The organism is Enterovibrio norvegicus FF-33 (assembly GCF_000286835.2).
Taxonomy (GTDB): domain Bacteria; phylum Pseudomonadota; class Gammaproteobacteria; order Enterobacterales; family Vibrionaceae; genus Enterovibrio; species Enterovibrio norvegicus_A.
The window spans coordinates 1795795-1853465 of the sequence record NZ_AJYD02000038.1; the positions used below are offsets into that span (position 1 = coordinate 1795795).

The 57671-nt window shown below is 47.3% G+C and carries 51 protein-coding genes and 1 pseudogene (2 of these 52 only partly in view); 21 read left to right on the plus strand and 31 right to left on the minus strand.

The window, feature by feature from the left end; genetic code table 11:
* The 5 genes from A1OO_RS16215 to A1OO_RS16235 form a co-directional block, all read right to left on the minus strand.
* Positions 1-297, minus strand: the 5' portion of a protein-coding gene (locus A1OO_RS16215; protein WP_139128077.1) for a 4-oxalomesaconate tautomerase. Its footprint begins 768 nt before the window's first position; only the first 297 of its 1065 coding nucleotides appear in the window; the start codon lies at positions 295-297; its stop codon lies off the left edge, out of view.
* 97 nt (positions 298-394) lie between these two features.
* Positions 395-1465 carry an ABC transporter substrate-binding protein gene (locus A1OO_RS16220; protein ID WP_017003689.1) on the minus strand — a complete coding sequence of 357 codons (1071 nt, stop codon included), beginning with the start codon at positions 1463-1465 and terminating at the stop codon, positions 395-397.
* A complete protein-coding gene (locus tag A1OO_RS16225) occupies positions 1462-2922 on the minus strand; it encodes a sensor histidine kinase (RefSeq protein WP_016958865.1) in 1461 nt (486 codons plus the stop codon). Before A1OO_RS16225 ends, A1OO_RS16220 begins: the two co-directional genes overlap by 4 nt.
* A gap of 2 nt (positions 2923-2924) precedes the next feature.
* Entirely contained in the window at positions 2925-3590 is a 666-nt protein-coding gene (locus A1OO_RS16230) for a response regulator transcription factor (protein ID WP_016958866.1), read from the minus strand.
* A 314-nt stretch (positions 3591-3904) separates the two neighbouring features.
* The gene (locus tag A1OO_RS16235; protein WP_017003690.1) at positions 3905-4273 is read right to left on the minus strand and encodes a winged helix-turn-helix transcriptional regulator; all 369 of its coding nucleotides are present in this window, start codon (positions 4271-4273) and stop codon (positions 3905-3907) included.
* A 348-nt stretch (positions 4274-4621) separates the two neighbouring features.
* On the opposite strand from A1OO_RS16235, the gene katB reads away from it, so the two are divergent.
* Positions 4622-6082: a catalase KatB gene (gene katB, locus A1OO_RS16240; RefSeq protein WP_016958868.1), complete on the plus strand. Its 1461-nt coding sequence runs from the start codon at positions 4622-4624 to the stop codon at positions 6080-6082.
* A gap of 116 nt (positions 6083-6198) precedes the next feature.
* On the opposite strand, the gene A1OO_RS16245 is transcribed toward katB, so the two are convergent.
* The 3 genes and pseudogenes from A1OO_RS16245 to A1OO_RS16255 form a co-directional block, all read right to left on the minus strand.
* The gene (locus tag A1OO_RS16245; RefSeq protein WP_017003691.1) at positions 6199-7107 is read right to left on the minus strand and encodes a hypothetical protein; all 909 of its coding nucleotides are present in this window, start codon (positions 7105-7107) and stop codon (positions 6199-6201) included.
* Positions 7108-7186: 79 nt separating this feature from the next.
* Positions 7187-7741 carry a luciferase family protein gene (locus A1OO_RS16250; RefSeq protein ID WP_017003692.1) on the minus strand — a complete coding sequence of 185 codons (555 nt, stop codon included), beginning with the start codon at positions 7739-7741 and terminating at the stop codon, positions 7187-7189.
* An 87-nt stretch (positions 7742-7828) separates the two neighbouring features.
* Positions 7829-8491, minus strand: a pseudogene (locus A1OO_RS16255) (outer membrane protein); the annotation flags it as partial.
* A gap of 113 nt (positions 8492-8604) precedes the next feature.
* Between A1OO_RS16255 and A1OO_RS16260 the strand changes: the two are divergent.
* Positions 8605-9510 carry a LysR family transcriptional regulator gene (locus A1OO_RS16260; RefSeq protein ID WP_016958872.1) on the plus strand — a complete coding sequence of 302 codons (906 nt, stop codon included), beginning with the start codon at positions 8605-8607 and terminating at the stop codon, positions 9508-9510.
* A 75-nt stretch (positions 9511-9585) separates the two neighbouring features.
* On the opposite strand, the gene A1OO_RS16265 is transcribed toward A1OO_RS16260, so the two are convergent.
* Entirely contained in the window at positions 9586-10536 is a 951-nt protein-coding gene (locus A1OO_RS16265; protein WP_016958873.1) for a LysR family transcriptional regulator, read from the minus strand.
* A 148-nt stretch (positions 10537-10684) separates the two neighbouring features.
* On the opposite strand from A1OO_RS16265, the gene A1OO_RS16270 reads away from it, so the two are divergent.
* Entirely contained in the window at positions 10685-11497 is an 813-nt protein-coding gene (locus A1OO_RS16270; protein ID WP_016958874.1) for an enoyl-CoA hydratase/isomerase family protein, read from the plus strand.
* Between the two features lie 110 nt (positions 11498-11607).
* Here the strand turns inward: A1OO_RS16270 and A1OO_RS16275 are convergent, their stop codons facing one another.
* Positions 11608-12501 (minus strand): LysR family transcriptional regulator, encoded by an 894-nt coding sequence (locus tag A1OO_RS16275; protein WP_017003694.1) that lies wholly within the window; start codon positions 12499-12501, stop codon positions 11608-11610.
* A gap of 145 nt (positions 12502-12646) precedes the next feature.
* Between A1OO_RS16275 and A1OO_RS16280 the strand changes: the two genes are divergently transcribed.
* Positions 12647-13318, plus strand: a complete 672-nt coding sequence (locus A1OO_RS16280) for a type 1 glutamine amidotransferase domain-containing protein (protein ID WP_017003695.1) — start codon at positions 12647-12649, stop codon at positions 13316-13318.
* Positions 13319-13494: 176 nt separating this feature from the next.
* Here the strand turns inward: A1OO_RS16280 and A1OO_RS16285 are convergent, their stop codons facing one another.
* Positions 13495-14253, minus strand: coding sequence for a class I SAM-dependent methyltransferase (locus A1OO_RS16285; RefSeq protein WP_017003696.1), 759 nt, complete (start codon positions 14251-14253; stop codon positions 13495-13497).
* Positions 14254-14299: 46 nt separating this feature from the next.
* A complete protein-coding gene (locus A1OO_RS16290; RefSeq protein WP_016958878.1) occupies positions 14300-14725 on the minus strand; it encodes a MarR family winged helix-turn-helix transcriptional regulator in 426 nt (141 codons plus the stop codon).
* A 285-nt stretch (positions 14726-15010) separates the two neighbouring features.
* Here A1OO_RS16290 and A1OO_RS16295 point away from each other — a divergent pair, with 285 nt between their 5' ends.
* The 5 genes from A1OO_RS16295 (at position 15011) to A1OO_RS16315 (ending at position 20956) form a co-directional block, all read left to right on the plus strand.
* Positions 15011-15751 carry a response regulator gene (locus tag A1OO_RS16295; protein WP_017003697.1) on the plus strand — a complete coding sequence of 247 codons (741 nt, stop codon included), beginning with the start codon at positions 15011-15013 and terminating at the stop codon, positions 15749-15751.
* A 2-nt stretch (positions 15752-15753) separates the two neighbouring features.
* Positions 15754-17058 (plus strand): ATP-binding protein, encoded by a 1305-nt coding sequence (locus A1OO_RS16300; RefSeq protein ID WP_017003698.1) that lies wholly within the window; start codon positions 15754-15756, stop codon positions 17056-17058.
* A gap of 93 nt (positions 17059-17151) precedes the next feature.
* Complete coding sequence (gene ompV / locus A1OO_RS16305; protein WP_017003699.1) at positions 17152-17928, plus strand: outer membrane protein OmpV; 777 nt, start codon at positions 17152-17154, stop codon at positions 17926-17928.
* A 362-nt stretch (positions 17929-18290) separates the two neighbouring features.
* The gene (locus A1OO_RS16310) at positions 18291-19595 is read left to right on the plus strand and encodes a solute carrier family 23 protein (protein WP_016962494.1); all 1305 of its coding nucleotides are present in this window, start codon (positions 18291-18293) and stop codon (positions 19593-19595) included.
* The gene (locus A1OO_RS16315; RefSeq protein WP_016962495.1) at positions 19592-20956 is read left to right on the plus strand and encodes an amidohydrolase family protein; all 1365 of its coding nucleotides are present in this window, start codon (positions 19592-19594) and stop codon (positions 20954-20956) included. Before A1OO_RS16310 ends, A1OO_RS16315 begins: the two co-directional genes overlap by 4 nt.
* 124 nt (positions 20957-21080) lie before the next feature.
* Here the strand turns inward: A1OO_RS16315 and A1OO_RS16320 are convergent, their stop codons facing one another.
* Entirely contained in the window at positions 21081-21896 is an 816-nt protein-coding gene (locus A1OO_RS16320) for an SDR family NAD(P)-dependent oxidoreductase (RefSeq protein WP_017003700.1), read from the minus strand.
* Between the two features lie 198 nt (positions 21897-22094).
* Here A1OO_RS16320 and A1OO_RS16325 point away from each other — a divergent pair, with 198 nt between their 5' ends.
* Together A1OO_RS16325 and A1OO_RS16330 are read left to right on the plus strand one after the other, a co-directional pair.
* The gene (locus A1OO_RS16325) at positions 22095-23003 is read left to right on the plus strand and encodes a LysR family transcriptional regulator (protein ID WP_017003701.1); all 909 of its coding nucleotides are present in this window, start codon (positions 22095-22097) and stop codon (positions 23001-23003) included.
* A gap of 354 nt (positions 23004-23357) precedes the next feature.
* Positions 23358-24269: a hypothetical protein gene (locus A1OO_RS16330; protein ID WP_026023907.1), complete on the plus strand. Its 912-nt coding sequence runs from the start codon at positions 23358-23360 to the stop codon at positions 24267-24269.
* Positions 24270-24529: 260 nt separating this feature from the next.
* Here the strand turns inward: A1OO_RS16330 and A1OO_RS16335 are convergent, their stop codons facing one another.
* The 10 genes from A1OO_RS16335 to A1OO_RS16375 all read right to left on the minus strand — a co-directional run bounded on the left by A1OO_RS16335 (position 24530) and on the right by A1OO_RS16375 (position 35162).
* Positions 24530-25066: a hypothetical protein gene (locus tag A1OO_RS16335; protein ID WP_017003703.1), complete on the minus strand. Its 537-nt coding sequence runs from the start codon at positions 25064-25066 to the stop codon at positions 24530-24532.
* A gap of 246 nt (positions 25067-25312) precedes the next feature.
* Positions 25313-25450 carry a hypothetical protein gene (locus A1OO_RS23615; RefSeq protein WP_198928362.1) on the minus strand — a complete coding sequence of 46 codons (138 nt, stop codon included), beginning with the start codon at positions 25448-25450 and terminating at the stop codon, positions 25313-25315.
* A gap of 172 nt (positions 25451-25622) precedes the next feature.
* Positions 25623-26168 (minus strand): RNA polymerase sigma factor SigZ, encoded by a 546-nt coding sequence (sigZ, locus tag A1OO_RS16340; RefSeq protein ID WP_016962503.1) that lies wholly within the window; start codon positions 26166-26168, stop codon positions 25623-25625.
* A gap of 60 nt (positions 26169-26228) precedes the next feature.
* Positions 26229-27680, minus strand: coding sequence for a glutathione synthase (locus A1OO_RS16345; protein ID WP_198928797.1), 1452 nt, complete (start codon positions 27678-27680; stop codon positions 26229-26231).
* Positions 27681-27756: 76 nt separating this feature from the next.
* Positions 27757-28392, minus strand: a complete 636-nt coding sequence (locus A1OO_RS16350; RefSeq protein WP_241819154.1) for an ATP-binding cassette domain-containing protein — start codon at positions 28390-28392, stop codon at positions 27757-27759.
* A complete protein-coding gene (locus A1OO_RS16355; protein WP_017003707.1) occupies positions 28389-29540 on the minus strand; it encodes an ABC transporter ATP-binding protein in 1152 nt (383 codons plus the stop codon). The genes A1OO_RS16350 and A1OO_RS16355 overlap by 4 nt, the downstream gene beginning before the upstream one ends.
* The gene (locus A1OO_RS16360; RefSeq protein ID WP_017003708.1) at positions 29530-31398 is read right to left on the minus strand and encodes an ABC transporter ATP-binding protein; all 1869 of its coding nucleotides are present in this window, start codon (positions 31396-31398) and stop codon (positions 29530-29532) included. The genes A1OO_RS16355 and A1OO_RS16360 overlap by 11 nt, the downstream gene beginning before the upstream one ends.
* A gap of 69 nt (positions 31399-31467) precedes the next feature.
* Positions 31468-33006: a glutamate--cysteine ligase gene (gene gshA, locus A1OO_RS16365; protein ID WP_017003709.1), complete on the minus strand. Its 1539-nt coding sequence runs from the start codon at positions 33004-33006 to the stop codon at positions 31468-31470.
* 263 nt (positions 33007-33269) lie between these two features.
* Positions 33270-34469 carry an acetate/propionate family kinase gene (locus A1OO_RS16370; protein ID WP_017003710.1) on the minus strand — a complete coding sequence of 400 codons (1200 nt, stop codon included), beginning with the start codon at positions 34467-34469 and terminating at the stop codon, positions 33270-33272.
* Positions 34470-34700: 231 nt separating this feature from the next.
* Positions 34701-35162 carry a TetR/AcrR family transcriptional regulator gene (locus A1OO_RS16375; protein ID WP_016962510.1) on the minus strand — a complete coding sequence of 154 codons (462 nt, stop codon included), beginning with the start codon at positions 35160-35162 and terminating at the stop codon, positions 34701-34703.
* Between the two features lie 454 nt (positions 35163-35616).
* Here A1OO_RS16375 and A1OO_RS16380 point away from each other — a divergent pair, with 454 nt between their 5' ends.
* Both A1OO_RS16380 and A1OO_RS16385 read left to right on the plus strand, forming a co-directional pair.
* Positions 35617-37263, plus strand: coding sequence for an AMP-binding protein (locus A1OO_RS16380; protein WP_017003711.1), 1647 nt, complete (start codon positions 35617-35619; stop codon positions 37261-37263).
* A 183-nt stretch (positions 37264-37446) separates the two neighbouring features.
* Positions 37447-37743, plus strand: a complete 297-nt coding sequence (locus A1OO_RS16385; RefSeq protein WP_017003712.1) for a DUF406 family protein — start codon at positions 37447-37449, stop codon at positions 37741-37743.
* 124 nt (positions 37744-37867) lie between these two features.
* On the opposite strand, the gene A1OO_RS16390 is transcribed toward A1OO_RS16385, so the two are convergent.
* Positions 37868-41920 carry a hybrid sensor histidine kinase/response regulator gene (locus A1OO_RS16390; protein WP_017003713.1) on the minus strand — a complete coding sequence of 1351 codons (4053 nt, stop codon included), beginning with the start codon at positions 41918-41920 and terminating at the stop codon, positions 37868-37870.
* A gap of 249 nt (positions 41921-42169) precedes the next feature.
* On the opposite strand from A1OO_RS16390, the gene A1OO_RS16395 reads away from it, so the two are divergent.
* Positions 42170-43024, plus strand: coding sequence for a DMT family transporter (locus A1OO_RS16395; RefSeq protein ID WP_016962515.1), 855 nt, complete (start codon positions 42170-42172; stop codon positions 43022-43024).
* Between the two features lie 32 nt (positions 43025-43056).
* Here A1OO_RS16395 and A1OO_RS16400 read toward each other — a convergent pair whose 3' ends face one another.
* The 3 genes from A1OO_RS16400 to A1OO_RS16410 all read right to left on the minus strand — a co-directional run bounded on the left by A1OO_RS16400 (position 43057) and on the right by A1OO_RS16410 (position 45952).
* A complete protein-coding gene (locus tag A1OO_RS16400) occupies positions 43057-43665 on the minus strand; it encodes a DNA-J related domain-containing protein (protein WP_016962516.1) in 609 nt (202 codons plus the stop codon).
* Between the two features lie 416 nt (positions 43666-44081).
* A complete protein-coding gene (gene gcvT, locus A1OO_RS16405) occupies positions 44082-45200 on the minus strand; it encodes a glycine cleavage system aminomethyltransferase GcvT (protein WP_017003714.1) in 1119 nt (372 codons plus the stop codon).
* Positions 45201-45319: 119 nt separating this feature from the next.
* Complete coding sequence (locus tag A1OO_RS16410) at positions 45320-45952, minus strand: helix-turn-helix domain-containing protein (protein WP_017003715.1); 633 nt, start codon at positions 45950-45952, stop codon at positions 45320-45322.
* 632 nt (positions 45953-46584) lie between these two features.
* Here A1OO_RS16410 and A1OO_RS16415 point away from each other — a divergent pair.
* The 3 genes from A1OO_RS16415 to gcvP all read left to right on the plus strand — a co-directional run bounded on the left by A1OO_RS16415 (position 46585) and on the right by gcvP (position 51384).
* On the plus strand, positions 46585-47985 hold the full coding sequence (locus A1OO_RS16415) for an L-serine ammonia-lyase (protein WP_016962519.1): 1401 nt from the start codon (positions 46585-46587) through the stop codon (positions 47983-47985).
* 141 nt (positions 47986-48126) lie between these two features.
* On the plus strand, positions 48127-48504 hold the full coding sequence (gene gcvH, locus A1OO_RS16420) for a glycine cleavage system protein GcvH (RefSeq protein ID WP_016962520.1): 378 nt from the start codon (positions 48127-48129) through the stop codon (positions 48502-48504).
* 15 nt (positions 48505-48519) lie between these two features.
* Positions 48520-51384 carry an aminomethyl-transferring glycine dehydrogenase gene (gcvP, locus tag A1OO_RS16425; protein WP_017003716.1) on the plus strand — a complete coding sequence of 955 codons (2865 nt, stop codon included), beginning with the start codon at positions 48520-48522 and terminating at the stop codon, positions 51382-51384.
* A gap of 278 nt (positions 51385-51662) precedes the next feature.
* Here the strand turns inward: gcvP and A1OO_RS16430 are convergent, their stop codons facing one another.
* Both A1OO_RS16430 and A1OO_RS16435 read right to left on the minus strand, forming a co-directional pair.
* Positions 51663-52304, minus strand: coding sequence for a class II aldolase/adducin family protein (locus A1OO_RS16430; RefSeq protein WP_016962524.1), 642 nt, complete (start codon positions 52302-52304; stop codon positions 51663-51665).
* A 49-nt stretch (positions 52305-52353) separates the two neighbouring features.
* Positions 52354-53028, minus strand: coding sequence for a GntR family transcriptional regulator (locus tag A1OO_RS16435; protein ID WP_017003718.1), 675 nt, complete (start codon positions 53026-53028; stop codon positions 52354-52356).
* A gap of 575 nt (positions 53029-53603) precedes the next feature.
* Here A1OO_RS16435 and A1OO_RS16440 point away from each other — a divergent pair.
* The 4 genes from A1OO_RS16440 (at position 53604) to A1OO_RS16455 (ending at position 55912) form a co-directional block, all read left to right on the plus strand.
* Entirely contained in the window at positions 53604-53828 is a 225-nt protein-coding gene (locus A1OO_RS16440) for a hypothetical protein (protein WP_017003719.1), read from the plus strand.
* Positions 53828-54178: a hypothetical protein gene (locus tag A1OO_RS16445; RefSeq protein ID WP_017003720.1), complete on the plus strand. Its 351-nt coding sequence runs from the start codon at positions 53828-53830 to the stop codon at positions 54176-54178. The genes A1OO_RS16440 and A1OO_RS16445 overlap by 1 nt, the downstream gene beginning before the upstream one ends.
* A gap of 164 nt (positions 54179-54342) precedes the next feature.
* Complete coding sequence (locus A1OO_RS16450; protein WP_016962529.1) at positions 54343-55194, plus strand: AraC family transcriptional regulator; 852 nt, start codon at positions 54343-54345, stop codon at positions 55192-55194.
* Between the two features lie 115 nt (positions 55195-55309).
* Positions 55310-55912, plus strand: a complete 603-nt coding sequence (locus tag A1OO_RS16455) for a LysE family translocator (RefSeq protein ID WP_016962530.1) — start codon at positions 55310-55312, stop codon at positions 55910-55912.
* 107 nt (positions 55913-56019) lie between these two features.
* Here A1OO_RS16455 and A1OO_RS16460 read toward each other — a convergent pair whose 3' ends face one another.
* Together A1OO_RS16460 and A1OO_RS16465 are read right to left on the minus strand one after the other, a co-directional pair.
* Complete coding sequence (locus A1OO_RS16460) at positions 56020-57126, minus strand: M20/M25/M40 family metallo-hydrolase (RefSeq protein WP_017003721.1); 1107 nt, start codon at positions 57124-57126, stop codon at positions 56020-56022.
* Between the two features lie 206 nt (positions 57127-57332).
* On the minus strand, positions 57333-57671 hold the 3' portion of the coding sequence (locus A1OO_RS16465; protein ID WP_016962532.1) for a glutathione S-transferase family protein. Its footprint extends 318 nt past the window's final position; only the last 339 of its 657 coding nucleotides appear in the window; its start codon lies off the right edge, out of view; it ends in the stop codon at positions 57333-57335.

Here is a 57671-nt window from a genome sequence, read left to right on the forward strand (position 1 = left end):
GATATTTCCACATGACGGCTTGGTATCCACAACACGATCTTCTACTCCTACTTGTGCAAACAAATAATCGAGATCGACATTATCAAAAGCGCTTTTTGAAACGATGGCCACTTTGCTAGTCAACGATGTACCGCCACCAATACCGTTAATTTGTTGCGGGTCGCCAGAGCCCATCACGTGGATCAACACATCGTCACGCTGTTGCTCATTTTCTGGTAAATCACTTGCCAGAAAATATGCTCCTTTTGACGTGCCACCCCTGATCAGCATACAAGGAATGCTTGTTGATCTTTCCACTATTCAACTCCTTAGCCACGTTTCTCCATTTATGTGGCTAAAGGGTATGAGGTGAAACTGTCAGTACGCTGTCACCGTATGTCGCGATGAAATGAGCCTACTCAAGCTCTTTGAGTGCGTTTTCCCATTCCGTGATCACGATTTCACGCTTGTTAGGGTCAGAGCTCACCAGCAAGGTGACATCCAAGGGGATGGGTTTTAGTTGATCAATCAACACCTCACGCATCGCATTGGCTGATTTTGGGCTGTCGATATCAGTTCGAATTGGCGGCATATTGGTTTGCTCTGCCATCAGTCGTTGTCCAGCCAGCGAAACCAAATAATTCATGAACAGTTTTGCATCATTTGGGTTCTCAGTCGTTTTATTGATAAACGCCGAGCGAATCACAACGGGCGTATAATCTTCAGCAGCAACAATAATGACGTCATCATACTTTTCCGCCCACGATTTGGCGTAAGAGCCCATGATGTTATAAGCGAGAAGGATTTCGTTTTCGTGTAGGGCTGTCAACATGGATGCGGAGCTTGGAAAGGTGCGTACATTATGAATTTTGAACAGCTCCAGAATCTGACCATAATTAGTCGCCTGAATACGCTCAAATGACCAAAGCAAATAGCCGATACCCACCCGACGAATATCAAACGTTCCCATTTTTCCATTCAGTTCATTGCCGTAGCGACGAATAAAGCTCAATAACTCGACACGATTCTTTGGTACAACTTTGTCTCGCATGAAGGCTTTGTTAAGCACGATCACCGCAGGTTCGTAACTAAATCCATAAAGCTCATCACGCCATACCGCCCATGTCGGTAAATGGTTGGTCTGATTCGGAATATGGCTGGTGGGGGGCGAGTGAGGAAGCGCAAAACCATCGTTAACTAACCTAAACTGCAAGTCCATAACAGAACTAATAGTGATGTCTGGTTTGGGCTCAATATGTTCGCGTATGTGCCTATCAAGATCATTGCTACTGATGGCTTGGTATTCAATTAGAATAGACGGATGACGCCGTTGAAAATCATCTAACAGTGGCTGCATTTCTGACAAATAGGCAGCAGCATAAATGCTAATCGCTTTTCGGGTAAAGCCATCCCCTTCTTGCGCCGACACAGCGCCGAGCGTGAAAAACGCAATCCCTATCAAGCCAACAACATATCGTCGTATCATCGCTTCCTCCAATGTCCATACGGGAACACGACTTTCACCGTAAGACCAGTAGGTTGCGTGTCTTCCAGCGAGAGTTCAGCATTAAAATTTCGCGCTACTTCGAGAGCGATCGCCATGCCTAAACCCGTACCTTGGCTGATGTTATTGGAGCTTCTATAGAAACGCTCGAACACATGGGGTTTATCTTGGTCCGCAATACCCTGTCCATGATCTTCAATAGCCAGGACGATATTTCCCACATCCTGATTAATGAGAATGTCGATCTTGCTGTGATCAGGGCTATATTTGACCGCATTTTCAATCAGATTAATGAGCATTTGGGCAAGTGCGAAATCATCACCATAAATGACCACATCAACCGAGTCTTGATAGCTCAACTCGATATCACGCGATAGCGCATTTATCGCCAAATCACGACAGATGTTTTTGACCGTATCGTTGAAATGAATAATGCCCGGCGCCATACTGCGATGCCGATGAGTAATCGTCGCCTGATTCAAGAGTTGGCTAATGGTTCGATCAAGCAGATTACACGCCGTCAAGACCGTGACGAGGTGTTGTTTTGTCTCAGGATCATTGCTGCTGTTCAAAGCAAGTTCAGCGTGTGCCTTCAAACCCGCCAGAGGCGTTTTGAGCTGATGGGCGGCTTCACTGGTAAAGTTTTTTAAGTTACCCAGTGTCGTATCTAATTGCCCCATAAACCGATTAATGGTGGTGATCAAATGATCAATTTCTTGAGGGCCTTGATGCCCGATTGGGGTCAGGTCAACCGTCGAACGCTTGGCTATCTTCCGGTTGATATCCCGTATAGGGCGAATAATTTTCCACGTAGAAAGAAGGATGAGAAGCAAGGCACTGATAATCACCATGGCCACAAGTTTTTGTGCCTGAAACGTGATTTCTTTTTCAAGCAATAAGCGGGAATTCAGGGTCTGCCCGACAAGAACATAAACTTCTCGCAAACCACTCGGTGTGTTAATGGAATTACTCACCAAAGAAAATCTAAAATCATCCCCCTTGTACAACACATCAAAGTAGTCAGCTTTAGGCTCTAACTGGCTTTGATAGCTTAAAATTTTCTGGCGAATAACAGAGTGCTCTGCCAAATCATCATACCCTGTCACCACATCAAAACTCTCGGCGACAACCAGATAAAAGACACGATCTTGCGGGGATTGCGCCAACACTTTGAATGCCGATATTGGAATATCCACACTCCAATTCAAATTCACGTAGCGAACATTATCAAGGATTTGGACCGCGGAACTGGACAGCGAACGGTCATAAGACAACTGCGCCGTATGATGAGCGTATCGACTTGCCGCCCAAAGGGTGAGAATACTGACAGCAAGAAGCAAAGCAAATGACGTCGAGAGAAGCTGGAAACGAAGGCTTTTGCTCGACCAGTGAAAACGTCGAAACGGTAAAAACGGAATGCGGCGTTTTATTGTCGTCACGACTAGCTCTGCATGTCGATAATGTAACCGAGCCCACGAAGGGTTTTAATCTCGACATCGCTGCTTATGAGCGCTTTTCGAAGGCGAGCGACGTAGGTTTCAATAGCATTCAGGTTCGGCGTGTCATCAAAACCATACAGATGATCGATGATTTCCTCTTTGCTCATCACCCGGTTTGTATGGCTGAGAAATATCTCGAGCAACCGCAACTCTCGTTGCTTCAGCGCGATTTCTTCGCCCTTAACAAACACGCGACAACTTGCCTGATCGAATTCAATATCACCAACTTGAAGCGTACTCTTTCCCGTGCCATGCCGACGACGAACCACAGCACGACAACGGGCTTCAAGCTCGCCAAAATCAAACGGTTTAGTGATGTAATCATCAGCACCAAGATCAAGAAGGTGAATGCGATCATGTACTTCAGTACGCGCGGTTAACACCAAGATAGGCGTGTCAGAAACATGGCGAATTTTCTTAGCGATTTGCTCACCAGAACGATGGGGCAAATTCAGATCGAGGATCACCAAATCGAACTCAGTTTGGCTGACCATGGCATACGCCATGTTGCCATCGTACGCGCAATCTACACCATGACCTTGTTTGATAAACCGCTGTTCAATAGCTTCGCTGATCAACTTGTCATCTTCGACAATGAGAATTCTCACACTACAACCATCCAAGTGAATGAGTGTTAAGTATTGGTTGCCGAACGGTTAATTTCAATATATTGAAGCGTGTCTAGTGCACGGTTCTTAGGTTTTGAAAAGCAATAAAAGTGAGTTCCCACTCAAAGGATATGCATCTCATTGCGACTACAATGCAATAAGACGCATACCAGTGAACGCACAGGCAAGAGCGAAAAAATACGCTATTGAGGCGCCGACAGCGTCACCTCAGAAAGAAACTGTTCAGAAAGGGACACGTTAGAAGAATAGAAAGATGGTGATGTTCCTGCATGTCAAACCGACGACAACAGGTTTTATTTTCGAAGTTGAATTCGATGCTGCTCGGACCACACTCTCAAATCATCAAGTATTTTCAAAGCACTACGACCAAATTCGGTCAATTCATAGCTGACCGCAATGGGGCGATCACTGATCACTTTACGCACGACCATGTCTTCTGCTTCCAGCTCTTTCAAGCGCTGGTCGATCATTTTTTTACTCGCCCCGCCGAGCAAACGGGCCAAATCATTAAATCGTACGGGTCCGTCTTTCAGGTGGTAAATCAGCGTCCCCTTCCATTTTCCACCAATTAGACGCATGCCCTTTTCGATGGCACAGGGTTCAGTACACGTGTTGACCACACTTTTACGGCCTTTAACGTCGATTTTCACTTCGCTGTTCACGATTCAATTCTCTTGTCAGACATACAGGTCACTTAAAGTACACAGGTTAGCACCTGACCCAAGGTTACCATAATGAACCAGGTTGAAACATGGAAGCGTTACCAAGGTTTCATCGCGTCAGCTTGAATACTCTGTTAGGTTTTCCTGTCCGCTCATACGCTAAAACCCCATACAACACCTGTACGCAGATCCAACATATCCCCCAATCAAAATTCACCCAGATAACATCTATCACTATTAATATGATTTAAATCAATATTAAAAACCAATATTCGTTTATAACCCTCCATACTGGAATGATATTGATTCTTGTTTGTGCATCGAGCATGAACATGTTTAGGGAAAGAAATGGAAAATACACGTTACCTCACCAGCCAGAATGGCGCACCTGTTGCCGATGATCAAAACTCACTGACCGCCGGAGAGCGCGGCCCAGTATTGTTGCAAGATTGGCATCTTATCGAGAAGCTAGCGCATTTTAACCGCGAGCGAATTCCAGAGCGTATTGTTCACGCCAAAGGCACTGGTGCATACGGTACATTCACGCTGACCCGTGATCTGGCTGAATTCACACTGGCTGATCATTTCAACGGCGAAGGCAAACAAACAGAAACGTTCGTTCGCTTTTCAACGGTGGGTGGCGAAATGGGCTCGGCGGACGCAGAGCGAGACCCACGCGGTTTTGGCCTTCGTTTTTACACCCAACGTGGTAACCACGATATCGTCGGCAACAACACGCCAACGTTTTTCCTGCGTGACGGTATTAAATTCCCAGATTTCATCCACACTCAAAAACGTAACCCTCATACCAACCTGAAAGATGCTCAGGCCATGTGGGAATTCTGGTCGTTAAACCCAGAATGTATGCACCAAGTGACGGTGCTAATGTCTGATCGCGGCATTCCTGCGAACTATCGTCAAATGCACGGCTATGGTTCACACACCTACTCTCTTTGGAACAACAAAGGTGAGCGCTTTTGGGTGAAGTTCCACTTCAAGAGCCAACAAGGCGTAGTGAACTTGACCAATGATCAAGCAGCGATTCTGCGCGGTATTGACCCAGATTCAAGCCAGCGTGATTTGGTTTTGGCTATTCAAGACGGTCACTTCCCGCGTTGGAGCGTGAACGTTCAAATCATGCCGGAAGCGGATGCGAACACCTATCACATCAACCCGTTCGATCTGACAAAGGTATGGCCGCACAGCGACTACCCATTGATTGAAATCGGTGAGTTAGAACTTAACCGTTTACCAGAGAACTACTTCGCTGAAGTTGAGCAAGTGGCGTTAGCGCCAAGCAACTTGGTTCCAGGTGTTGGTGCGTCTCCAGACAAGATGCTGCAAGCGCGTCTGTTCGCGTACGCGGATGCTCAGCGTTACCGTTTAGGTGCAAACTACAACCACCTACCCGTAAACTGCCCGCATGCCACACAGGCAAATCATTACCAACGTGCTGGCGCGATGGCAGGCACGCAATGCCCTTACTCTGGTCATCAGACAGGTCAAAATGCGTCACCAAACTTTGGCCCTAACCAACAAGATGATTTGGTTGAAGCCACTGAATTTAAAGAACCACCAATGCGTTTAGACGGCGAAGCAGACCGTTACAGCCGCTACAACCAAGACGACTTTGCACAAGCAGGTAACCTATACCGCTTGTTCAGCGAAGATGAAAAAGCGCGTCTGATTGAAACCATCTGCGGTTCGCTGTCTCAAGCTTCTGAAGATGTTCAACGCAAAATGACCGAGCACTTCAGCAACGCCGATGCAGACTACGGTCAACGCATCGCGAACACGTTGGGTTTGTAGAACGCGACGTGTTTTAGATTTTCTAAGCAACACAAAAAAGGGACAACGAAAACGTTGTCCCTTTTTCTTTGACGCGTACGTGAGAGGTAAATTTTGTACCCACTCGAAAATATCAGTTAGTCTAATTCACCTAACGCTTCAGCGACCATGTCTGTGTTACCAAGGCCTTCAGACGGAATGTAACCACTGCCCGAAAAGCCGGTAAATGCGCTGCTATTTGCACCAATGAGATCATTCATTGTGGTGCCTTCATTGGTAACCACGATGACATTGGGTCCCGCAGTGTCGGTAAAGGTTTGGTCCATAACGGTATTACTCAATGCTGTCACCTGATTGCTGCCATCCACAGACCACCAGTTAGCAATGAAATCCGTACCACCGACGTGGCAATCTGCCGTGGCTTCGACAACCTCTCCCGAAATACCAAACGCATACTCGCTATTTCCGGGTACGTTCACCATTAAATTAGCCGTGTTGCACACGTTAGGGTCTGTGTCTTCCAGATTATTGACGATGGCTTCGTTCAACGCGATGTTTTGTAAGCCTGCTCGCTTCATTGCGCCAAAATACGCAGGGGAAGACGTCTGATAACTCAGCGCATAAATATTGAAATCCGCACCGTTAACGCTGTCGTTTGAATACGTAGTCGCGGGGAAATTGGCAACATTGATGGGTGTACCGACATGTGCAAACGCAACGTTTTCGTCGGTGCGGATGTTGCCGTTCGTATCGGTGACTTGAATGGCTTCGCACGCAAGCGAACGCACAATCAGCATCCCTCTATCGTCCGAGCCTTCGAACACAAAACCCATATCGGTGAGGCTATTGACAGTGACCCCCGCTGGCACCTGCGCTTGTAAGTCGGCTTTTGAAACGACAATACCTCCTGCAATCTCTCGGCAGTTAGAAAAATCGACGTCGGAATCTGTCAACGCGATACTCGTGCTGTTGCAGGCTGTTAAACCCAAGCATAGCGTCGCGGCTAGAGTCAAAGGCATGTTGAATGTGTTTTTTTTCGCTGTCATGGGTTGCTCCAGAAAAAAGGCAGTATTCATCAGTGGAAGTGACAATCTGCACAAATGACAAATAGATAGGTGAGGCCCTTTATTTGAGGGACGAGAGTTTTTGTCCTGTCACATAATCAAAGGAAGCCAGCACCAGTTGATAGACGACATTGACTTCTGCATCGGTCGTTGGGGTGTAAATCATGACAAATCCTTCCCAGCCCTTTCGTTTCTTCGCCCAAGGGTGATAAGTCGCCCAACCCGCGTTCACTGCTTCGCTGGCTTTTGTGGGAGAAAGCGACGCATGCAAACTACCATCGGGGTGCATGTGCGCGAATTCGAGCCCGCCAACGATTGCTTGAGGGTTGGCCAATTCGAGATGCTCCGAAACCCAGAACCCGCTCGCGCCGGGCATGGAAATCATCGTGTCTCGAATTTCAATACCTTGAACCCGTGAAACACGCGTCATGAGTTCTGCCAAAAAAGCAGGATTTGATTCCCCGCCCAATTGCACGTGTGGCACGCTATTGGTGGTAGCTGGTACTGGGCTGGTTCGCGCTGGCAGACGTTCAAGTTCCGCGGCGAAGGCTGTCCTAATGAACAAAGCGCTCAAGAACAATGCAAACAACGCGCTGATTTTTCTTTTGGTACACATGACATGCCTCCGATGACGATTTACTTAGAACAGGTAACGCAAACCTAGCTGCACTTCATGTGCTGTTGCATTGTCGATGCGAAAGCCATCCGTAAAATCATCTTGGCCCGTACTGGCATCACCCAATGAGACAAATTGATATTCGCCAATCAGGCTCATTTTCTCGGTAATGGCGTAACTCGTACCGATACCTACATTCCAAGTGAATTCCGTGGAGGTTTCATCTGCATAGTCGTCATAGAAGCCGTCTGACGTACCATCGAGTTGATCGAAAAAGCCTTGAACACCAGCGCCACCCAGCTTTGCCGAATATTCGTTGCGCGCCACACCAACACCCGCTTTCAGGTATGGCGTAAATGCCGTGCCTGTGTTCACGTCATAAAAGCCTTCAAGGGTCAGCGTGGTGCTTTTGAGTTTTCCGTTAAGCGCATATTCTTCACCTACTCGTGAGCCAGTGCCGACGCGTTGGCTATTAAACTTGCCTTCACGATAGCCAAGGCGAGTTTCTACGCGAAATTGCTCGTTAATGATGTACCCAAGCCCGAGAGTCGTGACCGTGCCGTCACCCGCATCGAACTTACCCGGAAAATCGGCATCTTGTGCGATGTTATTACCATAAGGTTCTGAATCTGTTGCTTGATAGCTCTTCCCCAGCAATCCTGTGGCATAAAGGCCTTCTGCACTGGCAATGCCGGAAAAAAGTGTGGTGGCGAATGCAGCGAATAGTACCGGTGTACGCGTCGATCTCATGGTCTCTCCCTTTACGTTAAATCACGCCATTTCGGCTTAGGAGAAATCTACAGCAATCCCATTGATTCTGTTATCCTGCATTATAAGAAGACATAATTCCGCTGAGCAGAACAATGATTCATTATCTTAAACACATGGCGATTTTTGCGCGGGTGGTAGACGAAGGCTCTTTTCGCGCTGCAGCGAGGGATCTCAATCTCGCCCCGTCAAGAGTCAGCCAAACCGTGTCTGACCTCGAAGACCATCTGGGGATCACATTGCTTTATCGCACCACGCGAAAAATCTCGCTAACGAATGAAGGGCGTATGTTTTATCCGCGAGTGGTGGACATGCTGCGCAATGCGGAAATGGGCCTGAATGAGCTTAATGCCTTATCGGTAGAACCAGTCGGCGCATTGAATGTATCTCTCCCTGCCTACATGTCCTCTTCCCACATATCCACTTTTCTTGCTGATTTTATTCGTGAATATCCACGTGTTAGCTTGTCGGTTTCTTACACCGATCATCTCGTGGGGTTAGTCGAAAGCGGGTTTGATCTCAATATCCGTATTGGCTGGCTAGATGACAGTTCAATGGTTGCACGCAAGTTAGGAGAGTTTGAACGGGTTCTTGTTGCGGGGGCTAAGTATGCGGCGTCTCGCCCTAAACCAACCAAGCCTGAAGACCTCAGCGATTGGGAGTGGATCAGCTACAAACAGCGCAATGAAAACATTGAGTTTTCATCAGCAGACAAAAAATCAGTGATGTCTTTTAACCACTCTCGCCTGCAGGTAGACAGCATCGACGCTCTGTTCCACTTTGTGCGTCAAAACGTCGGGATTAGTGTTTTACCGCTTCACCTCGCCAAATCAGGCTTGGTGTCGGGTGAACTTGTCCAGCTCTTACCTGATTGGACACTCAGCCCTGTAGGTTGTTACGCCGTTTGGCCGGACAAGTCACGCAGAGCCAATTTGACGCTATTACTGGCTCGGTTTTTGGCGGAAAAAGAGCAGGCGTATGCTGTCGCATCGAAGTGTTAGGTTAGCCCGTCGAGACAGCTCTTTGCCGACACGGGGAATTCCGTGTCGGCTCACTCTATACGCAAGATGTTCGCGTTATTTCGACCCACCATATAGCGCACTAAAGTTAGGAATATTGTGTTCCCACGTAGGCACTTCTTGGCCCACGATAGTTTTTAACGTATCGATGAACAACGTGGTTTTGATCGGAGCATCACGATGGGGGTAGACCGCAAAAAAGCTGCCGAAATCATCAAGGTGAAGCGTCGTCATGATGGGAACTAATCGGCCATCTAGCACCTCATTTTCAATCATCTGAGCAGTAACAACGGCGAGCATGTTTCCCGCAACGGCGGCTTTCTTTATTAGCTCCACATCGTTCACTCTGTACGCGACATTCAGTTTCAAATGCTGGTGTTCTTGTTGGCTATCGCGGTAACCGAATGTGTCGAGTAACAAACCAGGGGCGGCGTAAACAGCGGCAGGAAGCGCTTCCAGCTGCTCGACGGTATTGATCGTTCCGTGTGTTTCAATAAACGCCGGAGAAGCGACAATCAAAAGTCTATCGCGAGCTATCTTTCTGATGACTAGGCGAGAGTTTTTCGGCTTGCCGACACGAATACCAATATCGAACCCTTCACCGACGATATCTACCACGCGATCATCTAAACGCAATTCAATATCTACCTCTGGGTAGCGTTTCTGAAAAGCCACCACGGCTTGTTGCACGAATTGGCGACCAAACAATGTCGTGCTGCTGACTCGCAAGAGCCCCTTCGGTTCAGCGTGATAATTTTGCGCAAGCCGATGTGTCTCATTTAATAACGCTCGTAATGCCTTTGCTTGGTTCATCATTTCATTGCCCGCCGCAGTTAAGGAAAGCGAGCGTGTTGTTCGGTTCAACAACCTGACACCAAGCTCCCGTTCCAATCGGGTAATGTGTTTTGAGATCACTGACCTGTCGACGTTTCTTTGGTCGGAGACCTTGGTAAAAGAGCCGAGCTCTACGACTTCAAGCAGTAACAATAATCGACTTGAGAAATCCATTTGAATCCTTTGGTGCATTTTTGGCATCAATTATATGCCAATTTGCGTATTTTTTGTCATCTCAAACGAATCTATAGTGGCTCCACATTGAGAGATTCACATTATTCAAAGCGCTGACAAGGCGCGATTATCCGAATGAGGAAGACCCATGAACACGATTGCGATAACTCATGAAAACGGCGTAGCGACAGTCACCATTAACAATCCGCCAGTGAACGTTTTGACGATTGACTTAATCAATGAAATCAACGCGTTTGTGCTCTCACTTGAAGACGACCGCGAAACGAAGATCGTGGTATTTAAATCGCTTCATGAGACCTTCTTTTTGGCGCATTTGGATCTGCATGTCATCAACGGTACGCAAGGCGGTCAAGCAGCGTCGATTGAATTCAACCACATGATTACCAACATCAAAAAGATGAAACAGCTTTCGATTGCAGTGGTTGATGGTGTAGCGCGTGGGGGCGGCGACGAATTTGTGATGGCATGTGATTTAGCGTACGCCACTGAAAACGCAGCGTTTGCGCAGCCAGAAATTCATGTGAACATTCCAACCGGCGGTCAAGGAGCGGTGCAATATGCACGACGCATGGGCAAAAACAAAGCCCTGCAAGCATTGTTACTCGGGAATGATTTCTCGGCGCAACAAGCCGAAGCATTAAACATCATTACGCAGTATGTACCTAAAGCGGAATTAGATAGTTTCTTAGCGATGATACTGAGTGTGGTCAGCACATTAGAAGTACGCGATATCGTGATGTACAAAGAGATCATTCACGCTTCCATCATTGATGAAAATGCGGGTGCGGAAATGGAGTTACGATATTTCTTGGAGCGTGCGAAAGAGAATAAAACACAGGCAATCATTGATGCGTTCATCAAACATGGCGGCCAAACAGAGCGCGAAGCGAAAGACATTCAAGGCATCTTTGTTGACACGGCCAAAGAACTGTCGAAGTAACGAATAAATCGCACCAAGCCGAAACGGTCAGCATTATTGTTGGCCGTTTCTGTATTCAAGATCACTAGGTCAACAGGGGTTATTGAACGCTCCCCTTAACGTCGAACCTGTTATTCCTGCCACCCTTCAAAGTGCGTCAACAAATGGTCGATAGCGAGACGCGCTTTGAGTGGCAAGAACTTACGGTTTTGATACACCACCCAAGAGGTGATTTTTCGTGTCCAAAAAGGCGCGAGAACAGGAACCAGTTCGCCCTCATTCATTGCCTGCTGGAAACTGCTTTTTGGCATATAACCAATCCCCAACCCACCTTTACACGCCTCCACCAAGGCATTGGCGTTGTTGCATCGAAAACGCCCAGACACCTTCACAAGCATCTCTTTGCCATCATGTTCAAACAACCAAGTGTCGTTGTTGGTGATTAAGCACGAATGTTGTGCCAACGCTTTGGGGTGGTTGGGTTCGCCGTGTTTCAACAGGTAATCTGGCGAGGCCACCGCCATTAGACTGCGATCAGCGAGCTTTCTCGCCACCAGCCCTGAATCTTGCAATCGACCATAGCGAATCGCGAAGTCGATACCGTCTTCCACAAAATTCACATGGCGACTGCTGAAATCCACTTCGACCGTCAGCTTAGGGTGCTGTTTGGCGAATGTTACCAGCGCAGGGGCGACAAATTGCTCAGCAAAAGATCCCGCCATGCTAATGCGCAGCGTACCTTGCAAATCAAACTGCGTACCCGTCACCCTCTCATTGGCTTGATCAAGCCCGCTAACAAGCTCTTGGCATTGCAGATAATATTGCTGCCCCGTTTCCGTCAGCTTTACCGAGCGTGTCGATCGCGCAAACAGCGCCGTTCCTAGTCGCTGTTCTAATCGAGACACTTGACGAGAAACATGGCTGACCGAACAGTTCAAGCGACGCGCTGCCTCGCTGAATCCTTTAGCATCGGCGACTGTTACGAATTCGACAATGCCATCAAAGCTGAGTGAGTGAAGGTTCATTACATTATTGCCATATAGCAAAGACGGTTTTCCATTTTAGCGGATTATCACCTATATAGCGAAAGCATAGAATGGCTGGCATAGAATGGCTGGCATCGAACGGCTTACCTTCATCCAAGTCGACTCGCATTAAAAGGACTACGTTATGAAAAAGATTCTTATCATCACTACGAATCACGCCACGCTTGGCACAACGGATCAGGCTAACGGCACTTACGCCCCTGAGATGACCCACGCGTTGGATGCTTTTCTGCAAGCTGGTTTCAGCTACGACGTCGCCTCTATCAATGGTGGCGCTGTGCCTTTCTATGGTGAAAACATGGAAGGCGATGACGTGAACACGCGCATTTTCAACGACGCAGAATTCCAATCTCGCGTGAACAACACCATTCCCGTGAATCAAATCAACATCGATGATTACGATGCCATTTTCTATCCGGGTGGCTTCGGTCTGCTTTCTGATTTGGCAGAACATGTTCTCACGGCAAGCCTAGCGGCAACGCTCTACGAAAAAGGCGGCGTGATTGGTTCTGTGTGCCACGGCCCTGCTGCTCTGCTTCCTATCACGCTGAGCAATGGACAACCGTTGATCGCAGATAAAACCGTGACAGGCTTTACCCGTGAAGAAGAAGTGGATTTTGGCACCATCAACGACATTCCTTTCTTGCTGGAAGAGTCGCTGACGCGCAAAGCGGCGAAATTTAGCAAAATTCAGCCTTGGGGTGTGCATGTGATTACTGACGATCACCTTGTGACAGGCCAAAACCCTGCCAGTGCACATGGTGTAGGTGAAGCAATGGTCGCGCTGCTTAAATAGCGCTACACGCACGCAAAAAAGAACAGATTTAAACGTCGGTGACGAGCGAACCACTGCCTTGCTCAACACTGACGTTTTCCTTTTGGCTTTTGGAAGTGCGCGGCTTTAACGACTGATTATGCCACCAGCGCAGCTTTAGGCTGCGCTGGCTCGTTTTTGGACAAAACCTTGTTAGCTTAAGACAATCGAGTGCCTATAATTGCTGTTCGACATTCCGTGCTCGATGATTCAGGTTTCGTATAAAGTTCAACACTAAATCCTACTTCTTCCATAAGTTGCATATAATACTCAATACCAAATAAACCCAATTCCATACGGTCAAACTCTATGTGTGTTACTCCTTGTTTTTGTTCATAGTATGAAGTCAGTACATTCAGTCGATTTTTATCCGTAGGATGACGCTCGATATAGTCGATAACCGTCAAGTCTGTTTCAGGAAGTGATGTTGTGCGATGATTAACAATAGGTTTATTAATACTATCTCCGTCAAATTCAGGAGATAAAGCAAAAACACCTCCGTAATTTAAGTGCTGGTACGCGTTTGCAAACGTAGCCCTAATATCATCAGCATGGAACAGGTGACCGATACTGTCATGTAGCAAAATAAAATCAAATTTCTGCTGTAAACAAAACTCCCTGATATCTCCCTGAATGGTGTTTACATTAGGGTTAAGCTGCTTACACTTTGTCAGCATATCTGAGGATAAATCAATGGCAAATGCTTCAACATGAGAACCGATGTGCGAGAGGAGGTGCCCAGGACCTGAAGCTAATTCCAGTAACATTGGCAAAGTTTTAGCGCATTTTTTTTCAATAAGTTGCTGCCAAAAATGAGCCTCTCCTTGGTAATCATCTCGACTAATCACGTAGTCATAGTATTTTGACAAATCACCGTAAAGACGGTTGGTTGAGATATTGTGGTGGTTGAATTTCATTATATTTCCATTATTTTTATTTTTATTTTTATTTTTATTTTTATTTTTATTTTTTCAATAAAATATCGACAGCCTTGGATAATAGCGAATTAAACTGCTCATATTCCGTGTCAGAAAAAGCATGCCGAAATTCACTATCAACTTGTTGATATATGTTTATCTCTAATTCACGTAGAGCATTCGCTTTTTCTGTTGCGACCAATCTCACTCCTCTGCCATCGGCGTGATTTTTAATTTTTGCAAGGTATCCCTTGGACTCTAACTTGCTCACCATACTGCTAGCAGAGGCGTTGCTAACATTCATCTGGCAAGCTAAAGAACTAAGTGATACATCTTCTATTAACCCATTAAGTGCGTAGAGGTAATCTAATTCATTGTTTGTCAGTTCGTTGCTTGCTTGGTCACTAATTTTAGAGCGCCAACGGCGCCATAATTCGAACTCAAGTAGTTCCAGGCTCTTAATCGCATCCATAGTATCTCCGATATTAAATTAGTTAGTCTAACTAACTAATTTAATGTAAGCAATGCCAAAGTTTTACTCTAACTCACAATGGGGCACAACCTAGCCAGCTTTCTACCTCACCCGCAATCAAACGCCCACAAATCGATTCAGCAATGCAATGAACGCGCCCAAAGCGCCCGCAGGCCTGCCTACACTTTCGGTTTACTCATTCAAAATTCATAACCACTTAATCGCTGAGACTGTGCTAAAACAGTTTGTGGATCATATTGTTTACATGAATATTGAGGACGTCAGATGGCAGCTACTCCCCGTCTTTTTATTGTTGAGGATGATGATAAGCTTCGTCACCTCCTGTCCTCTTATTTCAGGGAACAAGACTTCAACGTTAAGGCGTTTGATCGAGGAGAGGCTGCAGTTGCCGCTATTTTATCGGAGCAACCCGACATCGTGATGTTGGACCTCATGCTACCTGACATCGACGGCCTGACAATTTGCCGACAGATACGTGCGCAATTTTCTGGCAAAGTACTCATGCTGACAGCCAGTGATGATGATTTCGACCACGTGGCTGCGCTGGAAATCGGCGCGGATGACTTTGTTACCAAACCGATAAAGCCGAGAGTATTACTGGCTCGGTTGCGCGCGTTGATCCGTCGGGCTGACAGTCAACCCAAGACAACGGAACACTCGCCATCAATCGCATTCAACACCTTGGCTTATGGCCGTTTAACACTCAATAAATCTCGTAAACGGTGTGCATTGGCAGAGAAGCATATTCCCTTATCAGACAGTGAATTTGATCTTTTATGGTTGCTCGCAGAATCAGCGGATAAGGTGTTATCCAGAGACACACTCACCCGTGCAGTAAGAGGCATTGAATATGATGGGTTGGATCGTACCGTTGACAACAAAGTGGTCAGTTTGCGTAAAAAACTAGGAGACAACCCTGCCTCACCCTGTCGCATCATTACCGTCAGGGGAAAGGGCTACCTTTTTGTGCCTGATGCCTGGCAAGACTCTCAACATAACGTGTGACTATGTGGCGCATTTATATCGAATCATTTATCGGACTGTTTTTTCTCTTTATTGTCAGTCTGTTTGCCTTCGACTACGTGGTCTACCAACTCAATCCGGATTATGACAATGTACTGGAGGACATGCAGGCCGCAGCCGTTCACCGTGTCCTCAGTACCTTGTCTGAGCCACAAGGCAGCGAGTTTACGGCGCAATTGCTAGCCAACTATGCCGAATCCACAGCCAGTACCTTGAACATGGTGCCAGTGGATGTTGCACCTAAAGAGGTGAGAGACTATTTCGCACAACATTCGCCGCCCCACCCTTATTCCTTTCATGATAACGATCGAGCACTTTGGCTCATCTTTCCTGACTCAAACACTTTCTATCAAATTGCCCCTGATGAGACAGCAATGGTCAGGCAGAAAATTGACTTTAGCGACTCACTGTTTTTCGTTTTCATTGCGGCCGGTTTCTTAATTTATTCAAGCTGGTTGATCTGGTTTATCGGTCGTAGAACACGCGCCCTACAGCACGTGACAGCGGAATTCGCCAAGGGTAACTTAAACGTGCGAGCACCGACTAACAGCGGCAGCAAAGTGGGAAAAATGAACGAAAGCTTTAATGAAATGGCGGACAAAATATCCCAACTCATTACCAGCAACCGCTCTCTCACCCAAGCCGTCGCCCATGACCTTCGGACACCGATTTTTCGCATTCAATGGCAAGCCGAAATTATTCATGAAGAGACCCACTCACCTGCGCTAAAGAAAAAAATCGCGAGTATTATCGAAGACACGGAGGAAATGGAGCAGTTAGTCGATTCACTGCTTTATTTCGCTAAGGTAGGCCGTCAAGACGCACCGCTCAACAAAGAGGAAATTGCGGCCCGCCCCTTTATCACGCATTTGATAGCGCGCCTCCCGAATGCCCAATACCGTCAAATAGACGCAATGATTGACCCTGACATCGTGTTTATGGCTGACAAAACGTTACTAAAGCGCGCGATAGAAAACGTGTTAGTCAATGCCATGAGGTACTCAGTATCAAGGGTGACAGTGCATTGTTCTCAACATGCGCAAACCATTAAAATCATCGTTGAAGATGATGGCCCCGGTATCCCAGAGCCGTTTCGCGAGCGCGTTTTCGAACCCTTTTTTAGCGTTGACCCGTCAAGGAACAAAGCAAATATGGGGCACGGGTTGGGGTTATCCATCGTTAAGTTAATCGTTGAGAAACATGACGGTCAGGCGACCTTCGAAGAAGGCTCCACGGGCGGTGCCAAACTCGTTCTTACCATTCCAAACCCTGACTCTGACAATCAGTGACAAAGTAGTCACCAACTAATGACAAACTGATCCTTTTGTCAGTCTGATTGATTTTGTACGGTGTTCATAACACGTACAGCTAAGGACAGAATCATGAAAAACATTGTCGTTTTATTCTCAACGCTTGCCGCAGCCTCTGCCGTGCATGCCGCGGGGGACACATATATTTTAAACGGTAGTATCTACACCAAACAAAACACATGGATAGCGGAGGCGGGCGTTGCTGGCATCAGCGATCTCTATAAGGAACAGGATGATTCAGTCGTTCCTGTGTTGAATTTTGGCTACCACGGTGATGACTTCAATGTCGATTTGAATGGCGCGAACTATCGCGTCTACGGTACAGACAGTGATCAGGTAAACATCGGGGTTATCCTGACCAGCGCTGGGCTAGCGTATGACGATGACACCTCAGATTTTCTAAAAGGTATGGATGACCGTGACTTGAGTGTCGACCTCGGCTTGAACGTAGATTTTAGACTCGGGACAGGCGTGATTTCGACCTACTTCCAACACGATGTATCGGGTGCCTACAAAGGATATATAGCTGGTGCAAGATACTTCGACATTGCCACCATCGGTGATGCTGATTTTGTCTCTTTCGCCGGCGTGATGCTGCAAAGTAAAGACTTTGTCGACTACTATTTTGGCGTCAATCAAAACGAAGCGCGAGCCAATCGCCCAGCCTACACCGGTGACAGCAGTGTGGCTTATGAGTTGGGATACAAGCTGATTTATCCTCTCAGTGAAAGCTGGAACCTGACACAGTCAACGCAATACACACGTTTAGGCAGCGACGTTGCTGACTCTCCCATTGTTGACAGCGCTAACCAATGGATGGTGGGAGCAACCATCGCCTATCACTTCTAAAACGCGAAAAAGCCTGACGACAACATCAGGCTTATTTTTCCGCAAACTGACGCAATGAACACCTTACCTGTTTTACCGATAGCACTATGGGTGTTGAGCCGTTGAGAGACGAACGACAACCACGAGGATTTTCTTAACGTGCCTACCACTGCTTTATCGTCCAATTTCCTAAAATGCCCACAAAACCACCACTCAAACGCGCAATCGGGAGAGAACGATAAAAACCCATACGCAAACGATTGCCTTCCTTCAAAAAGCGAGTAAGATGCGCGCCAATTTCAAGGCGTTACTGACGTTGGTTGCTCACCAAAGGGCCAAGTGTATGCCTGCCGATTTCAAGACTCACTTTGGTACTAAAACCTATGAAAACTGCTGTTCCTTTGAATATCGATGAAAAGATCTCTTTGCCGAAATCTTTGTCTCTTGGCGCACAACATGTGCTGGCGATGGACCTCTATATCGTCCCAATTATCCTTGCGGGTTTACTGTCTCTTTCTGTTGGTGATACATCTTCTCTCATCCAAATGACGTTTATCGTTGCGGGTCTGTGTACCATCATTCAATCTGGCTTCTTACTCAAATTACCCGTCATGCAAGGCCCCTCTTACATTCCTATCGGCGCCATTGCCGCAATTGGTAAATCCATGGGCATGGGCGCGGTGTATGGTGCGATGATCCCCGTCGCGATTTGTGTCGCGCTACTCGGTCGCCCTCTGAATCTGTTCAGCCGTTTGGTTAAAACCTTCGTGCCGCCAATCGTCGGTGGCACAGTGATCATCGTGGTGGGCATTTCTTTGTTGCCGGTGGCATTCAATGGTATTTACACCGCTGACCACCCTGCAGAGAATATTCTTATCGCCATGGCGAGTATGTTCTCCCTAAGCGCGTTCATTTTACTTGGCTGCTTTATCAAGCAACTTCATTGGCTGCGTTTGGCTTCCGTATTAGGCGCTATTGTCGTCGGCACTCTAGTCGCAGCATCAATGGGCATGGCGGACTTCTCTGCGGTATCCCACGCCGCATGGATAGAGCTTCCAAGCTTGTTGCCGTTTGGCGAACTGGTATTCGATCCGATCGCCATCCTGACACTGCTGTTCGTCACCATGATTGTGCTGGTTGAAACCACGGGCACTTGGTGCGCGGTCACTGCGGTAACGGGCACGGAGTTGGATGACAACCGTTTGAACCGCGGCGCAACGGGTGAAGCAGCAGGTCAATTTATCTGTTCTCTACTGGGCGGAAGCCCTGTGACGGGTTATTCGACCAATGCGGGGATCATTGCGGTAACCGGCGTGGCTTCACGTCGCGCGATTATCGCTGGCGGTTTTATTCTTCTCGTTCTTGGCCTTGTGCCGAAGCTGACCAGCCTGATTGCTTCTGTGCCACATGCTGTCATTGCTGGCATCTTTGCCGTGATTTGTGTGGTGATTGCAATGAACGGCTTCCGCGTCGTCCAAAACATACACCTGACCGAACGCAATATGTTAGTGATTGGGTTGCCGATCATGCTGGCGCTTGGCGCAGTCTTAATGCCTCGTGAAATCATTTATGCGCTGCCAGAATTAGTGGGCTATTTGGCGAACTCAGGCATTGCGATTGGTGCGCTTGCCGCTGTTATCTTGAATTTTGTTCTCCCTAACGAAGCGCCGCTGGAGGCTGAAGCATGATTGACATGGCCCGTATTCAATTTGGTATTTTGGCGGACACTTTCCATGCCCCTGTAAAAGGTGAGCTGGCGTTTATTCCAGACTTCTTGATCCTTGTTGATTTGCGTGGCGACATTGTTGCTACCTTCCATTCTGACGATGTGGATTACGGCGTTCATCTGAACGCATTATGCGAGTCACTGACGCTTATCACCGTTGAGAAAGGCCAGTATCTGATGCCAGGGCTGGTTGACCTTCATTGTCACGCTCCACAGTGGCCACAAGCAGGTAAAGGCTTAGACCTGCCTCTATACGATTGGCTGCAAAACTATACTTTCCCATTGGAAAACCGTTACAGCGACTTAGCATTTGCTGACACGGTATACCAAGACGTGACGCGCACGCTTCTGGCGAACGGAACGACCAGCGCGGTGTACTTTGCGTCTATCCATCGTGAAGCCTCTGAACTGTTGGCGAGCATTAGCCTAGAGCAAGGCCAACGCGCGTTCGTGGGCAGAATCAACATGGATAACGCAGAACAATGCCCTGCGTTTTATCGTGAGTCGTCCGTTGAACAATCACTCGCTGACACGGAAGCATTCATTCACAATGTACGTGGCCTGAAAGGCAATGAACACGGCTTGGTAAAACCTGTGATCACCCCTCGCTTCGTACCAAGTTGCACCGAAACATTGCTGCGCGAATTGGGCAAGCTGGTTCAGCACCATGACGTTCACATGCAAACCCATTGCTCTGAAAGCGACTGGGCACGCGATTACGCACTGCAGCACTATGGCAAGTCAGACATTGAGATTTATGCTGACGCTGGGTTGTTGAACAACAAAACTGTGCTGGCCCACTCTATTTTTCTGACCGACAACGACGTTGCTGTGATGAAGGAGTTTGATGCTGGCATCGGCCATTGCCCGTTGTCGAATATGTACTTTGCCAATGCCGCCATGCATACACGCGAGTTACTAGACAGCGGTGTGAGTATTGGCCTCGGCAGTGATATTGCTGGCGCACCATCGCCTTCGATATTCCGCGCCAGTTTTGACGCAGTTACCCATTCTCGCGTTCGCGAAGACGGTGTAGATTCACGTTTGGTCGCTGCCGAGCGTGGCGTTACGGGTTCGCGTGTTAGCTTTGTTGAAGCATTCTGGATGGCAACCGCTGGCGGTGGACGTGTGTTGAATGAAAAAGTCGGTGTGTTCGAAAAGGATTTCCATTTTGATGCGCTCGTGATCAAACCGAGTGCCTTAGGTAACCTGCGAATTTGGCAAGATATGGACACCCCTCGCGATATTTTGGAGAAAATCGTGTCGTTGGGCCAACGCTGCGATATCGACAAAGTCTGGGTACAAGGCAAACAAGTTCGATAGCGTCTATACCCAAGTAACCGTATTGATACCAAAATTAAAACCTCCCCTGCTTGCGCATCGGGAGGTTTTTATTTAGCTGAATGGCTAGGGTCTGTTGACCTTTGGTGGTTTAACATTTGGTGGTTTAAGAGTGAATGCCAAGTTTGCCAAGCATCTCGTCCATTGCCATCACCAAGGCTTCGTTCTTGCTTGAATCTAGCGCATCAGAATGCGGCTGTGTAAATGCACCAATGTCATTATCAAAGTAACGACCAGAAGCTTCAGCAAACTTATCACTCAGGGCTGCATCAACTAACACATCAGCACCAATGCTTAAGTCTTTACCTTCTGAGCCGTAAGCCTCTTTGACCATTTTGCTCCCCAGAAATGACGCCGGATTGACAGCAATTAGAACGGGTGCATCCGACCCCAAGGTCTGAGCCAACAAGAAACTCCACATGGTGATAGCTAATTTGCTCTGTGAATAAGCAGCGCTATCAGACAATTCTTGTCTGCCTCTCAGCGCCTCCAAGTTCACAGGTGCTTGAGCCGCCGAAGACAAGTTCACCACGCGACTGTCTGCGTCCATCGATGGCAACAGCGCTTTGGTCAGCACATAAGGTGCCAATGTATTAACCATAAAGCGCACGTCGTAACCCTCTTTGGTCACTGCCGTCGGCACTTTAAATACGCCAGCATTATTGATCAGCACATCGATACTTGAGTACTTCGCTTTAATTTGTTCAGCCATCGTGACCACTTGAGACAAATCCGACAGGTCAGCCAAATATGTATCAAACTTTGCATTCGGGTAAGCATCAGCCAGTGCATTCTTGGCCTGCTCCAATTTGGCACTATTACGACCATGCAACAACAGCGTGTGGCCGTCGGCTGCCAGTTTCTTCGCCGTTTCAAAGCCGATGCCATCTGTGGCGCCTGTCAATAATAGGGTCTTTTTCATCATGCTCTTCCTTTAATCATTGTTTGGTACGCGGCCTTTTCCTGATCGAGTATATCAATCAGACGTGGATTCGCACTCTATCCCCCAAGCGCTCGTACATCAGGTGTTCAACGAATCAATGGAACGAGCCTAATACTTTGTATAAAGTGTATAAATGATAGAAAAATAAAATCAGAATTCGGATTTTGGAGATAATGGATGAACACCAATAGCATCAAGTTATTTGTTCTCGCCGCAGAAACGCTGAACATCAGCGCTGCAGGTCAGCAGCTTGGGCTTGCCCCTTCTGTCGCAAGTGCTTGGCTGTCCAAACTGGAAATGGAAGTCGGTGCAGATCTTTTTCACCGAACCACCCGCAAAGTAACCCTGTCTATTGAAGGCACCGAGTTTCTCCCTTACGCCAAAGAAATCTTGGCGCAGCAGGAAGCCGCTTTTGCCGCATTAGGTCGCGGTAATCCCGATGTCAGTGGCACGTTGCGATTTGCCGCTTCCAGCACATTCGCACAACACTATGTCGTTCCCATCCTTGCAGAATTTCTAGCACGCTACCCTAAAATCAACGTGGAACTGATGCTCTCGGACACTCAGGTCAAGCTCATTGAAGGGGGCTATGATTTGGCATTGCGCAACCTTGCTGCCGAAGACAGCAGCCTGATTGGCCGACGCCTTGCCAGCGATACCCGAGTCCTTTGCGCATCGCCCGAGTATTTAGCGGCCAAAGGTACTCCGCAAGCACCAGAAGAGCTCATTGAGCATCAACTACTGGTATTTATGAAAGCCAAATCCAGAAAACTGATCGCCAGCAACGGCAAGCGAGAATGCACATTTCCCCCAGCGAGTGCCAAACCAAGAGTTGTTTGTGATGATGGTGCCAGCATGCGCATCGCTGCCAAAGCGGGCGTCGGTATCTGCATGAGTTCGATCTGGAATATTCACAACGATCTGAAAGACGGTACTCTGGTGAGGGTTCTGCCTGACTATCATGTTGATGACCAAAGTTCCGTGTGGCTGGTTTACCCTAAATCCAATGTGCTGACGGCCAAAGTTCGTGTCTTTATTGATTATCTCGTTGAGAAAATTGGTAAACCGCCAGTTTGGGAACAATAAATCCGGTAAACGGCGAATAATAGGGCGGTTCAAGTTACTCAGCGATGTGCCGCCCTAGTCTTCCTGCTAGTTACTTCGACGGCTATCTACTTGAACACAAGCATGCTGAACAGATGCAAGCTCACATCTAACGCTACCACCACTTCTTCTATCTACTCTTTCTCTATCATCGCCTTTTAATTATCGTGCCTTCTTATTATCTGCCAAATCAAAATAGTGATTCCTCATTTGGCTTATTTATTCACTTTTTGAAGCGAATTACACTTCTCCCATCAAAAATTGTTAGCCGACAATCGGCGACTGTTTAGCAAAAGGAGAAGCGAGATGAAAAACACGGCCACTCACAACGACAACGTGACTTATGATCCCCTCACTGAGGCTCGCGCGCTAGCATTGCCTTCTCGCGAATCCATGTTGCAGCGTGCACCATCGGTCAAACGTTTCTGGGACACCAATACCCCTTTGCTCACCGAGGCTTGGCGCGCATGGGAAGCGAGTGAAGAATCACCTAATTTCAAGCCTGACACGTCACTGCTCGACCCAAAACTCAGAGAAGCCGTTGAGCAAGCATGGCTTGACCCTACGAAGGAAGCCGCCGTCCAAGATCTCTGGGAAGAAGTATCTGCCGGCGTCTACCAGGCGCAGTTCTTTGACCCAGAGCGTCTAGCCGATCTGCGTGAATATCTTGAAGCAGTGGCTGATGCCGGTATTCCCACGCGTCCACCTTACGGAATCGCGCTAAATCGCCGCGGTGCCATGCTGGACCCACGTTCTGAGGGCTATTTAGCTGCGCCAGCATTTCAAGCGTTTTATCGTGACGTCATGGACCGCTACATGCGCCCTATCGCAAGGCTTTTGTTCCCCGGCGTGATGGGTTATGACAGCCAGACTTTTGGCTTTTCGATTCAGTATCAGGTAGGAATAGACACATCACTGCAACCACATACTGATGCCAGTGCAGCGACGTTGAATATCAATATGAACCTGCCAGATGAATCGTTCGCAGGGTCAGAAGTTGATTTCTATGACAGAGTCTCGGGCGAGGTGAAACGCATCACGTTCAAACCGGGTACTGCGATGATCCACAGAGGTAACATACCTCATGCGGCTCATCCTATTACCAGCGGCACGCGAAGCAACATGGTGCTTTGGCTATACGGTGACCGAATGCAAATCCCGGTAGCTGGCCAACGCATTGAGCAAGTCGATGCCAAGCTGCGGTGGACTATACCCGCGGATGAAGCAGACAAATTTGCGCCGTTCTAGTGTGTCAATGAATAGGAACTATCTGAGGAGTGGGAGCTATCTGTGGACAGGCACATTTAATATGCCTTGGGTCACCTACGAATCTGGCAGGACATGGACACCCTGGCGATATTTGGGAGAAAATCGTGTCATTGGGTCAACGCTGCGACATCGACAAAGTCTGGGCACAAGGCAAGCAAGTTCGATAATTTCTAACCATCATTCAACCTCCCCTACGTGTGTATGGGAGGTTTTGTTACTGCGCTCTCATCGCTCGCTCATCATTCAAGAACAATAGAGATATAATTCGTTTTGTACGGCGCGATAGTGGCCTCGCCAGTCGCATAATACTTTGTGCCTGTCTCTTTAGATTGCACTTTAAAATAGTACTTGCCCGCCGCAACGGTAATCGTTTGATAAGTCCCCTCGCTTGCAATGAAAATACTATCATCCGCGAGCCAGCCTTCCGGCGACACGTCAAAGAGATTCCCATTGCATTCCAAAGAACCCGTTCTCGGCTGAGAGCAACTTTCGACAAATATTTCCGTTCTGGAATTGGGGTTTTTTACTGTTTTGGTCACTGTTATCGAACCATAATCTCGACTTGATCTTTCTGCGTCGAAAATCGAAATCGTCTCTTTCTCTACGCTAAAGCCTTTGTCATTTTTCACCACGGTGCCATTGCCAATGCCCCCTACAGAGCCTAAAACCCCATTTATGGCACCGTTAACACCATCATTAACCACTTGTCCTAAATCTTTATCCGCACAACCAGACAAAGTTGCGGTTACCACTATCGCCAACGCTAATTTCTTCATACTCTTTCCTTTTTATTCTTATTTACATCCAATGCCGAGAGAACATTAACACCACTGAAAGCACGTGAGATGTCTCAAAATAGAGTTCAACTGCAACCAAGGAATCGGCGTTCACATATGTCACTGTTTGCTCACTGGCATGGTTGTTTTTGCAAAGAGAAATCAAAGCGGCTTTCATTAAGCGGACACAAAAAGAGCCACAATATGTGGCTCTACGGCAAAGCGATTAAATGGCTCAAAAAGCCGTTAGTGATGACCACCATTGTGGCAATCAAAAAATGAGAGGCTTGGCATTGACCAGTCGTGTGTCAAATGCGTGTCTAACGCATACGCAGTGCCCGTTAGACCGAAAAGCACAAGTGCAGCAATTGCGAGTTTTTTCATTGAGTAAATCCTTATTATTTTTTGCTTATACCCAAACAACGCAGCAAGTATCGTTGTTTTCGCTGCAAAAAGAAGGAGATTTACCTAGCTTTACGCTTAGTGACCATTCAATGACATAAGGACAAAAAACCGCCTTTCTAAGACGGTTTTAATCCTCGGATTTTTAGAACCGTTATTGGCAGCGCACATCGCCTTTCTGACGCGCTTCGTAATCAATCACACTGCCATTCTTATCGAGGGACAACTCGCAGCACTCGTGAAATAGCGAATTGATCTTTTCTCGGCTTTTTTTAAGGCGTGATTTCAGCGTCGAGTAGTTGATTCCCATTTCTTCGGCATACGCCTTTTGGGACTGTCCATGAAGCTCAATGGACGTGAGCATTTCTGCGTCTTCTTCCGGCAGCGCTTGAATAAAAGGCAGCAGGCAAGTGAGAAGATCTTCACGCACTTGTTCCTTTTCTTTCTCAAACCAAAGGTCTTCTTCACCAATTTGATTTAAGCGACCCTTTTGACGATAAAAATCGATAATGGCATTGTTCGCCACCTGAAACAGCCAAGACTTCACTTTCGTCCTGTCTTTCACTTCATTAAGGTGAAGATAGGTTTTCAGCAAGATGTCTTGCAACAAGTCTTCGACATCATCAGAGCTGGATACCTTCGAATGAAGAAAAGCTTTCACACTCGATTGGTACTCACCCCACACTGTTTCAATTGTCATCGTTTCACTCTTTAAGCGCCGCGATCACTCGCGGCTATCGATTTTCATTGTCGACCGAATCTATTCGATAAGCGTGATGGAATCTAATATCCCCTTACCGCTATGAATGCCGCCTTCGTTTTCTTTTGCTGGTTTACTTCGCACTAAGTAGCCAGCGTAGCCATTGTACTCTGTGACAGGCACGCCGTTGAAGTAGGCTGTAAACAGACCTATTTCACTGACAAGATCATCCACAAGCGTTTGCTTCCCATCGCGCACGGCAATGGTCGGGCGCTCTCGTTCGTGCGGATATAGCCGCTGCATCAGTGCCCACGCATCATAATCTTCCGGCTTTAAGCTGGCGAGCTTATTTACAATATCGTCACCGAATACACAGTGACCACCGCCTTCGCCTTGGTTTTTCAGCACCCAAGCATGTTTATCAGCATCCGCTTTAAACCACGCGATGGATTGCGCGCTGATCGGCAGCATGTCTGCCAATACGCTTTTCACCAACAACGCTTCTTCTTCGCTCAATGCCCAGCGGGTTAAATCTCGCGCCGTCATCATGGTGAGGAGCATCTGCATGGTTTTGCTGGTTGCCAATTGTTGCCCTACGGTCGCGTTCACTGCCACATGGTGCTGTTCAATAAACACGCGGGTTTGGCTCAGCGTTTCGCAACACTCGTCTTCGCACAATTCAGGCGCAAAATAGTCTGAGTATTGGTAACCGGCGCGGAGATATACCACATCAATCGCCCCAATGTCTTTCAAGATCAAGCGTTGGTTTTCGCCAGTCGATAATTGCGTCGATAATTGGTCAAACGTTCGGCGCACCGTGCGAACACCACGTTGTTGCAATGCCACTTCCAATAGATGCTGGTCATAAACATTGTCTTCGTTCTTTTGCACCACCATCAAGAATGTGCGCTGCCCTTCACCACCAAAATGCGATCGAATCTCTTGCGCAGCAATCGCAATACCGTGCGCCAATTGGTCTAAACAGGCATTGTCTGTAGGGACAGCAGTTGGCGATTCTACCCATGTGTTATAGGTATCCGGCCATTGGCGGCGCATGTAGTCATGCAGTTCATTGGCACGCTGGCCAAAAGGCCCCATTCCCGCTGCAATGCCGTTGAATTCGATCACTTTCGCACCTTGTTCACGGTCATCCATGTAATCGGTTCGCATCAAAAGGAGCGGCTTGCGCTCAGCCATTATCGGCGCGTGTTCCGTCCCGTGAATTTGCGCATGCATTTTCAGCAAACGGCCAAAGAACGGATCCGCATTCGCCATGCTGCGAAGTGATGACTGCAGAAAAGCGTGGTCTTCTGACACTTGGCTGATCAATTTGGTCAGCATCGGCGTCACATTCATTATGTGGTCGAACACATGACGTTTCATGGTCATCGGGGCAAGGCTATACGGACAATGTCTCGCGGTTCCATCCGCATTTTTTATTGCCACGCCATGCATGATTTGCCACTGGCATGCTTCGTCTGTGATTTGTTTATCAACGATTGGAGAATTCACGGTGTTCACCTTACTGCTCCCTTCGACGCATGTTGTTTGTGTTTTAACGCTGCGCATGACGCCATTTGATGACGTTTCATGCTGTTGCCAAGCCGAGATGGGCATTTTCAGTTTCATGTTCTTCTTGTTCTTTCTGTGCAAGATATAACTCTCGGTACTCGCCAATTTGAGCCACTAGCTCGTCATGGGTACCGCGTTGGACAACCTTCCCTTTGCTCATCACTAATATTTGATCCGCATTCTTAATGGTTGAAAGGCGGTGCGCTACCGCAATGACTGTTCGTCCATGTTGAATATTTGATAACGCGCTTTTAACGGCTTCTTCGGTTTCGCTGTCAATGTTGGCCGTCGCTTCATCCAGCAAATAGATCTCTGGCCCGTGAGCAAAAACGCGTGCCAACGCAATCAGTTGCTTTTCACCCACAGACAATGATGAACCGCCATTGCCGGGTTGATGTTCATACCCTTCAGGCAAGCGCTCGATAAACGCCGATGCATTCACTTCTCTGGCGGCATCAATCGCAACATCTGAGCGGGCTTCACGCTGCATTAAGTCGATGTTCTCTCGAATGGATCCGCTAAACATGTAAGGGTCTTGCGAGACCAAACCAAACAGACGACGAATTTGCGCATCAGGCAGATCGTCGATGCGTTGTCCACCCACCAAAATGTCGCCTTCATGATGCGGATAAAAACGCATCAGCAAGTTCACCACCGAACTTTTCCACTACCACTAGGGCCGACAATGGCTGTGAACTGGCCGCTTTTTGCCACGAAGCTGACATCATCCAGCGCGTTAACGCCCTCTTCATACGCTAAACGCACATGCTTGAACTCGATGTCTTTTTGTGGCGCAAGTTCGACCATTGGCGCATCGTCTTTTTGGGCGTGATGCACAGGCTCATCAAGGATTTCGAAAATACGCGCGGAGGACACCAACGCCACCTGCATCTTTCGAAGTTCCATCGACAGCTGCCTAAACGGTTCGAAGAAGCGTTCGATGTAGTTCAAGAAGGCGTAAAGCGTACCGACTTCGACCACGGTTTGTAGCGAAGCATTACCAAACCAAGCCACGATGCCAAGCGCGGTTAATGAACCAACCAAACGCGTGAATGGCAGCAGCATCAAACTGTCTACGGCGATCGAGCGGGTGCGGAAGTTAAACCACGTATCGTTGTCTTTCTCGAAGCGCGCTTTAAACGCGATCTCTTGGCGAAATGCCTGAACCAATGACATGCCTTGAAGCGATTCACTGATCGTGTTGTTGATATGGCTAATCTGAACCCGAATACCATTAAACACGGGCGTCGACACCTTGCGGTAGATCTGCATGGTTGCTAGCAGCACCGGAATCAATGCCATACTGATAACCGCCAAACGCCAATCCAGTAACGCTATCGCGATGAAAATACCCACGATGCGCAAGCTTCCCTGAATGATAGTGGGAAAGGTCGACACAAACAGATCACGCAGCGATTCGGTGTCGTTAGTGACATAAGACACCATACGACCTGTTGATAGGCGGTCAAACGCCGCAATCGGCAGTCTCAATACATGATCAAACAACTGCTTGCGAACATCGTTGACCACCAACAAGGCGCCATGCTTAAACGAGAGAGACTGCAAATACTGAAAGCCTGCTTGGCACATATAAAGCAGCAATACGGCGGCACTTAGCACGCCTAAGTGCTTCCAATCAAACTGCTGAGGCACGATCACTTCGTCAATGATGACTTTCGCCAGCCAAGGAATCGCCATTTCCGCGGATACAGACACCAACATGAATGCAAAGGCAACGGCAAATCGCGCCTTGTGTGGCAAGGTAAAACGAACGAGACGCCCCATAGATTTACTCAACATGGCTTCCCTCCTCCGCATCGGCGTTATTAACGTCATGGTTGTCATGCGTGATAGACGTATTTAACTGAACATGCGTGTGAGCTTGGCGTTCATACACGGCGGCGTACCAACCCTTTTCTGCCATTAATGCCTGATGCTTGCCGCGTTCAATCACCTCGCCTTGATCGAGCACGAGAATGTCGTCAGCATGTCGTAAGTTAGGGAGCCGTTGTGTCACCAACAGCATGGACTTATGACCATAGTGTGTCTTCAAGTTATGACGAACGATGGCCTCTGTTTTCATGTCTAGTGCACTGAATGGGTCATCCAACAGCAAGATATCGGCATCCACCAACAATGCACGTGCCAACGCTACGCGCTGTCGCTGACCACCAGACAGGTTTGCTCCATTCTCATTAAGCGCGGCATTAAACCCGCCCGTCATCGCTTCAATTTCCTGCTTGATGCCTGCCATTTCGGCGACAAACGCGATTTCTTCTTCTGTTGCATGAGGTTTCCCCATGGCAATGTTTTCTGAAATTGAACCCGAGAACAACAGCGGCTTTTGAGGCACCCAAGCGAGTTTTCCCCGGAGTGAATCAAACGTCAGGTGTTCGGTGTTCATCCCTGCCAAGGTGATCTCGGATTGCATATCGCTCAAACCGTATTGACGCATGATCAGACTGATCAGGGTACTTTTCCCACCGCCTGTCGGGCCGGTGATGCCAATAAAACCACCCGCTGGTATCGTAAACGCCACGTCTTTAAGTACCGGTCTTGATGTGTCAGCAGATGACATATCAATAGTGGAGGTATCAGTAGATGAAGTGCGAATAGATGAGTTGTAAGCAAATGAACGCACATTCACAGAAAGGTTCGAAGAAGCACCGTTAGGAATCACGGCGTGTCCTTCTACCAAGTCAGGCTTTTGAGCAAACAACGCTTCAAGACGTTTCCACGACGTATTACCACGTTGGAACACGTTGAACTGCCAGCCAAATTGCAGGAACGGCCCCAGTAACTGCGCAAGGTACAACGTGAAGCTCGTAAACAAACCAACGGTAATGGCATTTTCGCTGATCATCCATCCGCCATAAGCAAGCGTGATGACGAACGAAGTGCCGTAGATCAATTGAATGGTTGGCCCAAACAATGAATCGATTTTCGCTACATCAATGTTGGCTTCTAACGTCTCATCCAGCTTTTCACCAAAGCGCGCTTTTTGTCGCGGGTTAATGCCATGGGAACGCACGGCACGAATACCTGCGACAGTTTCGCGCACTTCCTCGTTCAGGTGAGAGAATGCCTGCTGCGCGCGTCCAAAGTGTTTTTGCATACCTGCGCCATAACGATTGGTAACCAGTACCAACAGCGGAAACGGCAACAATGCGACGGCGGTAAGATGGCCGCTAACCAAAAACACCATACCGAAGATCACGGTAAAGCCTGCAATTAACGAATCCACCAGCGTCATCACGCCATCACCCGCAGCGGATTCCACCGCATTCAGGTCATTGGTGGCATGTGCCATTAAATCGCCCGCACTGTGCTTGCCATAAAACGACGGTGACATGGCCGTGAAATGCAAAAACAAATCTCGACGGATCACACGAGAAATCTCTATGGCTGCCCCATAAAGCTGGCTATTCCACACATACCTGAGGGCATACATGGCAATCGCGGCGACAAAGATACCCGCTAAGTGGGTCATCAGTAATTGGCTTGTCAACGCATCATTACTGATCGCATCAACAATACGGCCAATTAGCCAAGGTGGTGCAAGGTTAAGTATCGCGACGGTTTGCAGCGCAAAAAACGCGATCAGATATCGGCGAGTACATAGCTTCATGTAGCCGCGCATTTTCCAAATTAATTCCATGGGGTCATCTATTCGTATTCGTAGCCGAAGTTATCAATCACAGTTATCAATCACAGTTAGCAATCACAGTTAGCAATCACACGTGATGGCTGTTTTCTTGGTCAAGAATGTGCTGAATGACAATTCCTGCACATGCTCCAATTCGGCTTGCTGGTTGAGTGACTTCGTCACAAGATCATTGAGCTGACCGACGGTCTCTGCTGAAACGGGATACGCGCTGTGTGTCAACATGTGCCCTTCAGACAATCGTTGAACCAGTTCACGATAACCAATGTCATTAGCTGTCATGTCGGCCAGCATCATCGCAGAAGGCGTTAATGACATATCGGACAGCTTCTGTTTTTCCAACGAAAGGCTCAACGAATACGCCTGCGTGTTGAAACCGCTATCAAACAAGGCGGCGACATCATCCATCGCACCTAATAGCGCGTCTCCTAATTCAACAAGCGACACGTCACCATCGACCGTCGGCAGCATAATGTCTGGTTTTCTTCCCATTGTTGTCACTAATTCAACACGCTGTTGAATCATTAATTGTTCTTCACGGGTTAACGATGGGCTCGGCGCGAGCGCACAATGCGTGAGGAAGAGATCGAGGAAATCGCTCTGGGCTTCACTCAGACCGAGCGGCAAATAGGGATTGTTGTCTACCGTGCGAAGCTCAACATACTCCACACCATGACGACACATGGCTTCCAATGGACGCAATTCTGCATTCACGACTTTCGGTCTCACTGAGCCGTAGAGTTCGTTTTCAAGCTGTAAAATGGCGGTGTTGAGTTGCTGATTGTCGTTCAAATGACGGTATTTCTCACTCGGCATCGCCAACAGCGCTGAAACGCCTTTCAAATACGCCATTTTATCGTCGTAATTGATTGGGTATTTCGATTGTTCACTGTTGGTGTAACCCAAACTGCTCAACCGCAACGACGTTGCCCACGGCAGGTAAAACGAGTGATCGCCCATTGGCTCGAGTTGATGCTCTCGCCCTTCCAAATAGCTTTTATCCAGCGCAGGAGATGCACCAAATAAAAACGGAATCACCCAGCCGTGACGCATCACGTTTCGGATTAGGTGGAAGTACTTCTCAGACACATAGTCTGCAAGAGAACGTTCACTCTTTTCATGCGCGTGCATCGCCTGCCAAAACACTTCTGGCAACGAGAAGTTGTAGTGGATTCCCGAGATAGTTTGCATGCGCTTGCCATAGCGATTCGCCAAACCCTGGCGATAACGCATTTTCATCCTCGCCGAGTGCGAGGAACCATATTGTGCGGACGTAATGTCACGGTCTGCTGGCAATACAGGCGGCAAGCTACCCGCCCATAACAACTCGTTTTTTGGCAATGCGCCCGCAACGAAATGATGCAATGAGGACAAACAGTCAAACATCTGGTTTTTGTTTGTGTAGGCTGGCGTGATCAACTCCAGCTGAGCTTCCGCAAAATCAGTGGTGATAAACGGATGCGTTAAAGCAGAACCCAAGGTTCTAGGGTGTAAGGTTTTCGCCAATGCGCCTTTAGGCGTTGTCCGAATGGTTTCCTTTTCAATACCGCGGCGGATGCCTCCAAGCGTGCCTACCAATATTTTCTCTCGTTTTTTCGTCATCTTTCTTATATTCAGTAATGAGTGACATAAAATCACCACATGAAATACGCGTGGCGTTTACGTGTTCTTTACCTATAAGACGAAGACAAACGAGAAAAGACGACGAAAAGTGACATTTATTTTTAGCCCGATGCCGCTAAATGGATCGAGTGGCTTCTCACTCTATAAATTTGACCACCTTCAAACATGTAGAGCTTGGAGAACACAAAAAAGCCGCTGACTCTCATCAGCGGCTTTTCTTAACTCAACGCGACATGGATTGATTACTTCGTGAACTCAACAGCTTGCGATGCAATCACGAATTCTTCGTTCGTTGGGATAACCAACACGACAGCATCCAGGAGGTCAGATTTTGCAATCATGCCGCCTTTGCCGAAGCGCGCTGCTTCGTTACCCGTTTCGTCTTCAACAAAACCCAAAATTCTTAGGTTCTTGAGCACTTCACGACGAATTGGCAGTGAGTTCTCACCGATCCCGCCCGTAAAGATGATGGCATCAAGGCTGTCGAGGGTGATCATGTAAGAACTGATGAACTTAGCAACACGGTAGGTGAACACTTCAAAAGCCAGTTTTGCACCTTCGTGACCGTTATCCATGGCTTCAAGAATGCCGCGTGCATCAGACGTTAGTCCGGATACACCTAGGAAACCCGATTTCTTGTTCAAGGTGTCGAACACTTGCTCTTGGCTCCAGCCTTTTTTCAGCAAGAACTCGATGATACCTGGGTCCAAGTCGCCAGAGCGTGTCCCCATCATCAGGCCAGCTAGCGGTGTGAAGCCCATTGAGGTATCTACCGATTCGCCATTGCGCACAGCACACACCGATGCACCGTTGCCCAAGTGAACAGAAATAACGTTGGTGTCTTCAATTTTCTTGTCCAATACCTTTGCTGCTTCACGGCTAACAAAGTAGTGGCTAGTGCCGTGGAAGCCGTAGCGACGAATACCGTATTCTGTGTAAAGTTCGTTTGAGATAGCGCCCGTAAACGCTTTCTGCGGCATAGTTTGGTGGAACGCGGTATCGAACACTGCAACTTGTGGCAAGCTTGGGAAAGCCTTCATGGCAGCACGAATGCCCATGACGTTTGCTGGATTGTGAAGCGGAGCCAAATCACTCAGTGCATCAATTTCAGCGACTACGCTTTCATCAATCAGCGTTGCAGTAGCAAACTTCTCACCGCCGTGAACGACGCGGTGACCAATAGCAACCAATTGGCTGCCAACATCCATGTTTTCGACCAATTCAACGATGATTCCCACCGCTTTCTCGTGGTGACTACCACCTTGCTCAAGCATAACTTCTTGCTTGTCTTGCCCTTCGCGTTTCCAGCTAATGCGCGCATCGTCAAGACCGAAGCACTCGCCAAGGCCAGATAATATCGCCTCGCCAGATTGTGCATCCATCAATGCGAATTTAAGGGAGGAACTGCCTGCGTTGAGGACCAGTACTAGTGAATTGCTCATGAAAAATCTCGTTGGCAAATGGGTGATACGGAATACTCAGATTCAGAATCTCCATTATTCAATTAATTTTTAACTACACAATGTTTATTTGAATGATTAAACGTTTTTTAACCTTTTAATGTTTCAGATCAAAAATGCGCACGCTTACTGACAAAAATGAACGTTATCAGTCTCCATAAGACACAAAAAAACGCCCATATAGGCGCTTTAAAAGTCAAGCTATTTGGCAATTCAGGCCATGGTAAGAAGCGACTTGCCTAGCAGCCATTCAAACTCTTTTTCGAACTCTTCACCATAGCGATTACAGCACACATCATGCAATTTTCGGCTGGCATGGCTAGTGAACTCTACTGCATTTTCCGAAGAAACGGAGTGAAGAAAGAAGAGGCGGAGAACGGCAGTAAAGCGGTTGTCAGATCGAAGTGCGGTTAGCCAGCTCTCAATGAATGTACGCTTATCGCCTTCTAGGTCTAACCTATCGATCAATATGTTCAGTAACCTGTCATCTAGACGTGTAATGAAATCGGTTTTCTTTGGAAAGTGATGGCTGATCCCTGTACGAGATATGCCTGTCTGCTGACTCAGTGTTGTGTATGACATTTTGTCGTATCCAAGCGTAACCAATTGGTCAACCACCGCATCAAGGATCGTTCTTATCGTGACTTCAGTATCTTCTTTGCTTCTCTTTGGCATGGTCTTATCCCTGTTTCTTGGCTTCAATCACCTGTAACAATCAAGACATCAGTTCTACTGCTGCAAGCGCTTCTATTATTTATGTCGCATTACCGTAGAGCTTGATTACGCTTAAAACGAAAGAGTTTACCGACCACCTACCCTTAAGTTAACGATCTTAAAGATAGTACATGTGTACACTTTATGAGCAAAAGACGTTCGAAAATCCAAGAAGCGTGAACAGCGTTAGATTTGAGGGCGGGTATCAACATGAATCTGTAACGTACTGAAAGCAAAATGCTATTCTATGTTAACAATACGTGAACAAAATGCAGCGAGCGTTACCTGCATCAAAATTTGAACAAGTGTTTAAATGAATCTCTTGACCTAAGCACATAGAAATCCTTAATTTAACACTTCGATAACATAGAATTATAACTATTACTCTATTCCCTACAGCTATACGGGGTCCTTTATGGCTCAACCAAAACCTTACCAACAAGCTCTTCGCTGGGCTGAAGAACGCCCGAATGAGATCTTTCTTCGCCAGATCATCAACCGTCAGTTTAAGGACTTCACTTACTCTGATGCTGTTGACCAAGCTCTGAGGATCGTTTCTGCCCTGAGAGGTATGGGACTGGAACCTGGAGATAAAATCGGCTTGATTTCGAAGAACTGCGCAGAGTGGTTCATCACCGATCTTGCTTTGATGCTAGGAAGTTATGTCAGCGTCCCCATTTTCCCAACCGCGGGCGCAGATACCATTGGGCATTGTCTCGATCACTCAGAAGCAAAGTTGTTGTTTGTAGGTAAATTGGACGACACAAAAGCGCTGAAAGAGACCCTAGAAATCCGTAGCAAGCTTCCCACTATAGCGTTCCCTTATCCCACCATTCATTGCGGTTACGACTGGGGTGATTTGATTGCTCAACATAGCCGAGCTGAAGTGAACCCAGAGCATCAAGACGACGATTTAATGTCTATCGTGTACACCTCCGGTACGTCTGGCTTACCAAAAGGCGCCATGCTGACTCACGGTGGTTTTGCTTGGTCGTCACAACAACTGATTAATAGCATTGGTATGCGAGAGGGCGAACGCCTGTTTTCTTACTTGCCACTCGCACACATTACAGAGCGTGTTTACATTCTTGGCACAGCAATGATGTCCGGCATTTGCACTGCATTTCCTGAATCTCTCGATACCTTTATTGATGATGTCAAAATGCACCGCCCGACCCTGTTCATTTCTGTACCGCGTCTATGGACGCTGTTTCAGCAACGTATTCAGCAAAAACTGCCTCCTGCGAAACTCAACATTTTGCTCAAGATCCCTGTGGTTTCTGGCTTAATTAAAAAGAAGATCGCGCAGAACCTTGGCTTGGACCAAGCGCGCGTGCTGGGGTGTGGTTCTGCACCAGTATCAGCAGCACTGCTGAGCTGGTATGAAAAGCTCGGGTTACACATTACTGAAGCATGGGGTATGACGGAGTCGTTCGCTTATAGCACGTTGAATTACCCATTCAGAGAAGACAAAATCGGTACCGTCGGTAATGCCGGCCCGGGTGTTGCGATGAGAATTGCTGCTGATGGCGAGATCCTTGTGAAAAGTCAGGGGCTTTTTGCTGGATACTACAAAAACCCAGAAGCCAGTGCTGAAACCATCATTGATGGCTGGCTGCATACCGGTGACATTGGCGATATTGATAACGAGGGTTACCTCACTATTCAAGGGCGTAAGAATGACACGTTCAAAACAGCCAAAGGTAAGTTTGTTAGCCCTGTGCCTATTGAGAAGCGGCTGTTTGAACTCAGTAACGTTGAAATGATGTGCTTGGTTGGCTCAGGCATGCCTGGCCCTGTTCTTCTGGCTCTCCCCCATGATTTCCCTAACTTTGATCGCGCGCGCTATGAGCGTCGCGTGACGAAAGTGATTGAGACCATCAACAAGGAGCTTGAATCACACGCGAAAATCAAAGGTGTGTTGATGATCAAAGAGCCTTGGAGTATTGAAAACGGATTACTAACACCAACGTTGAAAATCCGTCGTCATCTGCTTGAAAAGAAATACCATGATGTCGGTGCGGTATGGCCTGCTGATAAACTGGTGCAATGGGAAGACTAACCCTATTTAGATCAAGCATCTAAACGGGCCTTTGGGCCCGTTTTTTATTGTGTTGAATTCGACTGGTTGATTCATTTCCTCTCGATAATCCAATAAAAAACCCTACAAACCGAGGCGTTAAATGTAGTAATATTACGAAAAGTCGAAAGACTATCCTCATCCCCATCATCGAGAGAGTGATCAATGAGCCAGGAAGAATATCAAGTATGTGATGCGTGCGGCGTGACCGCAGAAATGGGTTACGTGATCAGCGAAGGCGATGACGTTGCTGAAGTTGAAATCTTTGCGTCGGACAAAACAGCCGCCATGGCTGAGTTTCGTGCTTACCTGTCACTGGCGAAAGAAGTTAATGACGCAGTGATTCATGACCTCGATGAAAACGCAGAGTGGGGGTTAAACCCACTGACCGTGAAGCTTAAGTTTGAATGCAGTGCTGAGAAGCTCATTTTCGAACTCCGTAGCCGCGCACTGGCAAAATAAAACTCGATCATTCTTGTTAGTGCTTGTTGCTATCACTGAACACAATGAATGAAAAAAGGCCGTTAGCTAAATCTGCTAACGGCCTTTTTGTTTTCAGCAATACCTGTCACTCACCAAAACAACGTTAGAACAATGTCGGCGTGTTTTCCTCTTCATCCACACCCAGGGTTTCAATTACCGCCTCAAGTTTCTTCGCTGCAATTTCATATTCGAACTTACGAATGGCGTCTTCAACGGGCTCAAGGTTAACGTCCATGCTTTTCGAGCTTTGTTTGATACCTGTAATAAAATCAACCGCCTGCGTATCAAAATTATTGAGCAAGATTTTAAGTTGCTCCAATTCAATACGGAACTCTCTTGGCGTATAACCCGCAAAACCGGCTTCCACGGGCTTCGCTTCTTCCTCTTTTTCACCCGGAATGTAGGTTTTTATTTGTTTTAAGCACGCCTCGATTTTGTCCATCAGGCTGGCATCCATTTTCAGATCTGTGCTTGCTTGATCTTCAAGATTCCCGGCAAGAACAGCTAAGCCTTTTGCAGACACATTGGCAGCAGCGCCTTTCAAAGAGTGAGCAAACATCTCAACATCTTCTCGATTTTCATCAGCCAGTGCCTGACGGATTTTATCAATCACGGCCAATTTCGTATCTGTGAATGCCCCCATGACTTTCCAGTAGGCTTTCGAATTGCCGCCAATACGGTTAATCCCCTCATTGGCATCAAGAACCAGTGGATCAATGTCTGCAATCTGAACATCAATTTCATCTTGAACCTTTTGAACATTGAGCACGACTGACGATTTCACCACCTCTTTGGACGCTGTCGTCCACCGTTGGATGGTAGTAAGAAGCTCATCCACATCTATCGGCTTAGATACGTGATCATTCATGCCTGCTTCTTTACACTGCTTGACGTCTCGTTCCATGGCATTAGCCGTCATGGCGACAATCGGCAGCCCCGCCAATGACTCAATTTCTCGAATTTTCTTGGTGGCCGTCACCCCATCCATCACAGGCATCTGCATATCCATCAACACAATGTCGAAGTGTTGCTCCTGCACCATATCAAGTGCAATTTGGCCGTTGTCTGCCACTTCAATCACTGGGTCAAACTGCTCAAGAATACCCTTGGCGACTTCTTGGTTGATCATGTTGTCTTCTACCAGGAGTATTTTTACGCCTGTGAAGTCTATTTCTTCAGAAACATCTTGATGCACGTCACGGCTATTAAGAAGTTTAAGCTCTTCTTTACCAAATGCTCCCATCAAGGCGTCAAATAGGGAAGATGGATTGATAGGCTTTACCAGCGATGCATCAAACAAGTTTTGTACGTCGTCACCGATCAGCCCTGCATCTTCACCATAGGCACTAGCCAGAATCACTTTCGGCATTTTATTGATTTGTAACTCATGGATTTGCATCGTGGCTTCATCACCATTAATGCCCGGCATTTTCCAATCCATCACCACGACATCAAAGCCATCGTTACTTTGATCGGCAGATTGCACTTCGAACACGGCTTCTTCACCATTAGAGACGGCTGCCACGCGCAGATTTAGGTTATCAAGCAAGGCATACATGATGTCTCGTGACGCTTGGTTATCATCCACAACCAACACACGTTTATCATTGAGCACGGTCGCTTTAGCCACCTGCTCTTTAATGCTGGATTCGCTACGACCACAACGAATGGTAAACGAGAACGTGGAACCTTTTCCGGGTTCACTCGCGACCCAAATTCGCCCGCCCATCAATTCAACAAAGCTTTTTGAAATGGTTAAACCAAGCCCTGTACCGCCGTATTTTCGCGTGATAGAGCCATCTGCCTGAGAGAATGACTGGAACAGGCGTCCCAATTGCTCATCAGACATGCCAATCCCCGAATCCTGAATGTCGAACTGCACTTCGACAATTTCATCGCATTCGGTCACTTTTCTAGCGCGAATAATAATTTCGCCGCTGTCGGTGAATTTAACGGAGTTACCCGTCAGGTTAATAATAATTTGTCCTAGGCGTAACGGGTCACCCACGAGGTCATCTGGCAAGTCGGGGTCAATATCAAAAATGAGCTCCAGCTCTTTCTCTTTCGCTTTGACTGAAATGATGTTGCTGATGTTGTCCAGCACTTCACTAAAGCGGAATCCGATGTGTTCGACCGAGAGCTTACCGGCTTCAATTTTCGAGAAATCGAGAATGTCATTGATGATGCCAAGCAACGACTTACCCGCTTTTTCAATATTGCCGACATAGTTACGTTGCTTGTCATTCAAATCCGTTAACAAAGCTAAGTGAGACATACCCAATATGGCATTCATTGGAGTACGAATTTCATGGCTCATATTCGCCAAGAATTCCCCTTTGGCTTTACTGGCTTCTGTGGCTTGGTCTTTCGCGGCAATCAAATCGGATTCGAGGCGTTTTTGAGTGGTAACATCAACGAACATGCCCACAACACCCAAGGGTTCTCCATCACCGCCGTAATAAGTGGCTTCGTACACCGTTAAGATACGGACATCGCCATTGGCATTCGGAAGTTCTATCTCATAGACGCTTGAGCCTGGGTTTTCGAGCAGTGTTTTTTCTTTTTCATCGAACATGGTGGCGACATCTTCGGTAAATAGCTCCGACGGTGTTTTGTCCATGACATCGACATAGAAAAGGCCAAGAAAGTCAGTGAACGCGTCGTTGACGCCGATGTAATAGCCTTCGGTGTTTCTAAAGTAGGTAGGGTTTGGTATCGCATTAATAATTTGCTGGTTGAGCTTCAACTGCTCAGAAACACGGTGTTCCGCTTCGAGCTGTAGCTCGGCGTTTATTGTGAGCTGAATGCCCACAGCCAAATCTTCTTGCGCCTCTAACAGCCAATCAATTTCTTTGTCGGAGAAAGTACGTACAGACCCTAATTCCAACACCCCGACCATGTCGTTATTAACAATAAGGGGCATGAAATACATTTCTTCCAACATCAACTTACCAGCAGGTAACGTAAGCGCGAATTTGTCTTTGTCGTTTCTGATCCGCAGAAACTCTTTTGTCAGCATAATGGTGCGATGGAAAGAGACGGCTTCTACGTCCATCTCTTCCGTTTTTTCATCAACACCCACACCGCCCACCAAATTCAGCCTCTCTCCTCGGAGAACGTAGATCGCAACATAAGGCAACTCAAGGCGTTGTGAATAGAAGTTCGCAACTTGAAGGCCAAGGTCTTTGGTATCGGAACAACCACGGATAAGATCTGAAAACGCTTTAATTTGACGACTGAATTCAAACCTCTGAGCAATTTCAGCCAACACTTCATTTTGTGCGGCAGCAAGGTCTTTCAATTCGCCTTGGCTTTCCACATCCAGCTTGAATTCGAACTGCTTGTCACGCACTTTGCTAACAATAACGCGGCGAATGTTATCTAGCGGTTTGAGGAATCGATACCATAACAGGACGGTGGACATTCCCACTGTCACAATCAACAAAAATGCCATCGAAATAGCAACACCATCCATGTTTGCGCGTTGCTGAACCAGTCGATCTAGTTCGGCATGTGAGCTTTTCTCAATGGCATCATAAAATGCGCCAATAGGCCCCATGATTTTGTTTTTTGCATGGATATATTCCGGCCCGAATAACATTTGTCGTGCAAGTTCAGGATCGGGAATGACACGCTCTATACCACGAGCCGTGCGTTTCTTCCCTTGGATCAAATTCATTGCCTCTTGCTCAATGGAAATGAGCTCTTGCGATCGAGAAAGTGCTTGGGTCAAAAACGACATTTGCGCCTCACTCACCCCCGAATCGCGCATGCGACCGAGTAAAGAAGGGAAATCAGGACGAATTGGAATATCAGGGGCTTGCACTTCATAGTTGGGATCAGACAACTGGGCCCAATAATCAAAATTGAAACTCTCAGGAAGCGGGAGCTGCCCATCACGTACCGCTTTCACATTATCAAACAAGTAACGCCAACGATTGTTCGATGTAACAGCATAATTTCGCGCAAACTGTGTGAGTAATTCGGAGCTGTTTTTCAACTCCGTCGCCAACGCATATTGTTCATAGCGTTTCTCGTAGATTTTGTTGATGTCTTCCGAAAGTGCTTCTGAGCGTATGTTTGCAAATATAGTTAACACGCCAAGAACGAGAATAAACCCCATTAATGCGAAGAAAATGTGGCGAATCGATCTCATTTTGTCTCCAAAGTCTCGAAATGGTGACACCGCTATCACATAAGCGTAGACCGCTAGTGACCGTTGATAAAGTGAGAAAAAGCAAAAGCCTGTTTGCACTTATCGATAAATCACGTCATAACTGAGTAACGCTCAAAAAATATCCAAACATGAGCAGTACGAGAGTTTGCCGCGAGCACATTGGATTGGCACAGAGACGGAACTCATGAAGAGGTAAAAGTGACACCCATTTATAAAGGAACAATGGCAATGCTAATTGGCATTTCCATACTCAGCGTCGATAGTCTGTTGATCAGATTAATTGAGGCATCCGGTTGGACGTTGCTTTTCTGGCGAGGCCTGATCTCTGCAATAGTGATTACGGCATTTGTACTTGTCCGTAACCCCAAAGAATCGCTAACAGCACTGAAAAAACCTTCCAAAAATTTACTGATCGGGTCTTTGGCATTCTCTCTCTCCACGGTGTGTTTCGTTTTATCGATTGAACACACTCAAGTTGCCAGCACGCTTATTATTATCAATGTCAGCCCGTTGATCTGCGCAGCGCTTGCGTTTGTGTTTTTAAAAGAAAAAATTGACACAAGAACTCTCTTGGCGATCGTTGCAGCGACTTTTGGCATCGTGTTTGTTTTTTATGGGAAGGCGTTACCGAACGCGTCGTTTGGCAATATGATGGCGTTAGTCACTGCATTGATGTTGGCCACTTATTTTGTGGTACTGCGAGAAAGTAAAAGCGCAAATGCTCAATTGTTCCTGATCTTTGGCGGACTATGTACAGCGACCATTGCGCTGATAGCAGGTGCAGAGCCCTTTTCGCTGACGCAGCAAGAGTGGGTATATATTCTCATTTTGTGTGCGGGTGTTGTGCCTGTTTCCTTTATCTTGATTTCCATTGGCCCGAAATACCTTCCTGCTGCTCATGCCAATCTCTTCATGCTGTTAGAGGCAATTCTTGGGCCGATTTTTGTTTGGATGGCATTGGGAGAAGTACCGAGTGAGAATGTATTGATCGGGGGCGGAATTATCTTGCTGACGCTAGTGTTGTTTACACTCTCGGCGGCAAAGAGCCGAAAAATGTCCAATAAAAAGCCCAGCGCACTGTAATCATTACGCTGGGCATCGTGTTTAATGCCAACCTATAAGCGCAAACTCTGCCACGCTTCACACATAGTACGAAATGTCGCAGCATCACCTTCAGGGCGATCGGGGTGCCACTTCAACGCCATCTTGCGCCACTGTCGGCGGATCTCTAAGTTTGATGCTGTATCTGATAACCCCAAGGCTTTTAACGCATTGCGCCGTTCTACGGTAGTTTCGCTGCAGTGACCAACGTGCTGCTGATACCGTTTCCAAAATGACTTGAGCAGCTCTCGAACGTCTTCCGTCTGCGCATCATAGTTTTTCCAATCCATGTAGTATTCTCGCAATGGATCATCGCGATTCACTTCATGTTGGACAAAACCTGACCCTGCTCCACGCCACATCAATCGAATATCCATGGATTCAACTTGAAGCCATTGGTTGGGAAGCAACGTCTCTTGTAACTGGTAGAGCGCGTTCATGATGAGAAAATTACGCTTGAACAGGTCCAATTGGGGATCATCATCCAAGTGGTCCATGATGGTATTTTTCTGCAGTTCAGCCATTAGGTAGTGGACTTTCCAGCTTTCATTCGACGCTTCAAGAACACTAAGTATTGGCCAGATCAGAGGGTTATCAATTTCATCCCGTTGTTCTGCAAGCATACTGCCATTTCTCCTTTGCCCTAATGTCGTACTTATAAGACATTAATCCATAATCACGTGAATCGCCTACAAAATTGCTTTCTTCTGTAATGAGTCACAACTTCTTGCCTTCTTAAGTTTGTCGTTACCGCTCGCTATTGACAAAAGACTCAGAAAACAGGGGTTGCATACTCAGTGCCAGTTTTGAGATTGCGCGTTAGATTTTCCGACATTGTGTTCAGTGAAAAACGTGAGATATGCGCAGGGTGTTGAGAAGAAAGAAAAAAGGCCAAAGCGAGGCTTTGGCCTTTTGACTAGATAACAATAGACAAGCGTTAATCAGATTAAACGCATCGTGATAAAGCGGCAAAAAAGTGACGCAATATCATTTTCACCGCATCGCTAACAACGTTAAACGACCCGATTACACGCAGTGCTTAACCACGGTAATAGCGCTGTGGCACGAACGGCATTTTCTCTACCGTCATCGGCAATTTCTTACCACGCACTTCCGCAAACACTTCCGTGCCAATCACTGCACTTGCTATTGCTACATAGCCCATCGCTACGGGTTGACCTTTGGTTGGCCCAAACGTGCCGCTGGTGACGATACCTATTTCATTGTCATCGGCATCAAACAGTTTTGCGCCTTCGCGAACAGGCGCTTTGCTTGAACCAATGAGACCAACACGCTTACGTGACACATCTTTGGTGGCGATTTGATCAAGAATGATGTCAGCACCCGGGAAGCCACCCGCACGCTCGCCATCGGCACGACGTGGCTTGCTGATCGCCCAAAGCAAACTTGCTTCAACTGGCGTGGTGGTGGTGTCGATGTCGTGCCCATACAGGCACAATCCGCACTCAAGACGCAGTGAATCACGCGCGCCAAGACCAATCCACTCGACTTCTTCGTTCGCTAGCAGTGAGCGAGCAAACGCATCGGCTTTATCGGCAGACACTGAGATTTCATAGCCATCTTCACCGGTGTAGCCTGAGCGACTCACCACGCATTCTATGCCGCCAAGATCCATCATTGCCGCATCCATAAAGACCATGTCTGCCACAGCAGGGTTCAAACGGGCAAGCACGTCAACCGCTTTCGGGCCTTGTAAGGCAAGCAGTGCGCGATCTTCAATCAGTTCCAGCGTGACATCCGCAGGTAAGTTAGCCTGTAGATGTGCAATGTCTTGTTCTTTACACGCTGCATTAACGACCACAAACAGGTGATCGCCAAAGTTAGTCACCATCAAGTCATCCATCAAGCCGCCTTGCTCATTGGTAAACAGTGCATAGCGTTGTTTACCTGCTGGCAGATCAATAATATCGACTGGCACTAATGCTTCCAGCGCCTTTGCCGCGTTCTCGCCATGAAGGCGAAGTTGCCCCATGTGCGAAACGTCAAACAAGCCGGCATTATCACGGCAATGAATGTGTTCTTTACGTACACCTAACGCGTACTGAACGGGCATTTCGTAACCAGCAAATGGCACCATTTTGCCACCCATTTCAATGTGCAGATCGTGTAGCGGGGTTTTCAAAAGATCCTGAGACATGTTTCACTCCATGATCACGGCGTCAGCCGACGTTCTCGCATTTCCGCTCTATCTGTAAGCTCAAGATGTACGCAAGCTAAAGATATCAACGGGCTAAAATATGTGTGCACCTGACACTATCAGGACGCGGTCACCCATAAAATCAGGGCATCTTGTTCACTGGACGAGGTAAGCATGTGACCCATCGCGGCGTCGTAATACACGCTGTCACCCTCATTCAGTTCAATCGCTTCATAAAACTCAGAAAAGAAAGCAATACTGCCTTCTAGTACTAATAGGAATTCTTCGCCATCGTGACGGATCCACTCGTCGTACTCTTCAAATGTGCGAGCACGAACCCGTGATTTGAACGGAAACATTTTTTTGTTGGTGAGTTGCGACGCCAACAATTCATGTTCATAGGTTCCCGTTGGGCGCATCTTGCCTTCACCCATGCGCGTGACATCACGACGACCCATCGCTTTGCGCTGTTTCGGTGGCGCAAACAATTGGGGAATATCAATGTTCAACCCCGCCGCCAGTTTCTGCATGGCTTGGAATGTAGGCGAGATTTGTTCATTTTCAATCTTGGATAAGGTTGAGCGCGCCAAGCCGGTTAACTTGCTCGCTTCTTCTAACGTTAGCCCACTACTCGTGCGAATTTCTTTGAGGCGCTCGCCTAACTTTAGCGGTGCAATATGTGCATCAGCTTGTCCACTCGCCCTTTCAATGGTTACTGACGGATACACATCCTGTGCATCTGAGTCTGTCATTTTTCGTCCCTCACCTTTGGCAATTCATCAAGCACGTTGTTGGCGTCTTTGTCGTGAGCCGCCATTTTTACACGAGAATAGATTTACTCAACACGGCCAAGTTAACATTTTTAACAAAAAGTTTCCTATAGGAAACTTACTCTCTCACCATTGTGTGCTTAACACTGATGTTCAGCACAGAATTTCAGACTAAGTCCAATGAGGTGACAGTTCAAGAAATAACCACCCAATCAGCAATAATTTCAAGCCACTGTTTTATATGATTATTATTTATTTTCAAGTAAATGCTAATTGCAATCTTTTCAGCAAAATAGTAAAAAGGCAAACGTTTGCGCAAGCTTGGTATTCTTGATGCCTCTATCAAGGAACTTAAATGCAAAACTGCCTACGGGATCACAATGAGAGTTTCCTATAGGAAATTTTGTTTTGCACGACGCAAATACGGGTTGTATGTTACGCAAATGTTGAAGTCGAAATAACGATAATAAACCACTCTTGCTATACCCAAAGTAGACATGTGCAAAGCACAGGCTGAAATGGGCAACAATGAGAACTGGACGACAACACATGACACGGACTAACCATTACCTCGGTATCCGTGATGCTTAACCTACAAAGCAAGGATACGTGCGATGAGTCATAGCATGTTTGACCTGTTTAAAATTGGCGTTGGCCCTTCAAGCTCCCACACTGTGGGTCCGATGTTGGCAAGCGCTCGATTCGCTTCTGCGTTACGTGAAAATGAACGGCTCCACAATGTGGAGAATGTGCGTGTCGAACTTTATGGTTCGTTGGCGCTCACCGGAAAAGGCCACGCAACCGATGTTGCTTGTGTGATGGGATTAATGGGGGAATGGCCAGATAGCATCAACTCAGACGATATCCCTACACTGGCCGCCATGGTCAAAGGCAGTAAAGAACTGCCTTTAGATGGTCATCGTTTTATTCCGTTTGATTGGGATACCGATCTGGTCTTCCATTTTGACCAAGTGCTCCCCGAACACCCTAACGGTATGACGTTGACAGCCTTCGGTGAGAATGCTGAAGCCCTGCTCTCTCGGACCTATTTTTCGGTTGGGGGAGGCTTTGTTGTAGAAAAAGGTGAAACGGATGCGCTGGCCTCTGATTTCAAGCCGCCTTTTCCATTTACCAGTGCCGTTGAACTGTTGGCACATTGTGAGAAAGAAAAAAAATCGATTGCGCAAATCATGTTTGTGAACGAACTCGCTCGAGCAAAACATGAGGATAAACACGCAACCATCGACACAATAAACCAAAACATTGAAGCCATTTGGCAAGTGATGTTGTCTTGTATTGAGCGCGGCATTGAACAAGACGGCGTGTTACCTGGCGGATTACAGCTCAAACGACGTGCTAAGAATCTACACGATCGTATTGTAAAGAAAGATACCGATGGCTTGCCCGTGGACACCAACGATTGGGTCAATATGTACGCCATGGCAGTTAACGAAGAAAACGCCGCGGGCGGTCGTGTTGTCACAGCACCAACCAATGGCGCTGCAGGTGTCATCCCAGCAGTATTGGCGTACTACAACAAGTTTGTTGCGCCAAACAATGTTGAAGGCATCCGAACGTTTTTGGCGACAGCCGCTGCGATTGGTTCGCTTTACAAAACCAATGCGTCTATTTCAGCTGCCGAAGTCGGTTGCCAAGGTGAAATTGGCGTGGCGTGCTCAATGGCAGCTGCTGGATTAGCCGCGGCGATGGGGGCGACACCAGAACAAATTGAAAACGCGGCGGAAATCGGCATGGAGCACAATCTTGGCCTGACGTGTGACCCTATCAATGGTTTGGTGCAAGTACCCTGTATTGAACGAAACACTATGGGCGCAGTGAAAGCGATTAACGCGACTCGCTTAGCGCTCAATGGTGACGGCAGTCACCATGTTTCGCTTGATAGCGTGATTAAAACCATGCACGAGACGGGTCTCGACATGATGAGTAAGTACAAAGAAACGTCCCAAGGCGGGTTGGCAACGAACGCCATTGCCATCAATGTGGTCGCTTGCTAACCGATGTTGATGTGAAAAAACCTGACCAGCACGAAGAATTTATCGGTGTTCAGAGGGAAATGCTGAACACCAAGGAAGCCCAAATTTTCCGCTGTATGTATAGCGGACAACAATTAACTCGTTTCATACGGAGATGTAAAAATGGATGCAACCCTGAAGTTTTCTAAGAGCCATGAGTGGGTAAAAGACAACGGCGACGGCACTGTCACTGTTGGAATTTCTGATCACGCACAACAACTTCTTGGCGATGTCGTTTTTGTCGATCTGCCGGAAGTTGGTAGTGATGTAGAAGTCGGCGAAGGCTTTTCTCTCGTAGAATCAGTAAAAGCAGCATCGGATATTTACGGCCCAGTAAATGGCGAAGTGCTTGAAGTTAACGAAAATCTGGATGACAGCCCAGAGTTGGTTAACGAAGAACCTTTCGAGGGCGGTTGGATTGCAAAAATCAAGCTCGCAGATGACAGCAACCTTGATCATCTGATGAGCGCTGAAGCATACCTAGAAACTATCGAAGACTAATTCAGGACGCAGGTCATGACAGAATCACGCCTACTCGATCAACTGCAATCTCACAATGAGTTTGCCACTCGCCACAATGGTCCACGCGAATCCGATCAGCACGAGATGCTGAAAACGGTAAACGCCACCAGCCTCGAACACTTGATTGAAGAAACAGTGCCTGCTGCCATCCGTTTGGCTCAGCCGCTGGATCTTGACGACGCTCTGAGCGAAGTCGCTATGCTGCAAAAGCTAAAAGCGATTGCTAGCAAGAACATCATTAAGCGAAGCTTTATTGGTCAAGGTTACTATGGCACTCACACGCCAAACCCAATTCTGCGCAACGTGCTTGAAAACCCTGGTTGGTACACAGCTTATACCCCTTATCAACCTGAAATCTCCCAAGGTCGTCTTGAATCTCTGCTGAACTTCCAGCAAATGGTGATGGATTTGACCGGCATGGATCTCGCAAACGCATCACTGCTGGATGAAGCGACAGCTGCCGCAGAAGCCATGACCCTGTGTAAGCGTGGCGGTAAGAGCAAAAGTAATACCTTCTTCGTGGCTGACGACGTTCACCCACAAACACTGGACGTGATTAAGACTCGCGCACAATTTATGGGTTTCGACGTCGTTGTTGGTGCAGAAGACACGCTGGCGACCCATGATGTCTTCGGTGCGCTTCTTCAATACCCTGGCACAACGGGCCAAGTGCGCGATTTGACTGCGCTTATTGCATCGGCTCAAGCGAACAAAACATTGGTTGCTGTGGCGACTGACCTTCTGTCGTTAACCTTGTTAAAAGCGCCGGGTGAAATGGGCGCTGACGTTGTCATTGGTTCAGCACAACGATTCGGCGTACCCATGGGCTTTGGTGGTCCTCACGCGGCCTTTATGGCCACGCGTGACAAGCTGAAACGCACCATGCCGGGCCGTGTTATTGGCGTATCTGTTGATACCAAAGGCCACCAAGCATTGCGCATGGCGATGCAAACTCGCGAGCAACATATTCGCCGTGAGAAAGCCACGTCTAACATCTGTACGGCGCAAGCACTTTTGGCGAACATGGCAGCTTTTTACGCGGTTTATCATGGTCCACAAGGCCTGAAGAAGATCGCACGTCGTGTACATCATTTGACGGCTTTGGCAGCCGCAGCATTTAACCACGCAGGCGTTGCGCTAGCGCACCATGATTTCTTCGACACCATCGCGTTGAATACTGGCTCGGACACTGACGCTTTGTTCCAAAAAGCACAAGACGCTGGTTTCAACCTGCGCAAGCTAGAGGGTCAACTGAGTATCAGTTTCGATGAGACAACCACACTGGAAGAAGTGAATGCACTGGTTGCAGCACTGACTGACGAATCAGACGTTGCGCCTTTCGCTTCTTCTGTGGAAGCAGACGAATTCGCCGCTATTCCAGAAACGTGCCGTCGCACTAGCGATTACCTGACTCACCCTGTGTTTAATAAACACCAGAGTGAAACCCAGCTAATGCGCTACATGAAGAAGCTGGAAAACAAAGATTTTTCTTTGACTCACGGCATGATCCCACTAGGCAGCTGCACCATGAAGCTAAACGCAGCCGCAGAAATGATCCCTGTTACTTGGCCTGAATTCGGCGCATTGCACCCGTTTGTTCCTGCTAATCAAGCGTTAGGTTATGGCGAACTGGCAACGTCGTTGAACAAGATGCTTTGTGAAATCACAGGCTATGATGCCATGTCGCTTCAACCAAATTCTGGCGCGCAAGGCGAATACGCGGGTTTAATCGCCATTCAGCGTTATCACGAAAGCCGTGGCGACACGCACCGCAATGTTTGCCTGATCCCAAGCTCTGCACATGGTACGAACCCAGCATCAGCGTCGATGGTTTCCATGAAAGTGGTCGTTGTCGGCTGTGATGACAATGGCAACATCGATGTGGCGGATCTGAAAGCGAAGATCGGAAAACACCGCAACGAATTGTCATGCATCATGATCACTTACCCATCTACACATGGTGTATATGAAGAAGCGGTTCAAGAAGTGTGTGAATTGGTTCATGAAGCAGGCGGTCAAGTTTACCTTGATGGCGCTAACATGAACGCACAGGTAGGTTTGACCACGCCAGGCTTTATTGGCTCTGACGTGTCTCACCTTAACCTGCACAAAACCTTCTGTATTCCACACGGTGGTGGCGGCCCAGGTATGGGTCCAATCGGTGTGAAATCTCACCTTGCACCCTTCTTGCCAGGCCACGTAGAAGACGGTTCAAACTTCGCGGTTTCTGCTGCGCAGTTGGGCAGTGCGTCTATCTTGCCAATATCTTGGGCATACATCGCCATGATGGGTGAGCAAGGCCTAACAGAAGCCACCAAGATCGCTATCTTGAGCGCGAACTATGTGATGGAGCGTTTGCGCCCTTACTACCCTGTCCTGTACCGCGGTACACATGGTCGTATTGCGCATGAATGCATCATTGATATTCGCCCACTTAAAGACGCGTCAGGCATCAGTGAAGAAGACATCGCGAAACGCCTGATGGACTTTGGTTTCCATGCACCAACCATGTCGTTCCCTGTTGCGGGCACACTGATGATTGAGCCAACGGAAAGTGAAGACAAAGCAGAGCTAGATCGTTTCTGTGATGCAATGATCGCTATTCGTGAAGAAATCGCAAAAGTACAAGATAGTGAATGGCCGCTGGAAAATAACCCATTGGTCAATGCACCGCATACGCAAGCTGATCTGATGTCGGCAGAATGGGAGCGTCCATACAGCCGCGAGCAAGCCTGTTTTCCTAGCGTACAAGCGAAGGCAGCCAAATACTGGCCAACGGTAAATCGTGTCGATAACGTCTACGGTGATCGTAACCTGATTTGTTCTTGCCCTAGCATTGAAAGCTACGTGGAAGAGTAATCCACTTGTTTCATTAAGCGCTGCAGAACGATATAAAAAGGGCCATCGAATCCGATGGCCCTTTTCTTTTTGATCAAAATCTATCTTTGTCTAGATAAAACAACGATCAATAAGATAAACAAAATCAATAAGATAATGGGTAAAATGACGATCTTGTTCAATATCTGAAAGGTAAATACTGGAGGCTAAAAATACACGTGATGGCAGCAAGAGGGATGATACCCATTATGGCTGGTATGGCAAAAAATCAGCCATACACAATTCAATACTAAATACACTCAATGTGCAAAAACGGCGTTAATCTCGGCAATCTCTTCATTGCTGAGATATTGCAGGTTTTCATTTGGAGTTTGTAATCTTAGTGCTGCCGTTTCTTCCAGCTCTTCAAAGTTATACATAGCATCTTTAAGGTTTTCACCCATGACAACTAAACCCGCATTTGTTGTCAACAAAGCATGATGCTGTCTGGCTTTTTCTGCCAGCATACAAAACTCATTACTGACTCCATTGTTATCAGTGACCGAGACTCGGGGTAATATCGGCGTTCGCATCGCAACAAACGGCGCAAACGCAGGCAAGACGTTCTCCGGATTAAGGCTCTCGTTGTCTGCCAGTTTTGAAATGTGTTTGGAACGCATAGAAACAATCGCGCGATACTTGGGATTCGCACGATAGATAGCCAAGTGGTACTCAACATCCCATTGCGGTTTCTCTCCGGATATTAGTCGACCTTCTAGAGACATTAATGAAAGCAACTGTGGTCGCAGCTTTCCATGACCCAAACCGTTTGGCGTCATCAAGACTGTGTCATCACTCATCAACACAGAGAGATTGCCTCGCCCCTCTACACCTTGTCTGTGTAAAAAGAGTTCGCGGCTGTAATCAACGAGCTGCTTCCGTAGATTACCCTGCTCTAACATGTCTCATCTCCAACCAAGTAATTGTCACTGCCAAAAATATCGTGTACGTCTATTGCGTCGGTCTTGCTTCAATCAAGCCTGTAATACCTTTCAGTAAGGCAATCAAATCTTCCGAGGAACGCTGTAAGTACGCTTCATGAGTATGTTTCGCCGTTTCTTTATCACCACGTTCAATTGCGCTGACTAAATGTGAGTACGCATCAACTGAATCCCAAGGCGTTGCGCCTAATTTGGAAACCATTGCCCGTACACGGCGAGATTTATCCATCATGCGCTGCATGAGCAATAAAAAGGTTTTATTGCCTGTTAACCGGATCAGCGACATACGAAAACCCGCTTCATGCCTCACCCACTTAGTGTGGCTTTGCTGGTCACGTGCGTCATGAAGTCCTTGCAGATGAAATCTTAAGGTATCCCAACGTTTTTCATCCAGCGTTTGGAGGTCAAGATGACTAATGGCAAATAGCTCCAACGCGGCAACCACCTCAAGCACCTCATTAAGCTCATCCAAGGAGATAGGCTTGATATAGATGCCACGTCTTGGCACTGGCTCAACCAACCCTTCTTGCGCCAACCGAATACATGCTTCCCTCAGTGGCGTACGTGAAACGTCGATACGACGTGCCAGCGCCTCTTCGAGGTAGTAACTCCCGACTTCAAGTTCATTGGACAAAACCATTTGCCTGACAGCCTGATATGCCGTTTCTGTCAGCGTTCTTCTCATCACCATCCTTAACATTCATGCGCTTCGCTGTGGAAGATGCCTCCCCCGAAAGACTCGCATTGCGTCATGACCATTTATACGTATTTCGTACTTTATGTATACATTGATAGTTTTGTCAAAAAGTGAATATTTCGCAAGTTGAAGACACTTATTAACTTATATACATCAATAAATGAGAGTCTTATCACTTAAATCATCAATCTCAAGTCATAGAAATCATAGGTCATCTTTTAGATGATTAGAATTCTCATATTTTTAATGTATACATTAAATTGTCTTTTGGAGCCGCTAGAAATACGTTACATGGATAGAATGAGGAATGGATAGACGAATAGAGGGAGAGTCTAAGCAAGGGCGGCACTGAAGGGAGAGAACAATTAGCCTCTGATTGAATCCGATACGGTTAAAATACCTCCATATTTTCACTGTTCTATTGATACAGATCTCAAAAATAGGCCTTTAGACTACCGATTCATTCGGCAAACCGTAGTCTGAATACTCCTTTGCAGCACAAAACATCAGGATGATGAAATGTTGCAGTAGAGTATCTCTAGTAAGAAACCAAGGAGGGCGAGATGGCAGAACAAAACGATACGCTTTATTGTGAGGACTGTGGGCAGGTAACGCTCCATATGCACATCCAACTCGAGCCACGAAAAATTTCCCCAGACAGCACCTTCTTTCAACGTGCCACGATTGTTCTTTCGAACTCAATGGATTTAATGCTCGGCAGCGCCTACGAACAATGCACATGCTGTGGTTCAACATTTGGGTACACAGACAGTATTGGCGGCATCTAATGGAGTTAAGCGCGCTTAGTGACCTGCTCAATAACAACGGCTTTAACGCGACAATGAAAAATGGGAATGTCCGCGTGCATTCAGGTTGGGCGGTGTTGCCGATTACCATTAAGCACGACATCGCCAAAGACATGCTTGTCGTGGCATACAATCAAACCGGTCAATTGCTTGTCGCTATCCTCTTTGTTATTCAGTGCTTCATATTCCTAGGCGCTGGCGCATTTTTCTCAGCTGGGCTTGCTGGGTCTGTTGTGTTTTTGTGTGCGATGAATGTTGTTTTGACTGACTCTTCGGCCAAAGAAATACGCCAACACTTACGGCAAATGGCCCTTCCTCAGCAAGACATTTAATCCTTTCTCTCATCCTACTAAGAGCCAAGTTCCTTTTGGACGAGGCCTTACATCAAAACGTCTTGACGCTGCTGGGCGTAAATCGAGCAATTTTGTTCAAGTTTTGATGCCCTTCGATGCTTATACTTTGCCAAGATGTTAAATCGGCACACAGGGGAATCGACGTGAACGCAGAGAATCACTTTCATTTTGCTAACAGCAAACACCTTGATGGTGTCTCCGTACTTGATGCCAATATGCGTGAATTTGCCTACGATAAGCATGCCCATGAAGAGTTCTCGATTGGCGTGACATTACAAGGCCGCCAAGATTTTTTCTGTCAGGGGGCGTACCACAAAAACCCCGCTGGCTGTGTGTTGCTGTTTAATCCTGAAGATGTCCACGACGGCAGTTCAGGCGGTCAACAAGATCTTGAGTACCTGATGTTGTATGTGCATCCCAAAAGCGTAGACAGTCAGTTCAAGGCACTTGGTGTGCGTGACCCCAACCATCTTCGCGTTGAAGGTTGCCGTCTTGATAGCTTGGCGCTGCGCAACCAAGCATTGATGATGTCTTCGTTAATCAAAGATAAACAAAGCACTCGCATTGAACAGGAATCAGCGCTGTTTCAGCTTTCTCATGCCATGGTGTCTTGTGCTGGGCTGCTTGACGAATTAGGCCCGTCTCGCCGACAAGATACCCTACTCCTTCGCGCCAAAGAGTTTATCCAATGTAATCTCGATAAAGACATGTCTATTGATGACATCGCGAATGCTGCATCTCTATCAAAATTCCACTTCATTCGGCTTTTTCGGGCCCAATTTGGTATCACACCACACCAATATGTTTTGAATTGCCGCATCAATGGGGCGAGAAAAGCATTGGGTTCAGGCATGCTTTCCAGCGATGTTGCCCAAGCATTCGGTTTTGCTGACAGCAGCCACTTGAATCGTCGCTTTAAGCGCGTGTATGGCATGACGCCGAAACAATATCAGATTCAGGTCCGCCAGCTACCGCCGCCGATATTCTCTACCTAGCGTCTTTTTCGCAAGCACTTACGCTCGCTATTCCATCCTATTCATCTCATTGATTTCTTCAGTAAACACACTGAGGACGTCATTTTTGCGCCTTCAATAAAGAGGTAAGATCGCCATGTTAGAACTCTGGGCATACGCTTTTGGCATCATGTACTCCCCAGGCCCTGTCAATTTACTCGGGCTTCACGGGGGTATTCACGGAAGAACAAAGCAGAATATCCCTTATTTTGTGGGGGTTGCAGCAGCAATGTTTATCTTGTTTGTCACCATGAACCTCATTGGTGGCTCGCTGGTCACTCAATCCTCGTTGCCATATTTCAGCGTGCTTGGTTGTGGCTACATTTTCTATATCGCCTACAAACTGCTAAGGGCTACTGTGACACTGACTGGGCATGATAATGAAGAATATCTGACCTTCAAAGACGGGCTCATCCTGCAACTGCTTAACCCCAAAGGCCTAATTGCAACGCTTCCTATCGTCACCATTCAGTTTCCTGCCGCAGGTATTCACGGTACAAGCAGTGTATTTTGGATCGCCGTCTTAAGCATGTTGGCCTTCGGTGCGCCAACGTCTTATTCATTAATAGGTAGTTTGCTAGGAAGACGAATTGAACAACCCATGTATTTTCGGGTGTTCAACATCGTGATGGCGTTGTTACTTGTCTTCGTTGCGTTTGAGATTGGATACCAACACGTTTATTTACCTTGGTTTGGATAAGATAAAAAAGGCCGCCTAAATAGGCGGCCAGTGTGATTCGATGTTTACTTCAACGTTGGACTGCATGTGATAGTTTCAATGTCTGTACATATCACAGAGTCTCTGAATCATTTGGTCACGTAAGAACGAACAAACTCACTGATAGCGACGAGATCGGCAATCGCAATGAACTCTTCCGTCGTATGAACTTTTGCCATGCCTGTCGACATGTTCACCGTCAGCAGGCCTTTCTCGTTAAAAACGTTGGCGTCAGAACCGCCACCCGTAGGTTTGGTCACAGGCTCAATGCCGATTGCTTCGAACGCTGCTTTAATCGCAACAACATGTGGGTTGTCATCAGAAATACGGTAGGCGTTGTAAGAACGCGTTGATTCAATTTGAATGCCTGCACCGTGCTTTTCCGCTACGGCTTCAAACGTCGACACCATATGCTCAACTTGTTTCGCCAGTTTGTTGTCATCCAGCGAACGCGCTTCGGCTTCGATGTAAAGCTCTGGCATCACGATGTTAGTCGCTTGCCCGCCACGCACCACACCAATATTTGCAGTGGTTTCTTCATCGATACGACTGAGGGTCATGTTACTGATTGCATCAGACGCCACGGTTAGCGCATTGATGCCAGTTTCCGGCGCCAAGCCCGCGTGTGCAGGTTTGCCTTTGATGGTGATTTTTAGGCTTTGCTGACCCGGTGCCGTCGTAATAATCGTGCCTATTGGGCCGCCTGAATCCAAGACAATCGCTTGCTGCGATTCGATCATACTCATGTCGAAGTGCTTCGCTCCTTCAAGGCCCAGTTCTTCATAAACCGTAAAAGCCACTTCAATCGTTTTGTGAGCTTCACTGCTTTCTTGAATCGTGCGTATCGCTTCCATGACCGCGGCAATACCCGATTTGTCATCGCCACCCAAAATGGTTTCGCCGTTGGAGCGAATAATGCCATCTTCAATAACGGGCTCAATGCCGTTGCCTGGCGTCACGGTATCCATGTGGCTGCTGAAAATGATGCTACCATCCAGCGAACCTTTCAGTTTCCCGTAGATATTAAAACCATTAGAGATGGCATCTGGTACCGGCAATTTTGTGACGTCAAAACCCATCTGACCCAGCTGTTCAGCCAATACTTCTGCTACGGCTTTTTCATTGCCAGATTCGCTGTCAATTTTCACCAGCTCAATAAAATGCTCAACCAGTCTTTCTTGATTAATCGTTGTCATCGGTGTGCGACTTCTTTTCTGCGAGATGAGGCAATACCATAAACCCAAATGAGGCACCGTTTAGATGGGTTACATCAATAAAATGGCCGATTTGAGAAAATGACAGACAAAAAAAGAACAAAAAAGACGGGCTAATGCCCGCCAAAGGTATGGTACCTGTTCCGCATCATTTCAGATGCTTTGTTCCTCCGACATACTTGCCAACGCTAGGCTTTTTCAACACCCGCTTCATCTTCAGAGACAATAGAGGTGTCAGATTTCGATTCGCTGATCCATTGCTGCACGGCGGGGCTGTTCATGACTTGCTCTGCGTATTTCTGCGCATCAGCAGATAACGCCACGCCATAAGTAATAAAGCGCAATACCACCGGCGCATACATGACATCCGCGATGGAGAACTCACCAAATAGCCAACCGCCTTCATTGCCAAACTCTTTCATTTGATCGGCCCATATTTGATCAATGCGGGCGATGTCGTTTAGGCATGCTGCCGACGGCGATATTTTTCTTCGACCACGAATATTCATGGGCATTTCATTTCTCAA

Bases quoted from the DNA above. Each gene is read 5' to 3' on its own strand.
- A1OO_RS16280 (WP_017003695.1), top strand. From the start codon at position 12,647: ATGAAAAAGATTCTTATCATCACTACGAATCACGCCACGCTTGGCACA.
- A1OO_RS16430 (WP_016962524.1), bottom strand. From the start codon at position 52,304: ATGTTAGAGCAGGGTAATCTACGGAAGCAGCTCGTTGATTACAGCCGC.
- gcvH (WP_016962520.1), top strand. From the start codon at position 48,127: ATGGATGCAACCCTGAAGTTTTCTAAGAGCCATGAGTGGGTAAAAGAC.
- A1OO_RS16285 (WP_017003696.1), bottom strand. From the start codon at position 14,253: ATGAAATTCAACCACCACAATATCTCAACCAACCGTCTTTACGGTGAT.
- gshA (WP_017003709.1), bottom strand. From the start codon at position 33,006: ATGACGAAAAAACGAGAGAAAATATTGGTAGGCACGCTTGGAGGCATC.
- A1OO_RS16455 (WP_016962530.1), top strand. From the start codon at position 55,310: ATGTTAGAACTCTGGGCATACGCTTTTGGCATCATGTACTCCCCAGGC.
- A1OO_RS16250 (WP_017003692.1), bottom strand. From the start codon at position 7,741: ATGTGTACCAAAAGAAAAATCAGCGCGTTGTTTGCATTGTTCTTGAGC.
- A1OO_RS16275 (WP_017003694.1), bottom strand. From the start codon at position 12,501: ATGAACCTTCACTCACTCAGCTTTGATGGCATTGTCGAATTCGTAACA.
- ompV (WP_017003699.1), top strand. From the start codon at position 17,152: ATGAAAAACATTGTCGTTTTATTCTCAACGCTTGCCGCAGCCTCTGCC.
- A1OO_RS23615 (WP_198928362.1), bottom strand. From the start codon at position 25,450: ATGAAAAAACTCGCAATTGCTGCACTTGTGCTTTTCGGTCTAACGGGC.
- A1OO_RS16355 (WP_017003707.1), bottom strand. From the start codon at position 29,540: ATGTTGAGTAAATCTATGGGGCGTCTCGTTCGTTTTACCTTGCCACAC.
- A1OO_RS16300 (WP_017003698.1), top strand. From the start codon at position 15,754: ATGTGGCGCATTTATATCGAATCATTTATCGGACTGTTTTTTCTCTTT.
- A1OO_RS16295 (WP_017003697.1), top strand. From the start codon at position 15,011: ATGGCAGCTACTCCCCGTCTTTTTATTGTTGAGGATGATGATAAGCTT.
- A1OO_RS16445 (WP_017003720.1), top strand. From the start codon at position 53,828: ATGGAGTTAAGCGCGCTTAGTGACCTGCTCAATAACAACGGCTTTAAC.
- A1OO_RS16265 (WP_016958873.1), bottom strand. From the start codon at position 10,536: ATGGATTTCTCAAGTCGATTATTGTTACTGCTTGAAGTCGTAGAGCTC.
- A1OO_RS16320 (WP_017003700.1), bottom strand. From the start codon at position 21,896: ATGAAAAAGACCCTATTATTGACAGGCGCCACAGATGGCATCGGCTTT.
- gcvT (WP_017003714.1), bottom strand. From the start codon at position 45,200: ATGTCTCAGGATCTTTTGAAAACCCCGCTACACGATCTGCACATTGAA.
- A1OO_RS16380 (WP_017003711.1), top strand. From the start codon at position 35,617: ATGGCTCAACCAAAACCTTACCAACAAGCTCTTCGCTGGGCTGAAGAA.
- A1OO_RS16260 (WP_016958872.1), top strand. From the start codon at position 8,605: ATGATTCATTATCTTAAACACATGGCGATTTTTGCGCGGGTGGTAGAC.
- A1OO_RS16440 (WP_017003719.1), top strand. From the start codon at position 53,604: ATGGCAGAACAAAACGATACGCTTTATTGTGAGGACTGTGGGCAGGTA.
- A1OO_RS16270 (WP_016958874.1), top strand. From the start codon at position 10,685: ATGAACACGATTGCGATAACTCATGAAAACGGCGTAGCGACAGTCACC.
- A1OO_RS16400 (WP_016962516.1), bottom strand. From the start codon at position 43,665: ATGCTTGCAGAACAACGGGATGAAATTGATAACCCTCTGATCTGGCCA.
- A1OO_RS16325 (WP_017003701.1), top strand. From the start codon at position 22,095: ATGAACACCAATAGCATCAAGTTATTTGTTCTCGCCGCAGAAACGCTG.
- A1OO_RS16435 (WP_017003718.1), bottom strand. From the start codon at position 53,028: ATGAGAAGAACGCTGACAGAAACGGCATATCAGGCTGTCAGGCAAATG.
- A1OO_RS16335 (WP_017003703.1), bottom strand. From the start codon at position 25,066: ATGAAGAAATTAGCGTTGGCGATAGTGGTAACCGCAACTTTGTCTGGT.
- sigZ (WP_016962503.1), bottom strand. From the start codon at position 26,168: ATGACAATTGAAACAGTGTGGGGTGAGTACCAATCGAGTGTGAAAGCT.
- A1OO_RS16310 (WP_016962494.1), top strand. From the start codon at position 18,291: ATGAAAACTGCTGTTCCTTTGAATATCGATGAAAAGATCTCTTTGCCG.
- A1OO_RS16395 (WP_016962515.1), top strand. From the start codon at position 42,170: ATGCTAATTGGCATTTCCATACTCAGCGTCGATAGTCTGTTGATCAGA.
- A1OO_RS16385 (WP_017003712.1), top strand. From the start codon at position 37,447: ATGAGCCAGGAAGAATATCAAGTATGTGATGCGTGCGGCGTGACCGCA.
- A1OO_RS16415 (WP_016962519.1), top strand. From the start codon at position 46,585: ATGAGTCATAGCATGTTTGACCTGTTTAAAATTGGCGTTGGCCCTTCA.
- A1OO_RS16410 (WP_017003715.1), bottom strand. From the start codon at position 45,952: ATGACAGACTCAGATGCACAGGATGTGTATCCGTCAGTAACCATTGAA.
- gcvP (WP_017003716.1), top strand. From the start codon at position 48,520: ATGACAGAATCACGCCTACTCGATCAACTGCAATCTCACAATGAGTTT.
- A1OO_RS16390 (WP_017003713.1), bottom strand. From the start codon at position 41,920: ATGAGATCGATTCGCCACATTTTCTTCGCATTAATGGGGTTTATTCTC.
- A1OO_RS16375 (WP_016962510.1), bottom strand. From the start codon at position 35,162: ATGCCAAAGAGAAGCAAAGAAGATACTGAAGTCACGATAAGAACGATC.
- A1OO_RS16315 (WP_016962495.1), top strand. From the start codon at position 19,592: ATGATTGACATGGCCCGTATTCAATTTGGTATTTTGGCGGACACTTTC.
- A1OO_RS16360 (WP_017003708.1), bottom strand. From the start codon at position 31,398: ATGGAATTAATTTGGAAAATGCGCGGCTACATGAAGCTATGTACTCGC.
- A1OO_RS16245 (WP_017003691.1), bottom strand. From the start codon at position 7,107: ATGACAGCGAAAAAAAACACATTCAACATGCCTTTGACTCTAGCCGCG.
- A1OO_RS16370 (WP_017003710.1), bottom strand. From the start codon at position 34,469: ATGAGCAATTCACTAGTACTGGTCCTCAACGCAGGCAGTTCCTCCCTT.
- A1OO_RS16290 (WP_016958878.1), bottom strand. From the start codon at position 14,725: ATGGATGCGATTAAGAGCCTGGAACTACTTGAGTTCGAATTATGGCGC.
- A1OO_RS16220 (WP_017003689.1), bottom strand. From the start codon at position 1,465: ATGATACGACGATATGTTGTTGGCTTGATAGGGATTGCGTTTTTCACG.
- katB (WP_016958868.1), top strand. From the start codon at position 4,622: ATGGAAAATACACGTTACCTCACCAGCCAGAATGGCGCACCTGTTGCC.
- A1OO_RS16460 (WP_017003721.1), bottom strand. From the start codon at position 57,126: ATGACAACGATTAATCAAGAAAGACTGGTTGAGCATTTTATTGAGCTG.